This window comes from Synechococcus sp. ATX 2A4 (assembly GCF_024346375.1).
In the GTDB taxonomy this organism is placed as follows: Bacteria; Cyanobacteriota; Cyanobacteriia; order PCC-6307; family Cyanobiaceae; genus MW101C3.
Window position 1 is genome coordinate 53,302 of sequence record NZ_JAGQCV010000010.1, and the last position, 54,595, is coordinate 107,896.

General features: G+C 68.2%; 57 protein-coding genes and 1 tRNA gene (2 of these 58 running past the window's edge). 30 read left to right on the forward strand and 28 right to left on the reverse strand.

Going from position 1 to position 54,595, the window contains the following annotated elements; translation table 11 throughout:
* Positions 1-1,130: the 5' portion of a DegT/DnrJ/EryC1/StrS aminotransferase family protein gene (locus tag KBY97_RS10655; protein ID WP_255146905.1), read on the reverse strand. 115 nt of this gene lie to the left of the window's left edge; the window shows 1,130 of its 1,245 coding nt (coding positions 1-1,130); the start codon lies at positions 1,128-1,130; its stop codon lies off the left edge, out of view.
* Positions 1,131-1,149: 19 nt separating this feature from the next.
* The gene (locus tag KBY97_RS10660; RefSeq protein ID WP_255146906.1) at positions 1,150-1,725 is read right to left on the reverse strand and encodes a thioredoxin family protein; all 576 of its coding nucleotides are present in this window, start codon (positions 1,723-1,725) and stop codon (positions 1,150-1,152) included.
* A 203-nt stretch (positions 1,726-1,928) separates the two neighbouring features.
* Here KBY97_RS10660 and KBY97_RS10665 point away from each other — a divergent pair, with 203 nt between their 5' ends.
* Positions 1,929-2,468, forward strand: a complete 540-nt coding sequence (locus KBY97_RS10665) for a hypothetical protein (protein WP_399217684.1) — start codon at positions 1,929-1,931, stop codon at positions 2,466-2,468.
* Here KBY97_RS10665 and KBY97_RS10670 read toward each other — a convergent pair.
* Positions 2,465-3,277: a 4'-phosphopantetheinyl transferase superfamily protein gene (locus KBY97_RS10670; protein ID WP_255146907.1), complete on the reverse strand. Its 813-nt coding sequence runs from the start codon at positions 3,275-3,277 to the stop codon at positions 2,465-2,467. The two genes, KBY97_RS10665 and KBY97_RS10670, sit on opposite strands and share 4 nt — an antisense overlap.
* Positions 3,259-4,809: an FAD-binding domain-containing protein gene (locus KBY97_RS14840; RefSeq protein WP_399217659.1), complete on the reverse strand. Its 1,551-nt coding sequence runs from the start codon at positions 4,807-4,809 to the stop codon at positions 3,259-3,261. The genes KBY97_RS10670 and KBY97_RS14840 overlap by 19 nt, the downstream gene beginning before the upstream one ends.
* Between KBY97_RS14840 and fabI the strand changes: the two genes are divergently transcribed.
* From fabI to KBY97_RS10695, 3 genes are all read left to right on the forward strand, one after another.
* Entirely contained in the window at positions 4,808-5,590 is a 783-nt protein-coding gene (fabI, locus tag KBY97_RS10685; RefSeq protein WP_255146908.1) for an enoyl-ACP reductase FabI, read from the forward strand. The genes KBY97_RS14840 and fabI overlap by 2 nt on opposite strands.
* A gap of 194 nt (positions 5,591-5,784) precedes the next feature.
* Entirely contained in the window at positions 5,785-6,984 is a 1,200-nt protein-coding gene (locus KBY97_RS10690; RefSeq protein WP_255146909.1) for a DUF1800 family protein, read from the forward strand.
* Entirely contained in the window at positions 6,981-8,069 is a 1,089-nt protein-coding gene (locus KBY97_RS10695) for a DUF1501 domain-containing protein (protein ID WP_255146910.1), read from the forward strand. Before KBY97_RS10690 ends, KBY97_RS10695 begins: the two co-directional genes overlap by 4 nt.
* 11 nt (positions 8,070-8,080) lie before the next feature.
* On the opposite strand, the gene KBY97_RS10700 is transcribed toward KBY97_RS10695, so the two are convergent.
* Positions 8,081-8,299, reverse strand: a complete 219-nt coding sequence (locus KBY97_RS10700; protein ID WP_255146911.1) for a hypothetical protein — start codon at positions 8,297-8,299, stop codon at positions 8,081-8,083.
* 95 nt (positions 8,300-8,394) lie between these two features.
* Here KBY97_RS10700 and hisB point away from each other — a divergent pair, with 95 nt between their 5' ends.
* Genes hisB through KBY97_RS10715 form a run of 3 tightly spaced genes read left to right on the forward strand, consistent with a single transcriptional unit; the run spans position 8,395 to position 11,158 of the window.
* On the forward strand, positions 8,395-9,048 hold the full coding sequence (gene hisB / locus KBY97_RS10705; RefSeq protein WP_255146912.1) for an imidazoleglycerol-phosphate dehydratase HisB: 654 nt from the start codon (positions 8,395-8,397) through the stop codon (positions 9,046-9,048).
* Between the two features lie 47 nt (positions 9,049-9,095).
* On the forward strand, positions 9,096-10,643 hold the full coding sequence (locus KBY97_RS10710; protein ID WP_255146913.1) for a carotenoid oxygenase family protein: 1,548 nt from the start codon (positions 9,096-9,098) through the stop codon (positions 10,641-10,643).
* Positions 10,640-11,158 carry a DUF1499 domain-containing protein gene (locus KBY97_RS10715; protein WP_255146914.1) on the forward strand — a complete coding sequence of 173 codons (519 nt, stop codon included), beginning with the start codon at positions 10,640-10,642 and terminating at the stop codon, positions 11,156-11,158. The genes KBY97_RS10710 and KBY97_RS10715 overlap by 4 nt, the downstream gene beginning before the upstream one ends.
* On the opposite strand, the gene KBY97_RS10720 is transcribed toward KBY97_RS10715, so the two are convergent.
* From KBY97_RS10720 to KBY97_RS10735, 4 genes are all read right to left on the reverse strand, one after another.
* Positions 11,136-11,315 carry a Nif11-like leader peptide family natural product precursor gene (locus tag KBY97_RS10720; RefSeq protein WP_315857163.1) on the reverse strand — a complete coding sequence of 60 codons (180 nt, stop codon included), beginning with the start codon at positions 11,313-11,315 and terminating at the stop codon, positions 11,136-11,138. The two genes, KBY97_RS10715 and KBY97_RS10720, sit on opposite strands and share 23 nt — an antisense overlap.
* A gap of 16 nt (positions 11,316-11,331) precedes the next feature.
* Entirely contained in the window at positions 11,332-12,516 is a 1,185-nt protein-coding gene (locus KBY97_RS10725) for a DUF389 domain-containing protein (RefSeq protein WP_255146916.1), read from the reverse strand.
* Between the two features lie 115 nt (positions 12,517-12,631).
* Positions 12,632-13,615 carry a hypothetical protein gene (locus KBY97_RS10730; protein WP_255146917.1) on the reverse strand — a complete coding sequence of 328 codons (984 nt, stop codon included), beginning with the start codon at positions 13,613-13,615 and terminating at the stop codon, positions 12,632-12,634.
* A complete protein-coding gene (locus KBY97_RS10735; RefSeq protein ID WP_255146918.1) occupies positions 13,612-14,103 on the reverse strand; it encodes a hypothetical protein in 492 nt (163 codons plus the stop codon). Before KBY97_RS10735 ends, KBY97_RS10730 begins: the two co-directional genes overlap by 4 nt.
* A gap of 426 nt (positions 14,104-14,529) precedes the next feature.
* Between KBY97_RS10735 and KBY97_RS10740 the strand changes: the two genes are divergently transcribed.
* From KBY97_RS10740 to KBY97_RS10750, 3 genes are all read left to right on the forward strand, one after another.
* On the forward strand, positions 14,530-14,700 hold the full coding sequence (locus tag KBY97_RS10740; RefSeq protein WP_255146920.1) for a hypothetical protein: 171 nt from the start codon (positions 14,530-14,532) through the stop codon (positions 14,698-14,700).
* A 19-nt stretch (positions 14,701-14,719) separates the two neighbouring features.
* A complete protein-coding gene (locus tag KBY97_RS10745; protein ID WP_255146921.1) occupies positions 14,720-15,265 on the forward strand; it encodes a mechanosensitive ion channel in 546 nt (181 codons plus the stop codon).
* 90 nt (positions 15,266-15,355) lie between these two features.
* On the forward strand, positions 15,356-17,098 hold the full coding sequence (locus KBY97_RS10750) for a mechanosensitive ion channel family protein (RefSeq protein WP_255146922.1): 1,743 nt from the start codon (positions 15,356-15,358) through the stop codon (positions 17,096-17,098).
* Positions 17,099-17,114: 16 nt separating this feature from the next.
* On the opposite strand, the gene KBY97_RS10755 is transcribed toward KBY97_RS10750, so the two are convergent.
* The 4 genes from KBY97_RS10755 to KBY97_RS10770 are packed head-to-tail and all read right to left on the reverse strand — an operon-like array spanning position 17,115 to position 20,561.
* Positions 17,115-17,969 (reverse strand): bile acid:sodium symporter family protein, encoded by an 855-nt coding sequence (locus KBY97_RS10755; RefSeq protein ID WP_255146923.1) that lies wholly within the window; start codon positions 17,967-17,969, stop codon positions 17,115-17,117.
* An 8-nt stretch (positions 17,970-17,977) separates the two neighbouring features.
* Positions 17,978-18,367: a YidH family protein gene (locus tag KBY97_RS10760; protein ID WP_255146925.1), complete on the reverse strand. Its 390-nt coding sequence runs from the start codon at positions 18,365-18,367 to the stop codon at positions 17,978-17,980.
* The gene (gene rdgB / locus KBY97_RS10765; RefSeq protein WP_255146927.1) at positions 18,367-19,035 is read right to left on the reverse strand and encodes an RdgB/HAM1 family non-canonical purine NTP pyrophosphatase; all 669 of its coding nucleotides are present in this window, start codon (positions 19,033-19,035) and stop codon (positions 18,367-18,369) included. The genes KBY97_RS10760 and rdgB overlap by 1 nt, the downstream gene beginning before the upstream one ends.
* Positions 19,032-20,561, reverse strand: coding sequence for a phosphoglucomutase/phosphomannomutase family protein (locus KBY97_RS10770; protein ID WP_255146929.1), 1,530 nt, complete (start codon positions 20,559-20,561; stop codon positions 19,032-19,034). Before KBY97_RS10770 ends, rdgB begins: the two co-directional genes overlap by 4 nt.
* A 102-nt stretch (positions 20,562-20,663) precedes the next feature.
* Here KBY97_RS10770 and KBY97_RS10775 point away from each other — a divergent pair, with 102 nt between their 5' ends.
* A complete protein-coding gene (locus KBY97_RS10775) occupies positions 20,664-22,190 on the forward strand; it encodes a TM0106 family RecB-like putative nuclease (protein WP_255146930.1) in 1,527 nt (508 codons plus the stop codon).
* Here the strand turns inward: KBY97_RS10775 and KBY97_RS10780 are convergent.
* Positions 22,187-23,161 carry a folate-binding protein YgfZ gene (locus KBY97_RS10780; RefSeq protein ID WP_255146931.1) on the reverse strand — a complete coding sequence of 325 codons (975 nt, stop codon included), beginning with the start codon at positions 23,159-23,161 and terminating at the stop codon, positions 22,187-22,189. The two genes, KBY97_RS10775 and KBY97_RS10780, sit on opposite strands and share 4 nt — an antisense overlap.
* Before the next feature lie 58 nt (positions 23,162-23,219).
* Positions 23,220-23,810: an orotate phosphoribosyltransferase gene (pyrE, locus tag KBY97_RS10785; RefSeq protein ID WP_255147001.1), complete on the reverse strand. Its 591-nt coding sequence runs from the start codon at positions 23,808-23,810 to the stop codon at positions 23,220-23,222.
* Between the two features lie 204 nt (positions 23,811-24,014).
* Between pyrE and KBY97_RS10790 the strand changes: the two genes are divergently transcribed.
* The 5 genes from KBY97_RS10790 (at position 24,015) to KBY97_RS10810 (ending at position 27,670) form a co-directional block, all read left to right on the forward strand.
* Positions 24,015-24,608, forward strand: coding sequence for an occludin/ELL family protein (locus KBY97_RS10790; RefSeq protein ID WP_255146933.1), 594 nt, complete (start codon positions 24,015-24,017; stop codon positions 24,606-24,608).
* A 10-nt stretch (positions 24,609-24,618) separates the two neighbouring features.
* Positions 24,619-24,691: transfer RNA gene (locus KBY97_RS10795), tRNA-Ile, on the forward strand.
* Positions 24,692-24,851: 160 nt separating this feature from the next.
* Positions 24,852-25,934 carry a class I fructose-bisphosphate aldolase gene (locus tag KBY97_RS10800; protein WP_255146934.1) on the forward strand — a complete coding sequence of 361 codons (1,083 nt, stop codon included), beginning with the start codon at positions 24,852-24,854 and terminating at the stop codon, positions 25,932-25,934.
* A gap of 314 nt (positions 25,935-26,248) precedes the next feature.
* Positions 26,249-26,914, forward strand: coding sequence for a class I SAM-dependent methyltransferase (locus KBY97_RS10805; protein WP_255146936.1), 666 nt, complete (start codon positions 26,249-26,251; stop codon positions 26,912-26,914).
* 51 nt (positions 26,915-26,965) lie between these two features.
* On the forward strand, positions 26,966-27,670 hold the full coding sequence (locus tag KBY97_RS10810) for a GAP family protein (protein WP_255146938.1): 705 nt from the start codon (positions 26,966-26,968) through the stop codon (positions 27,668-27,670).
* Positions 27,671-27,689: 19 nt separating this feature from the next.
* Here KBY97_RS10810 and KBY97_RS10815 read toward each other — a convergent pair whose 3' ends face one another.
* The gene (locus KBY97_RS10815) at positions 27,690-28,991 is read right to left on the reverse strand and encodes a NupC/NupG family nucleoside CNT transporter (RefSeq protein WP_255146939.1); all 1,302 of its coding nucleotides are present in this window, start codon (positions 28,989-28,991) and stop codon (positions 27,690-27,692) included.
* A 310-nt stretch (positions 28,992-29,301) separates the two neighbouring features.
* On the opposite strand from KBY97_RS10815, the gene KBY97_RS10820 reads away from it, so the two are divergent.
* The 3 genes from KBY97_RS10820 to KBY97_RS10830 all read left to right on the forward strand — a co-directional run bounded on the left by KBY97_RS10820 (position 29,302) and on the right by KBY97_RS10830 (position 31,663).
* Complete coding sequence (locus tag KBY97_RS10820) at positions 29,302-29,919, forward strand: cation transporter (protein WP_255146940.1); 618 nt, start codon at positions 29,302-29,304, stop codon at positions 29,917-29,919.
* Between the two features lie 95 nt (positions 29,920-30,014).
* The gene (locus KBY97_RS10825) at positions 30,015-30,653 is read left to right on the forward strand and encodes a TetR/AcrR family transcriptional regulator (RefSeq protein WP_255146941.1); all 639 of its coding nucleotides are present in this window, start codon (positions 30,015-30,017) and stop codon (positions 30,651-30,653) included.
* Positions 30,654-30,853: 200 nt separating this feature from the next.
* Positions 30,854-31,663 (forward strand): SDR family oxidoreductase, encoded by an 810-nt coding sequence (locus tag KBY97_RS10830; RefSeq protein WP_255146943.1) that lies wholly within the window; start codon positions 30,854-30,856, stop codon positions 31,661-31,663.
* Positions 31,664-31,796: 133 nt separating this feature from the next.
* Here the strand turns inward: KBY97_RS10830 and KBY97_RS10835 are convergent, their stop codons facing one another.
* Both KBY97_RS10835 and KBY97_RS10840 read right to left on the reverse strand, forming a co-directional pair.
* On the reverse strand, positions 31,797-32,189 hold the full coding sequence (locus KBY97_RS10835; protein ID WP_255146944.1) for an MAPEG family protein: 393 nt from the start codon (positions 32,187-32,189) through the stop codon (positions 31,797-31,799).
* Positions 32,190-32,215: 26 nt separating this feature from the next.
* A complete protein-coding gene (locus tag KBY97_RS10840; RefSeq protein ID WP_255146945.1) occupies positions 32,216-32,770 on the reverse strand; it encodes a DoxX family protein in 555 nt (184 codons plus the stop codon).
* Between the two features lie 377 nt (positions 32,771-33,147).
* On the opposite strand from KBY97_RS10840, the gene KBY97_RS10845 reads away from it, so the two are divergent.
* Together KBY97_RS10845 and KBY97_RS10850 are read left to right on the forward strand one after the other, a co-directional pair.
* Positions 33,148-33,399 carry a hypothetical protein gene (locus KBY97_RS10845; protein ID WP_255146946.1) on the forward strand — a complete coding sequence of 84 codons (252 nt, stop codon included), beginning with the start codon at positions 33,148-33,150 and terminating at the stop codon, positions 33,397-33,399.
* A gap of 28 nt (positions 33,400-33,427) precedes the next feature.
* A complete protein-coding gene (locus KBY97_RS10850; RefSeq protein ID WP_255146947.1) occupies positions 33,428-34,084 on the forward strand; it encodes a peroxiredoxin-like family protein in 657 nt (218 codons plus the stop codon).
* 24 nt (positions 34,085-34,108) lie between these two features.
* On the opposite strand, the gene KBY97_RS10855 is transcribed toward KBY97_RS10850, so the two are convergent.
* The 5 genes from KBY97_RS10855 to KBY97_RS10875 form a co-directional block, all read right to left on the reverse strand.
* A complete protein-coding gene (locus KBY97_RS10855; protein ID WP_255146948.1) occupies positions 34,109-34,678 on the reverse strand; it encodes a pyridoxamine 5'-phosphate oxidase family protein in 570 nt (189 codons plus the stop codon).
* Positions 34,675-35,118, reverse strand: a complete 444-nt coding sequence (locus tag KBY97_RS10860; RefSeq protein ID WP_315857164.1) for a hypothetical protein — start codon at positions 35,116-35,118, stop codon at positions 34,675-34,677. The genes KBY97_RS10855 and KBY97_RS10860 overlap by 4 nt, the downstream gene beginning before the upstream one ends.
* A 16-nt stretch (positions 35,119-35,134) precedes the next feature.
* Positions 35,135-36,394 carry an NAD(P)-binding protein gene (locus KBY97_RS10865; protein WP_255146949.1) on the reverse strand — a complete coding sequence of 420 codons (1,260 nt, stop codon included), beginning with the start codon at positions 36,392-36,394 and terminating at the stop codon, positions 35,135-35,137.
* On the reverse strand, positions 36,384-36,566 hold the full coding sequence (locus KBY97_RS10870; protein WP_255146950.1) for a hypothetical protein: 183 nt from the start codon (positions 36,564-36,566) through the stop codon (positions 36,384-36,386). Before KBY97_RS10870 ends, KBY97_RS10865 begins: the two co-directional genes overlap by 11 nt.
* 111 nt (positions 36,567-36,677) lie before the next feature.
* A complete protein-coding gene (locus KBY97_RS10875; RefSeq protein ID WP_255147003.1) occupies positions 36,678-37,154 on the reverse strand; it encodes a redox protein in 477 nt (158 codons plus the stop codon).
* Between the two features lie 204 nt (positions 37,155-37,358).
* Between KBY97_RS10875 and KBY97_RS10880 the strand changes: the two genes are divergently transcribed.
* Positions 37,359-38,246 (forward strand): CsgG/HfaB family protein, encoded by an 888-nt coding sequence (locus tag KBY97_RS10880; RefSeq protein ID WP_255146951.1) that lies wholly within the window; start codon positions 37,359-37,361, stop codon positions 38,244-38,246.
* Positions 38,247-38,291: 45 nt separating this feature from the next.
* On the opposite strand, the gene cobA is transcribed toward KBY97_RS10880, so the two are convergent.
* The 3 genes from cobA to KBY97_RS10895 all read right to left on the reverse strand — a co-directional run bounded on the left by cobA (position 38,292) and on the right by KBY97_RS10895 (position 42,019).
* Positions 38,292-39,128, reverse strand: coding sequence for a uroporphyrinogen-III C-methyltransferase (cobA, locus tag KBY97_RS10885; protein WP_255146952.1), 837 nt, complete (start codon positions 39,126-39,128; stop codon positions 38,292-38,294).
* Positions 39,125-40,420, reverse strand: coding sequence for a CbiX/SirB N-terminal domain-containing protein (locus KBY97_RS10890; RefSeq protein WP_255146954.1), 1,296 nt, complete (start codon positions 40,418-40,420; stop codon positions 39,125-39,127). Before KBY97_RS10890 ends, cobA begins: the two co-directional genes overlap by 4 nt.
* 69 nt (positions 40,421-40,489) lie before the next feature.
* Complete coding sequence (locus KBY97_RS10895; RefSeq protein WP_255146955.1) at positions 40,490-42,019, reverse strand: ferredoxin--nitrite reductase; 1,530 nt, start codon at positions 42,017-42,019, stop codon at positions 40,490-40,492.
* 137 nt (positions 42,020-42,156) lie between these two features.
* Here KBY97_RS10895 and KBY97_RS10900 point away from each other — a divergent pair, with 137 nt between their 5' ends.
* The 6 genes from KBY97_RS10900 (at position 42,157) to KBY97_RS10925 (ending at position 48,999) form a co-directional block, all read left to right on the forward strand.
* The gene (locus KBY97_RS10900) at positions 42,157-43,254 is read left to right on the forward strand and encodes an anthranilate phosphoribosyltransferase (RefSeq protein WP_399217672.1); all 1,098 of its coding nucleotides are present in this window, start codon (positions 42,157-42,159) and stop codon (positions 43,252-43,254) included.
* Positions 43,251-43,739: a nitrate reductase associated protein gene (locus KBY97_RS10905; protein ID WP_255146956.1), complete on the forward strand. Its 489-nt coding sequence runs from the start codon at positions 43,251-43,253 to the stop codon at positions 43,737-43,739. Before KBY97_RS10900 ends, KBY97_RS10905 begins: the two co-directional genes overlap by 4 nt.
* Before the next feature lie 175 nt (positions 43,740-43,914).
* On the forward strand, positions 43,915-45,225 hold the full coding sequence (locus KBY97_RS10910; protein WP_255146957.1) for a CmpA/NrtA family ABC transporter substrate-binding protein: 1,311 nt from the start codon (positions 43,915-43,917) through the stop codon (positions 45,223-45,225).
* Between the two features lie 36 nt (positions 45,226-45,261).
* On the forward strand, positions 45,262-46,107 hold the full coding sequence (ntrB, locus tag KBY97_RS10915) for a nitrate ABC transporter permease (RefSeq protein ID WP_255146959.1): 846 nt from the start codon (positions 45,262-45,264) through the stop codon (positions 46,105-46,107).
* 3 nt (positions 46,108-46,110) lie between these two features.
* The gene (locus KBY97_RS10920; protein WP_255146960.1) at positions 46,111-48,135 is read left to right on the forward strand and encodes a nitrate ABC transporter ATP-binding protein; all 2,025 of its coding nucleotides are present in this window, start codon (positions 46,111-46,113) and stop codon (positions 48,133-48,135) included.
* Between the two features lie 30 nt (positions 48,136-48,165).
* A complete protein-coding gene (locus tag KBY97_RS10925) occupies positions 48,166-48,999 on the forward strand; it encodes a nitrate ABC transporter ATP-binding protein (RefSeq protein WP_255146962.1) in 834 nt (277 codons plus the stop codon).
* 58 nt (positions 49,000-49,057) lie between these two features.
* On the opposite strand, the gene KBY97_RS10930 is transcribed toward KBY97_RS10925, so the two are convergent.
* Positions 49,058-51,199 carry a molybdopterin oxidoreductase family protein gene (locus KBY97_RS10930; protein WP_399217687.1) on the reverse strand — a complete coding sequence of 714 codons (2,142 nt, stop codon included), beginning with the start codon at positions 51,197-51,199 and terminating at the stop codon, positions 49,058-49,060.
* A gap of 262 nt (positions 51,200-51,461) precedes the next feature.
* Positions 51,462-52,766 (reverse strand): hypothetical protein, encoded by a 1,305-nt coding sequence (locus tag KBY97_RS10935; protein ID WP_255146966.1) that lies wholly within the window; start codon positions 52,764-52,766, stop codon positions 51,462-51,464.
* A gap of 534 nt (positions 52,767-53,300) precedes the next feature.
* On the opposite strand from KBY97_RS10935, the gene KBY97_RS10940 reads away from it, so the two are divergent.
* Both KBY97_RS10940 and KBY97_RS10945 read left to right on the forward strand, forming a co-directional pair.
* Positions 53,301-54,488, forward strand: coding sequence for an META domain-containing protein (locus KBY97_RS10940; RefSeq protein WP_255146968.1), 1,188 nt, complete (start codon positions 53,301-53,303; stop codon positions 54,486-54,488).
* 101 nt (positions 54,489-54,589) lie between these two features.
* Positions 54,590-54,595, forward strand: partial view of a hypothetical protein gene (locus KBY97_RS10945; RefSeq protein ID WP_255146970.1) — the 5' end (the start) only. 168 nt of this gene lie beyond the right edge of the window; the window shows 6 of its 174 coding nt (coding positions 1-6); its start codon is at positions 54,590-54,592; its stop codon lies off the right edge, out of view.

The following is a 54,595-nucleotide window of genomic DNA, read 5'->3' on the forward strand; positions in this document are numbered from 1 at the left end:
AGCTCGGGGAAGATCGGCAGGCTGAGCACCTGGGAGGTGAGCCGTTCGGTGGCCGGCAGGCTGCCGGGGCCGTAGCCCAGCTGGGCGTAGGCCGGCTGGCGGTGAATCGGAATCGGGTAGTAGATGATCGTGTTGACGCCGGCCGCGGCCAGCTCCTGCTTCAGCCAGTCGCGGCAGCAGCTTTCGGGCAGGCCATAGGTGGCGCTGTTCGTGGAGGGGATGCAGCTGCCGCCGCAGGTGCTCGCCCCCTTCGGACAGAACGGGATGCGCACCACAAACTGGTTCCAACTGTGGCCCTCGGGGCCCGCCTCGGGCAGGGCGATTCCGGCCAGGCCCGCCAGCTCACGCTGGTAGGTGGCGGCGATGGCGGCACGGCGCTCGATCCAGCGCTCCAGGTGGGGCAGCTTCACGGCCAGCACCGTGGCCTGCAGGGCATCAAGGCGGCTGTTGTATCCCAGGGAGGTGTGCAGGTAGCGCTCCGGCATGCCATGCACGGCCAGCTCGCGGATGCGCTGGGCCAGCTCGGGGTCGCGGCAGAGCACTGCGCCGCCATCGCCGGCGCCACCAAGGTTCTTGGTGGGGAAGAAGCTGAAGCAGCCCGCATCCCCCCAGCTGCCCACCGGCTGCCCCGCCCAGCTGCCGCCGGTGGCCTGGGCGCAGTCTTCGATCACCTTGAGGCCATGCACCGCGGCGATCGCGGTGATCCGCTCCATGTCGACCGGCCGGCCGAACAGGTGCACCGGCATCAGGGCGCGGGTGGCGGGCGTGATCGCCGCCTCGATCCGGTCGAGATCGATCAGATAGGAGCTTTCCTCCACATCCACGAACACCGGCGTGGCCCCCACGCTGCTGATCGCTTCGGCGGTGGCGAAGAAGCTGAACGAACTGGTGATCACCTCATCGCCTGGACCGATCCCCAGGCCTCTGAGGGCCAGCACCAGGGCGTCGGTGCCGCTGTTGCAGCCGATGGCGTGGGGGCTGCCGCAGGCGGCGGCGAACTGTTGTTCGAAGGCGGCAATCCGGGCCCCCCCGATGTACTGGCCGCTACGCAACACCTGCAGAACGGCGTCTTCGAGGCCTTCACCCAGCTGATGAAGTTGCTCGGTGAGATCGAAGGGGGGCACCTGCATGGGGGCAACCTTAATCCCCTCAACCGTCAGTTCCAGGGGGTGCCTGCCCAGGGTGCCACTTGATGTTGCAGCCGATGGCGGGCCGTTGATCGGGGTCCGGGGCCTGGCCGCTGAGCACCGCATCGAGCGCTGTTCGCAGCGCGCGGCCATCCGCTGGCTGGCCCGCTCCGGGGCGGCTGCCATCGAGTTGGCCGCGGTAAGCGAGCCGCTGGTCCGCGCCGAACAGGAAGAGGTCGGGGGTGCAGGCGGCATGGAAGGCCCGGGCCACGCTCTGGTCGCTGTCGAGCAGGTAGGGGAAGCGCCAGCCGTGCCGCCGACGTTGCTCGTTCAACCCCTCAGGGCCGTCTTCGGGGTGGCTGCGCACGCTGTTGCTGGCGATCGCCAGGATCCCGACCCGGCCGCCGTAATCGTGCTCAAGCCGGGTGAGTTCCGGCTCGATGTGCTTCACGAACGGGCAGTGGGCGCAGAGGAACAGCACCAGCAGCGGCTGGGGCGGCAGGGCGCTGCTGTCGTGCAGGCAGCCATCGAGATCGGTGAGCCGGAACGGAGGCAGGGCCGTGCCGAGCGGCAGCATCGTGGAGGGGGTGAGGGCCATGGCGGCCAGGCTCTGCGGCGGGACATCCGCTGTGATTGTGGCGTCTACGCCGGCGCCGCCACTGGGGCAGGATCGGCGCCCCCTGGTTCGCCTGCGTGAGCCCCTTGTTGTTTTCATGGCGCCGTCTTTTGGCGCGGCCGGCCCGGCTGAAAACTGTGCGGCGGCCGCTGGTGAGGCGCTTGCTGCGGCCCTTGCGGCGGCCGTTGGCGCTGCTGACGACCGCTGCCCTGCTGGCGAGCTGTGTTCCTGCCACCGACAGGGCCAGCTGGCGGATCTTCCCCCTCCAGCGCCGCCAGCCCCATGACGGCCTGGCGGTGGTCAACCAGCCCGATGGCTTCGGCGTGCACCTCTGGCTCGAGACTGACACCCGCCAGCGGGGGGTCTGCCGGCCGCGCTGGTTGCCGGATCCGCCGCGGCTGTTCAACGGCAACGGCAGTGCGCCGTTCAGCTCCGGCCTGGCGACCCGCCAGGAGTTCTTTGAGGTGGTGGCCCGCGGCGATGTGCGCCGGGAGCTGAAGCGCCAGCTGGAGGCGCTCTGCCAGGCGCGTGCCCCGCGCAGCCGCTGGGAGTGGACCGAGCCGCCCCGCAGTGCGGACCAGGTGAAGCAGGAGAGCTTCCCGATGCTGCAGGAAGAAGATCTGCTGCCCGATCCCAGCGAAGTACGGGCGCGTGAAGAGGCGCTGGAGCAGGAGGCCGAAGGTGTTGCCCCGGCCCCGTCTGCAGCTCCGGAGGCTGCGCCCTAGCCCGAAGCTTCCGCCGCGCTCAGCTTCCCGCCGCCCTCAGCCCCTTGGCCCGTCAGCTCATGGCGGGCCAAGGCCACCGCCCCGCTGTAGCCCGCCGGCAGCAGCAGATTGCTGCAGGTGGGCCGATCGTGGCCGTCAAGTGGATCGATGGCCGCGGCGGCTGCAGGGCCATTGGCCAGGCCCTGCCCAGCGGCCGCCAGTCCGGTGCCGCCCGCCTTCAGGCGCGCCTCCAGGCGGCACCAGTGGTGAAAGAAGGCGCGGTGGCCCGCTTCAGCGGGCAGGGCTTCGAGTTTTGCCACCAAGGCGGCGGGAAAGCAGCGCCGCGCGATCGCCGGCCAGGCCGGCAGTGGCCGTTGCCGTTCCACATCAATGCCTACCGGCCGGCAGCGGTGGAAGGCAAGCAGCACCAGATCACCGGAGTGGGCCACGTTGAACTGCGGCACCCCCATGCGCTGCGTCGGGTCAGGCGAAAGCAGCGGTTTGCCGTGGCGGTTGGTGACCAGCTGGATCTCGCCGGCAGGCCGATCGAGGCAAGCGGCCAACAATTGCCGCAGGGCGCCCCGGCCAAGCGCGAAGCGTTCTTGATCATCCGAGCGACGCAGCCGCTGCAGTCGCTCCTGTTCCGGTGCGCTCAGCAGCGGCAGCAGGGCGGGCAGGGCCGCGGCCACCCCCGCCGTGCGCCGGTCGATGCACCAGAGGGCCGGTGGCGCCGCCGGGCTGGGGCCGAGCCAGCCGCGCTCCAGCGGGCCCACGGGGGGCCAGGGCCGCAGCGGCAGCGGCGCAGGCGCGCTCAACCGGCGACGGGGCATGGCCCTTCAAAGCCGGCCCACACCGCCCGCTCGGCCCGCTTCCAGTAGCGGCTGAAGCGCTGCAGATCCACGGGGCCTTCCAGCTGGACGAACGGCTCGGGCTCCAGCACCACCAGCGGCAGGGCCGCGCCGATCGTCGCTGCCAGAGCCTTAAAGCGGGGATCCACCGCCCGGCTGGTGACCACCCCGTCGGCGCCGTGGCGGGCGGCGAAGGCGATCACCTCCTCCGCCACAGCACCGGCCCGGAGCGTCACCGGCAGATCCAGCAGGCATTCGTAGAGAAAGCCGAGCCGCTTGAGGCTGATCGCCGGGCCCTGACCGGCGCTGGCCTCGATCAGGGGCCGGTCGAACACGAACAGGGCCGGCCCGCCGGGATGGGCGCGCAGCGCGGGGTTGGCCTGCCCCAGCGCCTCGCCGTGGATCCAGAGCACCGGCCGTTGCAGCCGGCCGGCCGGTGCGGCGGCGGCCCGCCTGGGCTGGCTGTCTGGCGCGCTGTCTGGCGCGCGGCTGGCCGGTGGGGACTGGACCGGGGGCCGGATCTGGCTCTGGTCCTGCAGCGGCGCTTCCGGCGCTCTGAGCGGCGCCTCGCTGCGGAACAGCCGCTCGCCCAGCTGCTCGTAGCTGGCCTCGAACGGGCAGCCCCCCGGCCGGCCAGCGCCACCGCCTTGCGCCTTCGGGCAGGCGCGGCAGAAGCGGCCGCCGCTGAAGCGCTCCAGGTTGGCGCGGTTGAACAGGTAGGGCTTGGCGCTGAAGGTACCGGCCACCCATTGCCAGCTGAGGTTGTTGCTGGCCGGATCGCCGTCGAGCAGGTGCCGCAGAAACCAGCGGGCGCCGGTCTGCCAGCGCACTCGCCGCCAGTGCACCAGGTAGGCCGCCAGCCACATCCGCGCGTGGTTGTGCAGCCAGCCCTCGTGCACCAGCTGGTGGCGAAAGGCATCGATGCAGGCCAGGCCGGTGCGGCCGCGGGCGATGTCGTCGGGCAGGCCTTCGCGATAGGCCGCGGGCGGCAGGCCGCTGGCACCCTGCTCGCGATCGTCCCAGATGCCCTCACCGAGCTGCTGCCAGACGCGCTGCCAGTAGTCGCGCCAGCCCAGCTCATTGATCAGCTTCTCGCCGCCGCTGCGGCCTTGCCCCCGGGCGGCCAGGGCGGCAAACACGGCCTCCCGCACCTCCGGCAGGGTGAGCACCCCGTGGCGGATGTAGGGGGACAGGCGGGTCACGGCGCCATCGAGATGGTTGCGGCTGGCGCCGTAGGCCACCGGGTCAAGGGCCGCCAGCGGGGCCAGCGCCGCCGCCCGGCCGCCGCGGATCGGGCTCAGCGTTGAAGTGTCCACGGCAGCAGGGTTGACCAGCTGGTGGCCGAAGCAGGCGTGCAGCTCGGCGGCCAGGGCCTGCCGGTCGGCGAAGGTGCGGGGCAGATCGCCGGTGGCAGGCGGCCAGGCGAGGGGGACAGCGGGCTCCATGCCACCGATCGTGGCGCGGGCAGGGCGCCAGCGCTGCGGGAGAATCCCCCCAGCTCGCTCCCTGGACATGCTTCTCGATCTGCGCGGCAAGAAGGCCCTGGTCACCGGCATCGCCAACAACCGCTCGATCGCCTGGGGCATCGCCCAGCAATTGGCTGCGGCGGGCTGCGAGCTGGCGGTCACCTACCTGCCCGACGACAAGGGCCGTTTTGAGGGCAAAGTGCGCGAGCTCACGGCACCGCTCGCCCCCAGCCTGGTACTCCCGCTCAACGTGCAGATGCCCGAGCAGATCGAGGCCGCCTTCGCCGCGATCCAGCAGCAGTGGGGCAGCCTCGATGTGTTGATCCACTGCCTCGCCTTTGCCGGCAAGGAGGAGCTGGTGGGCGACTACAGCGCCATCACCCCCGAAGGGTTCGGCCGGGCGCTGGAGGTGAGCGCCTATTCGCTCGCCCCGCTTTGCCGTTACGCCAAGCCCCTGTTCAATCCCGGTGCCAGCGTGATCACCCTCAGCTACCTGGGCGCCGAGCGGGCGATTCCCAACTATAACGTGATGGGGGTGGCGAAGGCGGCACTGGAGGCCTCGGTGCGTTATCTCGCCGCCGAACTGGGTCCCGACAATCAGGTGCGGGTGAACGCGATCAGCGCCGGCCCGATCCGCACCCTGGCCAGTTCCGCCATCGGCGGGATTCACGAGATGATTCACAACGTGGAAGAGAAGGCCCCGCTGCGCCGCACCGTCACCCAGGAGGAGGTGGGCAGCGCGGCCACTTTCCTGGCCAGCCCGCTGGCCAGCGGCATCACCGGCCAGGTGATCTATGTGGATGCGGGTTACTGCATCAATGGCATGTGAGGACATGCCGGTTTCAGTGACGCAGTGATCACTGTTGTGTGACTGAACGAAGACTGAGTTTCCGACCTGTAGGAAAGGCGGACAAGGTCTTTATCTTATGCATCTACCGGCAAAAGGCTGATGTTCGTAGGTTTCCTGCCCCATCCTCTGCGATGGCGCCAGCACGATGTTTCGCGCTCAGGGGCACGGTCTCCATGGTGATTCCCCTTCTGGCTCAAGGGCAGGTTCGGCGCATCGGCGCAGCCCCTCTTGCAGGCTCTCCGGCAGCTCCTGACCCTCTTGACCTGCAGGAGCCAGCGAATACCTGTGCCACGCTTTCGAAGGGGCGCCTGCAGAACCGCTGTCGCGGCAGGCTTCGCAACCGGCGCGCGGCTCTTGTGCAAACCGCCTGGTTGGAGCGCCTGGTTTTCGGCCCCACTCCGGTGGACGACCGTTTGATCCAGCTGTGGCTCGGGATCTTCCCGGTCAACTGGCGGCAACTGACAAATCCCATGCTGTTGCTCGACCAGATCGCTGCCATTCGATCCCAGCTGCCCAACGGTTTCGCCGATCTGCTTGGGGCCATGGTGAACAATGCTGCCCTGCAGATCTCTCTCGACGGACTCAAAAGCCATCGGCGCAAGCCCAATGAAAATCTGGGGCGCGAACTGCTTGAACTCTTCTCTCTTGGCATCGGCAATTACACAGAAAAGGACGTGATCGAAGCGGCCCGTGCCCTCACGGGCTATCGCCTGCAGCCCGATGGCAGCCTTGCTCTGGATCCCCGCCGCCACGACGCCGGTCACAAAACAATTTTCGGACGCACCGAACCGTTTGATGGCCCTTCGCTTGTGGCCTGGCTGTGTCAGCAGCCCGCAACTGCCCGTCACATCACCGGCAGGGTCTGGGAGCGGCTGGTGGGCCCGCTGCCGTCCTTGGCCCGGATCACCGCAATCGCCACAGCCTGGCAGGAGCAGCAACTCTCGCTGCCCTGGCTGATGGCCACGCTGCTGGCTACCCCGGAGGCCGCCGCCAGCATCCGCAACGGCACCATGGTGCGGGAACCGATCGATCTGGTGATCGCGTCGTTGTCGTTGCTGGGAAGCCGACACCGCGAAGCCATGGCTGCAGCCAAGTCGAGCCTGGTCCGCATGGGTCAGGGGGTCTTCGAGCCCCCTTCGGTGAAGGGATGGCCCGTCAATCAGGAGTGGCTGAGCCTGCGCTGGCTGCAGGCACGTCGCAGGGGTCTGCAGGCTCTCCTTGCCAATGAGGAGGTGTGGGCGTCCCGCGCCATGGCCGAGGAACTTCCGGCCAGCCTCACCCCCATTCCGCTGTTGTCGCTGTCGCTGCCGGCCCCCGCCAGTCGCCAGTCCGTTGCCCTGCTGTTCGACGATCCCGTCTGGCAGCTCAAATGAAACGCCGCTCCCTGTTGCAGCTCAGCGCCGGTTTCAGTGCTGCTGCATTGCTCGATCAGCTTGGCGCCGCAGCCTCCCAGTCCAAGGCCCCGAAGGGCAAGGTCTTCGTCCTGCTCGACCTTCGTGGCGGTAACGACGGGCTTAACACCGTTGGTCCCCACAGGCATCCCCTGTATCTGGCGGCCAGGCCCCGCCTGAAGATCACCGATGGCTTCTCCTTGGGGCCTGAGCTGTATGCGCATCCAGCCCTCGCGCCCCTCAAGCCAGCCTGGCGCGCTGGACGCCTGGCGTTTGCCCTCGGGGTCGGATGGCGCGAGCCCAACCGCAGCCACTTTCAGGCGATGGACGATTGGGCGCGGGGCACGCCCTCCCCAACCCCAGACGCGGCCGGCTGGTTGGCCACCGCCATCCGCAAACGCGGATCCCGTGGCCCGTTGGTGACGTTGGGGCCGACCGGAGCACCTGCCTTGGAGGGACCAGATGTCATCAGCCTGCAGCTGAACCAGGCCTCGTTCACTGCTCCACCCTTTGCGCTTGCCAATGGCCGTTCGAGCCACGCCAATCCGGTGGTGGATAAAATTCTGGCCATTGAATCCTCCGGCAACAGGGAACTGGCTCGCCTGAGGAAGGCGCTGGCTCCTCTCCCGAAGGGGGTGAGGATTCCCGCCGGTCTGCTGGGCCAGCAGGTGGCCTTCGCTCTGCGGCTGATCGGCAGCGGTATCTGCCCGCCGGTGCTGCAGATGGCCCTGGGGGGCTTTGACACCCACGGCAATCAGTTGGCCGGCCATGCCCAACAACTTCGGCAGTTGGCAGAAGCCCTCGCCACTTTTGATGCGGCGTTGCAACGCATGCCCAACCGGCCCCCGGTCACCCTGCTCTCCACGAGTGAATTCGGGCGGCGCCTGCAGGAAAACAACTCCGGCGGCACCGATCACGGCAGCGCCTCCGTGGCCCTGCTCCTCGGTGATCAGGTTCCCCACCCCTTCATTGGCCGCTATCCGAGCCTGGCCCGGCTGGATGATCGCGGCGACCTGATCCCTGCGATGGAACCGCTTGAGCTCTACCGGCGGGCCCTGGCCCTCTGAGGGGTAGCGGGTCAGGTGGGGGGCTGTCCCTTCCCCGCCGACAGGCGCCCCACCACGTAGCCCGCCACGGCGCCCACCAGTGCACCCTGCAGTTGCCAGAGCTGCTTGCGAAACCGCCAGCGCGCAGCACCAAGCTGAATGCCCACCACCAGGGCCAGCACCAGAACCACTGCCGCCACCGACCCTCCCCAGCCGGTTCGGGAAGGTCCTGAGGGCGTGGGGGTCGGCATGGTTACAGAGAAAGATGGCAGCGGGATGGCGGTGGGGCCAGCCAGGGGGAGACAGGGATCAGCCATGATTCGCCCAGGCCCAGGCAGTGTCGAGCGTGTCCGTATCCCGTCCCGGTTCCCTCCCCCTTCCCGGTTCCCTTCCCCGCAGCGGCGTGGTGCATCGGGTGACCGGTGAAACCGATGTGCGGGTGAGCCTGAATCTTGATGGCAGTGGCGCCTGCCAGGTGAGCACCGGGGTGCCGTTCCTGGATCACATGCTGCATCAGCTGGCCAGCCACGGCCTGCTCGACCTGGAGATCAGCGCCCACGGCGACACCCACATCGACGACCACCACACCAACGAGGACGTGGGCATCGCCGTGGGCCAGGCCCTGGCGCAGGCCCTGGGGTCACGCCGCGGCATCCATCGCTTCGGCCATTTCGTGGCGCCGCTTGATGAAGCGCTGGTGCAGGTGGCGCTCGATTGCTCCGGCCGCCCCCACCTCAGCTACGGGCTCACAATTCCGGCCCAGCGGATCGGCACCTACGACACCGAGCTGGTGCGGGAATTCTTCGCGGCGGTGGTGAACAACTCCGGCCTCACCCTGCACATCCGCCAGCTCGATGGCCTGAATTCGCACCACATCGTGGAGGCCTGCTTCAAGGCGTTCGCCCGGGCGCTGCGGTTGGCGGTGGAGATCGACCCGCGCCGGGCCGGTGCGGTGCCGAGCAGCAAGGGGGTGCTGGAGCAGGCGGGCGCCGCGCCTTAACACTCCTTTACGTGATGATGGGAGCAACGCCGTCCTCTCGTCCGCTCATGACCCTGGCCGCCAGCCGCCCTGACCATCCGGACGCAGCGGATTCCGCCGCGAGCGCCACCACCTACGCCCGCGCCGATTGGGCCAGTGCCTTCCGCAACGTGGGCAGCGAACTCACGGCGGCACCGCTCAGCGCCAGCAAGGGCTCCATCCCCAGCGAGCTCAGCGGCACCCTCTACCGCAACGGCCCGGGCCGGCTGGAGCGCGGCGGCCACTGGGTGCACCACCCCTTCGATGGCGACGGCATGATCACCGCCGTGCGCTTCGACGGCGGTGGCGCCAGCCTCACCAACCGTTTCGTGCGCACCGAGGGTTGGCTGGCGGAGGAGGAGAAGGGCAGCTTCGTGTACCGCGGTGTGTTCGGCACCCAGAAGCCCGGCGGCCCGCTCGCCAATGCCTTTGACCTGCGGCTCAAGAACATCGCCAACACCCACGTGGTGCGGCTGGGCGACCGGCTGCTGGCGCTCTGGGAAGCCAGCCTGCCCCACAGCCTCGATCCCGACACGTTGGAGACCACCGGCCTTGAGCAGTTGGATGGCGTGCTGGCCGCCGGGGAGGCCTTCAGCGCCCACCCTCGCTTCGATCCCGGCCACCGGGGCGGCCCGCGCATGGTCACCTTCGGGGTGAAGGCGGGGCCCCGCAGCTCGATCCGGCTGATGGAGTTCGACGCCTCCAGCGGGGAGGGCGGAAGTGGCGAGGGGGGAAGTGGCCGCCTGCTGGCCGATCAGACCCGTAGCTTCAAGGGGTTCGCCTTTCTGCATGATTTCGCGATCACGCCCAACTGGGCCGTGTTCCTGCAGAACGCCATGGCCTTCAACCCGCTGGGCTTCGTGTTCGGCCTGAAGGGGGCCGCCCAGTGCCTGGCCTCCAAACCCGGCGAGCAGGGCCAGTTCTGGCTGATTCCCCGCTCCGGTGACGGCGAGCCCCTGCAGGTGCAGGCGCCGGCCGGCTTCGTGTTCCACCACCTCAATGCCTTCGAGGATCCCAGCGCCGGTGCGGCCGGCCAGGTGGTGGTGGATTCGATCTACTACGACGACTTCCCCACGATCGGACCGGACACCGACTTCCGCGCTGTCGACTTCAGCACCCTGCCGGTGGGCCAGCTGCACCGCTGCCGCATCGATCTGGCCACCGGTGCGGTGAGCATCGAGCGTCTGGAGGAGCGCTGCTGCGAATTCGCGATGGTGAACCCCGCCCGCGTGGGGCTGGATGCCCGCTATGCCTGGATGGCGGTCACCCACCGGGAGCGAGGCAACGACCCGCTGCAGGCGATCGAGAAGCTCGACCTGCACTCCGGCGAACGCTGGGTGTGGAGCGCGGCGCCGCGGGGGTTCGTCAGCGAGCCGCTGATGGTGCCCCGTCCGGCCGTCGGCGCCGGGCCCGCCCCGGCGGAAGACGACGGCTGGATCCTCTGCGTCGTCTGGAACGGAGCCCGCGCCGCCAGTGACCTGGTGATCCTGCGGGCCGACGACCTCACCGAGCAGGCGGTGATTCCGCTGCCGCTGGCGATCCCCCACGGGTTGCACGGCAGCTGGAGTGCGGCATGAACGGTCCTGCACAGCCGCGCCGTTTGGGACTGGGCCGGATCCTGGTGACGGCCTGCTTGTGGCTGCTGGCCGCCGCCGCGCCGCTCACTTTCCAGCCGGCGGCCGCTGCTGCCGCGCTGTTTCACCTGGTGGGGCCGGTGCCGGCGGAGCTCGGCCTGCACGACGGACACCTTTCTCCCTGCACGGCCCCCAGCCATTGCGTCCGCCAGGACTGGCCGCTGGCCGATCCGGTGGCCGGCCTGCACCAGCTGATGCCGGTGCTGGCGGCCACGCCGGGGGTGGCGGTGGAACGCTTCGATGAGCAACCGGGGGCCGCCTATCTCCACGCCACCGCCGAGAGCCGTCTGTTCGGCTTCATCGACGACCTCGAGCTGGCGGCTGACGCCCGTAGTGGCGTGCTGCAGCTGCGCTCGGCTTCCCGCCTCGGGGATTCAGACCTTGGCGTGAACCGGGCCCGACTGGAGAGCCTGAAGCAGGCCCTCGAGGCAGGGATCAGCCCCGCTGCTGCCGGCTGAGGGTGGCGGCGGAGAACACATGACCCGTTTCGGCGGCAATCAGCACCACCGCAGCGGAATCGGCGGCCCCGTCCACCCTGGCCTTGAGCGCGGGATCGCCTTCCACCTGCAGCAGGAACGCGGTCAACTGAGCTTTGGACATGATCTTCGACGGCATGAGGCCTGCCTCCGTCCTACTCGGGGGTGTCGAGCGGCTCAGGCCGCGGCAGCGCTGGCAGCGGTGGCAGCGGTGGTGGTGGGTTCAGACGTGAGCGGGGCACCGGTGGTGGTGTCAGGGGCAGTCGGCCAGCCTCCCGTGGGTTCGGTGCGGTTTCCGGGCCTACCACTTCCACGGCGGAGCGTTCCACCAGCAGCCGGAAGCGCAGCGTCTGTCGCGCGTTGATCAACCGTTGCAACTCGGCCACCTGCTTCGGGGTGGGCTGGTCGGGGTCGACGGTGCGCAGCACCAGTCGGATCAGGGGTGGGTTCTCGGCCCAGTCGATCAAAAGGCTGTCCAGCCTGGCGTTCTGACCCACGGTCACGGTTTCACGCACCAGCAAGCGCTCGATCGTTTCGGTGATCTCCCGTTTCAATACCTGTTCGCGTGCGCTGCGCACCAGATCGATGAAGCCACCGCTCAGGGGCACCACCAGCAGGGCGGTCAGCCCGAGGCTGACCACACTCAGCCGGCTGCGGCGGGCGTAGTGGCGAAAGCCGGGGCCCCATTTGGCCAGCATCGCCAGGCAGCCGCTGAGGATGCCGAACAGGTTGGTGAGATACAGCAGGCCGGCGCCGCGGGCGTGGTCCCACTCGCCGGCGGAGAGCAGCAGGCCCAGCACGCACACAGGGGGCACCAGGGCCACGGCAATCGCCGTTCCCGCCATGGACGACACCGCTTCGCTGCGCAGGCGGGCATAGACGGCGATGACACCGGCCACCAGGGCGATGCCTAGGTCGAGCAGGCTCGGCGCCGTACGGGCCATCACCTCGCTGCCGAAGTCGGGCAGGCCGGCCAGCCGCCCGAGCAGCAACGACAGCCCCACGCTGAGCAGTGCGCCCACCAGCAGGGTGAACAGGCCACGACCCACCAGCTTCAGCCGCCCCCGCAGGATGCCGAAGGCGGTGGCCCGCAACGGCGTGATCCACGGGGCGATGATCATGGCGCCGATCACCACCGCGGCACTGTTGCTGAGCAGCCCGAGCGTGGCGATCGCCGTCGCCCCGAGTGTCAGCACCACGAACACCTCATCGAGGCCGGCGTCGCGCTCGAAATCCACGATCAACTGGCGCACCTGGCGGCGCCGCGCGCACTGAACCTGGGTCAGTCCTTCAGATGGGGAGCAGGGGCTGAGGCGTTGCACGGCGGTGGCCGGGAACACCGGTCAGAAGGGGAGACCCCGCTGCACCGGCGGGTTGGTGGCGTTCAGCGGCCCATTGCCGCCTGCCTTTGCTCGTCTGTCTCCGCCGTCTGTTTGTACCAGCACGCCTGGGGCGTCAGGCGTTGCCGAAGGCCACCTGGCAGGCGGCGTTGAGCAGTTCAGCTTCCGACGCGCTCTGGGGCTGGCGGCCATCCAGCAGGCCGGCGTTGCAATCGGCGGTGAGCTCGTAGGTGCCGCCGTCGGTGGTGACGGCGAAGCTCACCACCGAGCTGCTGGTTGGTACCACCGAAGCGAAGATCAGCTGGTAGTTGCTGTTGGGCACCAGGATGTAGGTCTGGTTGGCGCTGATGGCCGAATTGACGGCGTTGTTGATGATCGAAGCGGTGGCAAGGGTGGCGATGCCCCAGGTGGCCGCACGGGCGCCCCACCAGCCCCACGTTGGTGTGCTCCAACCGCCATACCAGCCGTAGTTCCACGGCCGCGCCACGCCCCAGCCGGGCCGCGCCCAGCCGGCATTGACGTTCACGTTGTTGATGTTGACGCGCCGGTTCCAGTTGGCGTTGACGTTGGCGTTGCGGTTGACGTTCACGTTCCGGTTGATGTCGCGGTTGACGTTGACATTTCTGTTGACGTCCCGATTCACGTCGCGATTGATGTTCCGGTTGTTATCGAGGTTGCGATTCACATTCCGGTTGGCGTCGCGGTTGAGGTTGCGGTTGCCGGCGACAGCGGTGCCGCTGGGCCGGTTGAGCGAGGGGGTCACGCCCGGTTGACGCACCTGGTTGCTCCAGCCCCCGCTGGGCCTGGAGGACCCCCGGCTGAGACCACTGCCAGAGTTGCTGAAACCCGTGTTGGCCCGGCCACCACCGCCAGCACCGCCACCGCCGCTGCGAAAGCTGCCGCCACCGCCACGGGAACCACCGCCACGGGAACCACCGCCACCGCGGGAACCACCGCCCCTTGAGCCGCCACCGCCACCACCGCGGGCGATCAGTTGTGTGGAGCTGGTGCCCGCCGGGGTCTCAAAGGCGAAGCTGACGCCGGCGGGCAGCGTGATCACGCCGGCCAGCACCAAAGCCAATCCTGCAAGGTTCTTCATTTCAGGACCAGATCACAACCGTCGTCGTAGCAACTGGCGTTGGTGCGGCCGTTGCTGTCGAAGTGCACCCGCACCAGATCCCGCCCTGCCATCAGTTCGGGCCGGCTTTCCTTCACGCTGTTGAGGTAGTTGGGATTGACGACGCAGAGATCACGGCCGTTGAAGCAGACCGTGTTCGCGGAAAACCGAGCCGACGCATTCTGCAGTTGTTTCCACTGTTTGGAGTCGGCGTCGTAGAGCTCCATCTTCAGCGGCGTGTCCGTGACGCGGATCGTTTTCGTGATCGCGCCGATGCGGTGCCGGTACAGGGTGACGCGGCCGAAATCCTCCGCTTCCACGGTGCAGGCCTGGGGGTCGGCTCCCATCAGGCTGCAGGTGGTGGTGAGCGTGTAGAGCACTTCGGCGCGGGCGGGCGCCGGCGCAACCAGCAGGGCGAGCGCGCAGCTCGCCAGAGCTCCGCTGATCAGGATGGGCGATTTCAGGAACATCGGGGCAGCGACCTGCGCGGTGATCTCTGCGGCGACCTCCGCGGCGCCGTCCGCAGGGGACGAGCGCAGGGAGTGTCGGCGGGGTGAGGGGATGTCTCACTGTGACGGCGCCGGCAACACCCTCGCCACGCAGTGAAAGCGACCGCAACATTCCGACTTCCTCCCCCTTCACCTCCCGCCCCTGTCCCCACGCGCTGCCGCGTCGGCACCCCGACACGCCTGCGGGCCCGGAGGCGCATCGGGCGCCTTTGGATCCGTTGCAGCTGTTGGTGTGATCCGCTCGAGTGCCGGCGACAACGCAGGAAACACCAGCACGAACACGTTCCACTTCACAGCCACCCTTCACCCCAGCCCCACTCCTGACGCCGTGGCATCTGCTCCCCTCCTCGCGGCCAGCTGGCAGCCGATCCGCTGTTGACCCGGCTGGTGGTTGTCGGCTCTGTGGCAGGCATCCTGTTCATCTCGATCGTGTTTCGGGACCGGCTTGGCGGGCTCACCGTGGCCATCGCTGTGGCCAGCGCGGGCACCGCCTTCGCGATCTCTTTCGGGGGCTTCTACAGGCCCGGTGATCGGGTGCAGCTGGGGCATCAAGGGTGATGGGATTGATGTCGGCGTCTTGCGCACCACGATGATGGAGCTGGGTGAAAGGGTGAGCTCCGATCTCTACAGCGGCCGCGTTGTTCGCGTTGCCAATGGCTTTGTGTTCAAGGCACAGGTGTTCAACGACTCCGGCGAGTTTCCTTCCCTCTGGGATGAGATCGTCGTCCCTGTGAGGTATGGCCAGGACCACCACCACCGCCTTGCCCGCAGGTTGCTGGAAGGGGTCGTGCGTGACACCTTCAGCGAGCAGCACAAGCTGGAGTCGCTGCGGGCCTGGGCGCAGCTGGTGCACCGCTTCCTGGTGGAGAAGGCCAGCCTGGAGCCGAACGTGAGCCTGATCGTCACCGACAACTGGCTGCAATTCACCATGCGCTGTGCGGCGGATTTCAAGCAGCGCTGTGCCACCAAGGACGAGCTGTTCACCCGCATCCTTGATGCCTTCGCGGCCAACGATGGGCGGGTCTCGATTGCATCCACCACCATCCTGCTGCTGGACGCCCCAGCGTTGCAGGTGCAGCTGTCCGGAGAGTGGGAGGCGCCACCGCCGGTGCCGCATCCCTGACCGGTGTGTCCCGTTGGCGCTGTCTGCTTGCTGCCGCTGCCCACACTGGCTTTCCACGGCGCAGGATGGGCACCACCTTCTGCTGAAGCGATGCTGGCCCAAAGGCGTTCCGGCTTGCACCCCGTGCTGCGGCATGTGCTCACGGCGGGTCTGGTTCTGGCCCTGACCGTGGGAGGGGGCCTGGCCAGCCGTGCCGCTCCAGGCACCCCCGCCGTCCCCGCCGCTGCGCAGGCGGCACCCTCCACGGCCGAGCCGAGCACTCTGGTGGATCCCCTCGGCAGCCCGGAGGCAACGCCGAAGGACACGGCCAACTGCGCCGCTGCGCCGTCATGGGTGACCCTCGACGGCCTCCGGGTGCTGGAACTGCGCGCCGTTCCCGGGGCCCAGCCCATCGAGGACTATGCCCAGCGTGCCTCCCGGCGCCTGAAGGAGCTGGCCAGCGGTGGCATCGAGCCCAGCCAGCTGGTTCTCAAGGATCAGAGCCCTTACACCTTCATCGGCATTCAGAACGTCGGTGCGTTCCTGCCCGCCATGGCGGTGGAGGACCGGGCGGCGGCCTGCTTCGGCATCACCCGTCAGGAGCTGGCCGCCCGCTACCGCGATGCCCTGCGCTCAGCAATCCCGCGCTACCGCGAACGCAACACCCTGCAGAGCTGGCTGCAGGGCACGGCCCTCGCCCTGCTGGTGCTGGGCATCTTCGTGCTGTGGGTCCGGGGGCAGCAGCTGCTCAACCGGCGGCTCCGCACCAGGATCGCCAGCAAGCAACGGTTCCCCATCTTCCAGAAGGTGCCGTACCTGAACGACCTGCTCAACATCAGCCAGGTGCGCAGCGGCCTGCAAGTGATGCGACGGATCCTCCACTGGACTCTGTTGCTGTTGATCAGTTACCTGCTGATTCCACTGCTGCTGGGCTTCTTCCCGCCCACCCAGTCGATCGCCGAGGGGCTGAGGGGCCAGATCCTTGCCGTGCTGAGCATCGCCCTGAGTGGCGTGCTGGCCCAGATTCCCAATGTGGGCTCGATCGCGGTGATCCTGGGCTTCACCGTGCTGGCGATCCGCCTCAGCAACGCCGGCTTTCGTGCTCTCAATGCCGGTCAGCTGCGGATTCCCGGCTTCTATCCGGAATGGGCCCTGCCCACCGCCCGTCTGGCCGCGATCTTCATCACGCTGATCGGTCTGGTGCTGTCCTATCCGTACGTACCGGGATCGAACAGCAAGGCCTTCCAGGGGGCGGGCCTGCTGCTGGGTGTGCTGGCGGCCCTTGGCTCCAGCGCCATCGCCACGAACATCATCAGTGGCCTGATGCTCATCTATACCCGGGCCTTCCGCCTTGGCGACCGCGTGGATATCAACGGCACGGTGGGCGTCGTGCAGGAGCGGGCTCTGCTGGTGACGCGGGTGCGCACGCCCCGCAATGAACTGGTGAGCATCCCCAATGCCACGGTGATCGGCGCCTCGATCGTGAATTTCAGCTTTTCGCGGCGGGAGATCCAGCAGCCGGTGGCGATTGCCACCACGATCACCATCGGTTACGACGTGCCCTGGCGCAAGGTGCAGGCGCTGATGTTGGCCGCCGCCGGAAGCATGGAGGACATCAGTGATGAAGTGGCGCCGTATGTGATTCAGACCTCCCTGAATGACTTCCACATCAGCTATGAACTCACCGTCTTCGTGAAGGATGCGGGCCGCTACCGGGAGACCCTTTCTGAGATGCTGGCGGCGCTGCAGGATCAGTTCGCCGCCGCCGATGTGGAGATCCTCTCGCCGGGCTATCACGCCATCCGCAATGGCAACGCCAGCACGGTGCCGAAACCTTCTCCCCCGGATGGCTGATCCCGAGCGCCAGCGCTCAGGCTCCAGGCCCCTGCCGCTGGCGCCAGCCCACGAACGGCAGTGAAAGCACCCCGGTGATTAGCACGTAGGCCAGGATCGCCACCTTCAGTTCCTTCAGCTGGGCGCCATGGCTGCTGGCGAACACCAGCGCCAGACCGGGGTTCCGCATCGACGTCACCAGCGGAGCGGTGGTGCGGGCGATCGGGTCGTGGCCGGCCAGCAGATACCCGATCGCCAGCGAGCCCAGCGCCATGATGGCCATCAGCCCGAGCGCCAGCCCATCGCGGGAGAAGAAGCTCACCACCCCGGGCAGCGTGGCCACCAGCAGCACCACGGTGAGCAGCAGCACCAGCCCATCGGCGAGCCGGTCGAAGCGGTCGTCCCACCGCTGCGCCCAGGCCGGCTTCCACAGCCTCAGTCCGATGCCGCTGGCCAGCGGCAGCAGCTGGGCGGTGACCACCTGCAGAAAGACGGCGCCGGGGGTGATTGCCCAGCGCTCCACACTGAACACACTGCTGAACAGCCATGCCAGCAACGGCACCGTCACCACCGCCAGCAGCGCGGCGGCGACCTGCAGGCTGGCCGCCAGCTCCCGCTTGCCGCGGGCCAAGTGAGCCTTGCGCAACGTCAGCGGCGCGCTGGGGCAGATTGCCATCAACGCAATCGCGTAGCCCGCCGGCGGCGAGAGGCCGGCGGCCAGCGGCAGCTTCAGCAGCACCAGGGCCAGCAGCGGCACCAGCAGGCAGGTGCCCAGCAGCGCCCTCAGCACCAGGAACGGCCGGTGGCGCACCAGCGCCAGCTCGCTGGCGGAGAGTCCCAACCCCAGCGCGAACATCAGGGCGAACAGGGTGACGGGCAGCACCAGCGCCATGGCCGGATTCACATCGGCCTCGCACCGACGACCAGCAGGACCAGGGCGACGCTGCCGATCAGGGTGAGGGCCACGGCGGTGGCGATGCCGATCGAGGTCTGATCCACGTAGACGAAGTCGTCGCGCTGGAGCCGCTTGAGCGTGCGCAGATGTTCCCGCGCGGCGGCGGCCATGGCCAGGATGCCGGTGAGCACGAAGCCGATCGCCACCAGCCGCACGCCGAGGCCGGCATGGACAGGGCGCTCGAGGCGGCTGGTGTTGATGGCGCCGATGATCTTGTCGAGGCCGAAGCCGAAGCTGATCAGCGCCAGGCAGGTGCGGATCCAGGCCATCAAGGTGCGCTCCGCCGCCGCCCGGTTGCGTTCCTTGGCCAACTCATTGGTGAGATTGGCCGCCATCAGGGCTGTAGCAGCGGCCCGAGCTGGGGCAGCAGCGCCGCCAGGGCCCGGCCGCGGTGGCCGAGGCGGCGTTTCTGATCGAGGTCCATCTCCGCGAAGGTGAGGCCGGCCTCCGGCACCAGGAACACCGGGTCGTAGCCGAAGCCGCCGCTGCCGCGCGGCGCCGTGAGGATCTCCCCTGGGCAGATCCCTTCCACTGTGACCACGGTGTGGCCGCTGGGATCAGCCAGCGCCAGGGCGGCGGTGAAGCAGGCGCGGCGGTTGGCGCTGGACTCCTGGGCTGCGGCTTGTGCGCCCAGTTCCCGCAGCAGCCGGGCAATGCGCTCGCTGTCGCTGGCGGCGTAGCGGGCCGAATGGATGCCGGGGGCGCCGCCGAGCGCCTCCACGCTCAGGCCCGAGTCGTCGGCGAGTGCCCAGCAGCCGGTGGCCAAGGCCACAGCTTCAGCCTTGAGGCGGGCGTTGGCGGCAAAGCTGTCGCCCGTTTCCTCCACCTCAAAGCCGCTGGGCTGGGGGCGCACATCAAGCGGGGGCAGGCCGGCGGAACGGGCCGCCTCTCCATTGAGGGCGGCATTGAATTCCCGCAGCTTGCCGGCATTGCCGCTGGCCAGCACCAGCACGATGGAGGGGGTGGCGGCGGGCGGGTCGGTTGGCAGGGCGGCGGGCGTCATGCCGCCTCCGCGTACTGCTGCGCCCAGGCGAGCACGGCGGCCACCCGCTCGGGGCTGGGGCCTTCGCAGTAGAGGCGCAGCAGCGGTTCGGTGCCGGAGAAGCGCAGCATCAGCCAGTGGCTGGCGCCGAGCCGCAGCTTGACGCCATCGGTGCGAATCACCTCCAGCACCGGCGCGCCCGCCACGTCGGTGGGAGCGGCATCGGCCAGCTGGCGTTCCAGCCGCTGGCGGGTGGCCATGTCCCGCAGCCGCAGGTCGAGGCGGTCGTAGGTGCCGGCGCCGCCATGGGCCTCGCGCAGCTGATCGAGCCGCTCGCCCAGAGGCAGCCCCCCTTCCACCACCGCTTCCACCACCAGCAGGGCCACGAACAGGGCATCCCGCTCCGGCAGGTGCATGCCCAGCCCCACCCCACCGGATTCCTCGCCGCCGATCAGCACATCGCCGCTCAGCATCTCGGCGGCGATGTACTTGAAGCCCACCGGCTTCTCGATCACGCGGCGGCCGAGGCCTTCGGCCACCTGCTGCATCAGGTCAGAGCCGCTGACGGTTTTCACCACGGCGCCGGGCAGGCCGCGGGCGCGGGCCAGGTGATCGATCAGCAGTGGCATCAGCAGCTGGGTGCTGCAGTAGCGGCCCTGTTCGTCGATGGCGGCGATCCGATCACCATCGCCATCGAAGACGATGCCCAGGGCCGGCCGGCCGGCTGCGGTGCTGGCGCGCACCGCTGCGATCAGCTCGCCCAGATAGGGCTCCAGCGGTTCGGGGGGATGGCCGCCGAACAGCGGATCGCGGTTGGAGCGGATCTCCAGGATGTCACTGGCTTCAGGGCGGTCAGGCGCTTCAGCGGCAATGGCTGGAGTGGCCACGGCAGCTTCAGGTGCCGCGGCAGCTGGGTGGCCCAGCAGCGCCGGCAGGCCACCGGCCGCCGAGCCGTGCATCGGATCCACGATCACGGCCATGCCCAGCCGCGCCAGCCCTTGGCGCAGGGCGCCGGTGTCGACCAGCTTGCGCAGCCCCGCCAGGTAGCCGGCCCAGCCATCGAAGCGGGGGGTGTCGCCGCCGATCGGCACGGTGATGCCGCCGGCCTCCAGGCGCTTCTCCACCCGGGCGGTGAAGTCGCCTTCCACCGAGCCGCCGAAGTGGCCCTTGATCTTGAGCCCGAGCCATTCGGGCGGGTTGTGGCTGGCGGTGATCACCAGGGCGCCCAGGGCGCCGCGTTCCACCACGGCCCAGCTGCAGGCGGGGGTGGGCACGGGCGTGTCGGTGAGCAGCGGCTCCAGGTCGGCGCCCCGCACGGCGGCGGCGATTGCTTCGGCCAGCTCGGGTGCGAGGAAGCGGCGGTCGTAGCCGATCACCACCTCTCGGCTGCGTAGGCCCGGTGGGGCGGAATGCTCCAGTTCGCGGGCGGCGGCGGCGGCCACCGGCAAGAGCCGCTCCACCGTGATGTCGACGCCGAGGATGCCGCGCCAGCCATCGGTGCCGAACCGGATCGGGCTGGGCTCCAGGGGCAGGGGGGCGGACGCCATGGGGGGAGGGGAAGTGCCAGGGTCGTAGCAGCGTGACGCATCCAGCGGGGCGGGGAGCGTGCCGGCCTCTGGGCAGGCCACCGTCCCCTTTAGCCTGGCCGCATGCCTTCCGCCCACCCCGATCGGGTGCTCACCGACCGGTTGCTGCGCAGCTGGGTCCGCTGCCGCCGCCGCGCCTGGCTCGACCGCCATGGCCCGCAGGAACGGCGCCTCTGGACGGCCCACCGCACGCTGCAGCTCGACGACCAGCAGCGCTGCTTTGTGCAGTTGCTGGGCCGTAAGCCCTTACGGGGTGAGGCGGGTTGCGCCGCCGCCGCGCCCGCCGTGGTGGGGCTGCGGCTGGCCGGCGACGGCCCGGGCGGGTTGGCGCTGCAGGCCCACCCGCCCCTGCTGCTGCGCACCACCGGCAGCAGCCGCTGGGGCGCCCATGCCTACCTGCCGGTGATGGCCCGCCACGGCCGGCGGCTCACCCGTGAGCACCGCCTGCTGATGACACTCTGGGGCCGGCTGCTGGGGGACCACCAGCACGCGGCCGTGGGCCAGGGCCTGGTGCTGGCCCACGGCGGTGGAGCGCTGGAGCAGGAACACCTGGCGCTGGGCCCGGGGCTGCAGCGCCAGCTCGACGACAGCCTGCCGAAGCTGGCGGACGATCTGCAACGCCACCAGCCGCCGCCGCTGGTCAACGACCGCAAGAAATGCGTGCTCTGCTCCTGGCGGGGCCTGTGCGACCAGGAGGCGGCGCAGCAGGGTCACCTCAGCGAGGTGAGCGGCATCGGCGGCAAGCGCCGCGAGCTGCTGCTGGAGCTCCATGTGGGTGGTGTGGCGGATCTGGCGGCGGCCGATCCCGTTGCCCTGGCCGATGCACTGGAGGTGCACGGCGAGCAGCACCGCGAGGTGGCCGAGCGGCTGGTGGCCCAGGCGCGGGTGCAGCGGGACGGCGCCCCGCAACGGATCGCCCCCCTGCCCGGCCAGCCGTTGCTGGCGCTGCCGGAGCTGGCTTCAGCTCCCGGCGTACTCGTCTACGACATCGAATCCGACCCTGACGCCCGCGACGACTTTCTGCACGGGTTCCTGCGGATCGAGCGGCAGGCTGATGGCCACTGGCCTACGGCGGCTGCCACCGGCAGCCGTTACCAGCCGCTGCTGGCGCTGCATGAGCACGGTGAATCGCTTCTGTGGCAGCGCCTGCGGCGGGCGCTGGCGCGCAGCCCGGGTTGGCCGCTGCTCCACTACGGCGAAACCGAGGCGGTGGCGCTGGTGCGGCTTGCCCAGCGTCAGGGCGCCAGCGAACGGGAGGTGGCGGCGCTGCGGGCGCGGCTGGTGGATCTGCATGTGCGCCTGCGGCGCCACTGGCTCCTGCCGGTGAGCAGCTATGGGCTCAAGGGGGTGGCGGGCTGGCTCGGTTTCCGCTGGAGCCAGAAGGGGGTGGATGGGGCCCGCTGCTTGCTGTGGTGGCGCCAGTGGCGCGGCGATGGCACCGCCTCAGGTCGCGGCAGCCACCACAACCTGCGCTGGATCCTCCGCTACAACCACGACGACGTCCGGGCCACCTGGGCGATGGCCCGCTGGCTGCTGGAGCAGGACCAACCGCCCCCGGGCCAGGATCCGCCGGCCCCACTGCTTCCTTAGAAGTTGCCCGCCCCGCCGCCGGCGCCCACCGGCGGGGGCACGAACGCCTCCGGGATCGAGAGCGCCAGCTCCAGCTCCCCCTCGGCGCGCAGGCACGCCTCCGCCAGCGCCTGCCACCGCACCAGGGCCAGCCCCAGCCAGCAGGCCGGCTGCTGTGCAGTGGCGGGCAGCTCCAGGCAGGAGGTGATGCGCCCGGCCCGGTCGCCCGCCGCGGTGTGCAGGCTGCCGCCCGGCCGTGGCACCGGGCCGCCGGCGGGAGGTGTGCACAGCCAGCGGCGCAGCTGTTGCTTGACGCCGTCGTAGGTGGCCAGCTTGGCCAGGGTCTCCTGGCCCACATAGCAGCCCTTCGAGAGGCTCACCCGCGCCGCCAGGCCCAGCTCGAACGGGTTCACCTCCTCGTTGATCTCGCCGGGCGCGGCGGGGTGACCGCCTTGCAGCCGCCAGCGCTCGGCCTCGGCGGCAGAGAGGGCCGGCAGCGCCTGGAGTGCCTCGGGTTCCGGCGCCTCGTCCGGCAGCACCAGCCGGCCGCCTGACAGCAGGAAGCCCCCAGCGCCGTCGGTTGCCCCGAGGAGCTGCCAGTGCCCGGTTGGCGCCAGCAACGACCCAGGGGGATCAAGCAGCGTGAACAAGCTCACAGGCTGGGGCGCCCCCAGCACCACCTGATCGGCGGGAAACAGCACCCGGTCCAGCGCCTGGTGCACGGCGCCGCCGTCGCCGGCGCTCACCAGCAGCCAGGCACCTGTGCCATCCACCAGCACCTCAGCCAGCGCGCGCAGACGGCCGGTGGGGCTGATGCAGCAGGTGGCCAGGCACTCGCCGATCCGGGCCCGCTCCAGGTCCTGGCTGGTCTGGCCGTGCAGGAAGCGCAGGGTGTCGGCCCCTTCCAGGCGGATCAGCACCGCCGGTTGCTGCAGGCGGCTGGGGCGGGGCGGCTGCCAGGCCCATGGGTCGGGCTGGGGAAGGGGCGTCACGGTGGGGGAGCATCCGGCGCCCTCACCCTTGCAAATCACCGCGGCGATCGGGGCGGGTTCAGCTGTTGGTGCCGGACAGCCCAGCTGCGCCGGCAGGAGTGCTGGCGGCTGCTTCGGTGTTGCTGGCGGCCGCGGCGATCTCCTCCAGTAGGAACAGGCTGCGCAGTTCCAGCCCGGCTGCGGTCATCGCCTCAAGGCCGCCTTCCTGCCGGTCGACGATCGTGACCACCCGCTGCACCACGTAGCCGGCTTCCCGCAGCTGCCGCACCGCCTTGAGTGAGGATCCGCCGGTGGTGACCACGTCTTCCAGCACGGTGATGGTGCTGCCAGCAGGAGGCAAGGGGCCTTCCAGCCAGGCGCCGGTGCCGTGGCCTTTCGCCTCCTTGCGCACGATCAAGGCATCCAGCGGCCGTCCCACCAGCGCCGCCGCCAACGCGACACCGCTCACCAGCGGATCGGCGCCAAGGGTGAGCCCGGCGACGGCCACCGCACCGGCTTCCACCTGCTCCAGCATCAGCTCCGCCAGCAGGGCCAGCCCGTAGCCGCTGAGGCTCACCGGTTTGCAGTTCACGTAGTGGTCGCTGCTGCGCCCGGAGGCCAGGGTGAAGCGGCCATGGCGATAGGCGCGGTCGGCCAGCAGCGGCAGCAGGGCGCGGCGCCGTTCCGCCGGGTCTGCAGGGGGGAGTGACGCGGCCGGAACAGGGGCCGGAACAGTGACAGGAGAGTCGGGAACGGAGGACACTGGCAACTTTCCGGCTTGCTGACTTAGTTTGCGCTGAGATAGTCAGCTCCTGCCTCCACCGGGCACGGGCGTCGTTGGTGTCTTGAGATGATCCGCCCCACTTCTCATCCTGTGGCACCCACCCGTTCCACGGCCTCGATGTTCGCTCTCACCGTTTTGGCTTCCCCGGCGTTGCGGGGCCTGGGCTCACTGCTGGTGGCGGCTGGCGGCCTGGCCGCCATGGCGGCCACCCCTGCGCTGGCTGATCCGGTGATCTGCACCACCACGGTGGAGGCGGCTCCCGCCCGGGCCGGAACCGTCCGCGCGGCGCCGGTGGAGGTCACCCGCTGCGGCGTTGTGGAAACCACCGACACGTTGATCATGCGGCGTGGCTTCGGCTGGCGCGCACCGTTTGCCGCAGGGGTGAACATCCTCCACCAGGTCACCGACATCCTCGGCATCGCCATGGGCGGGCCGGAAGGCAACCGCGTGATGGGCCTGGGCTTCCCCGAGCAGGCGATCATCTGGGATGGCAGCGCCATCGGCAACAGCACCAGTGCGGCGATGGAAGAACTGAGTCCACCAATCCCCTTCCGCACTGCGGATCTGCCCAGCCAGTTCACCGGCAGCCTGCAGGGTTCCGGTGAATCGACAACCCCCAGGCAACTGGACGATGGCGGTGAGCCCCCGTCGATGTGGTCCCGCCCGATCCGAGGTCTGTGGTGATCCGCGGCCCGGGGGTCTAGCAATCTGGTGAATGCAGCGGACTCATAATCCGCCTAAGCCGGGTTCGATCCCCGGGACCCCCATTCAGCGAAAATCCCTGGCTCACTGCGGTGTGATCGACGCCCTGGCACGGATGATGCCCCCCGCTGTATCCATGCCGGATACGGCCGTTGACACCGCCCCCTGCCCCGCCTAGGCAGAGGTGGGAGCCGATCGGCTCCCCTGTTTCCCGCACCGGAACCGATGAGCCTCGAGAGCCACCGCGACGAACTGGCCAGCACCGCCTGCGCCCTGGCGGCCCGGGGCAAGGGGCTGCTGGCTGCCGATGAATCCACCGGCACGATCGGCAAGCGCTTCGAGGACATCGGTGTGGCGAACACCGAGGCGAACCGCCGCGCCTACCGCAGCCTGCTGGCCACTGCGCCCAAGCTGAGCGACCACATCAGCGGTGTGATCCTGTTCGAGGAAACCCTGTTTCAAGACAGTGTGGATGCGCTGGGTGAGCCAGGCGCGCCACTCGTGGAGCTGTTCAGCAGCCGCGGCATTGTGCCCGGCATCAAGGTGGACCAGGGGCTGGAACCGCTGGCGGGCGGGTTGCCGGGCGAGAGCTGGTGCACCGGCCTCAAGGGCCTGCAGGAGCGGGCGACCAGCGCCTATGCGCGCGGCGCCCGTTTTGCCAAGTGGCGGGCGGTGCTGAAGATCTCTCCGGAGGGATCCCCGTCGGATCTGAGCGTGCGCGAAAACGCCTGGGGCCTGGCCCGCTACGCGCGCACGGTGCAGGAGGCGGGGTTGGTACCGATCGTGGAGCCCGAAATCCTGATGGATGGTGACCACGACATTGAAACCACTGCCGCCGTGCAGGAATGGGTGTTGCGAACGGTGTACCGGGCCCTGAGCCACTGCGGTGTGTTCCTGGAGGGCAGCCTGCTGAAGCCGTCGATCACCATGCCGGGCATGGCCTGCGCCACCCCGCCCAGCCCCGAACTGGTGGCTGAGTTCACGCTGCGCACGCTGGAGCGCACCGTGCCGGTGAGTGTGCCGGCGGTGCTGTTCCTCTCCGGTGGCCTGAGCGAAGAGGAAGCGAGCGTATATCTCAACGGCATCAACCAAGCCACCACACCAGCGCCGTGGCACCTGGGCTTTTCCTATGGCCGCGCGCTGCAGCAGTCGTGCCTGAAGCACTGGGCCGGCCATGACGTGGCCACCGGCCAGCAGGCGCTGTTGGCCAGGGCCCGTGCCAACGGCCAAGCCTCCATGGGCCTCTATGTACCCGGCTCAGAACCCTCCGATGGTGCGCCTTTGTTTGAGGCGAATTACAGTTATTAGGGGGAGAGGTGTGTTGTTGCTGGACTCTGGGGATTGCTTGGTGGATGGGTGAGTGGCAGGGGGTGGAGCCTCAGCCTGCGAGAGGAAGCCGCCTGCTGATTGTGTGAGACATTGATTCCCCTCAATTCCGCTTCACCCACCTGCGCTGTGCCTTTACAGCGCTGGTGGTGATGGCCGTGAGGACTGGATGTTGATGGTGATGGCGTCAGCTGTTGTTTGAGCCAGGTGGTAATCGGTGCGTATCCACCTTTCTTGGCTGTGATGGCAAGCGTCATTCCAAAGCCTAGAATTTCAAGGCATCCGTTGATCCAGCTGTGACTTCACGCCATGAGCGCGGATTCCTGCATCGCTACTTCTTGGGAAACTCTTCCAAGCGCATGCATAAGTGGATTCACTACTTTGATATTTACGAACGACACTTTTCGAGATTCTGCAACAGCGCTCCTGTGATTCTAGAGATCGGGGTTTTTGGCGGCGGCTCTTTGGCCATGTGGAAGGAGTATTTCGGCGCCGGCGCAAAGGTCCTCGGGCTTGACATCAATCCCGAATGCAAGCAGCACGAGGGAGATGGCGTTGAGATCTTCATTGGCAGCCAGGACGACCCTGCTGTCATTGAAGACATCCTCAGTAGGCACCCAAGAATCGATATTGTCTTGGATGATGGCAGCCATATGATGCGCCACATGATCGCCTCGTTTGAATTGCTCTATGAGCGCATTCATGCCAGAGGCGTCTACATGGTGGAAGATACGCACACCTGCTACTGGGATGAGTATGGAGGTGGGTTGGGCAGGCAGGGAAGTTTTATTGAGTATGCAAAAGGAAAAATTGATGAGATCAATGCCGTGCATGCGCGAGGTGTCCTGCCAATTTCCTCGTTCACTCGCATCACTGATTGCATCTCAATCTATGACAGCATTATTGTCTTTGAGAAGCGTTCTCAGGGATCCAGGCAGGCGCCGGTTACTGGGCCATTGTGAATTCTCGCCTCCCGCCCATACAATCCAGCTTCCGGCTTTAACGGTGCAAGCGTGAGTCTGCTGCTGATCTTGGTGGCGATCGGCCTGGTCGACAGTTTGTCGATGATTCCGTTGGCCCTGTTGCCCATGACGGTGGCGCTCGGCGGCCGCCGTCCTGCGGCCCTCGCGGGTTCGTTTGTGGTGGGGGTTTATGTGGTGTATTTCTGCTGCGGCCTTTTGTTGTTGTTGGGTGCTGAAGCCTTCACGGCGCGCTTTGGCGCAGGCCTCGCGCGCCTCTGGAACCAACCTGAGGCACTGGAGCTGGTGATTCAGATCCTGGTGGGGCTGTTGCTGCTGGTCTCGCCCTGGCTCATGCGGCGATCAAGCCCCGCCACACCGCAGGAAGCGCCTACGGCCGGCAGTTCTCCTGCGGCCATGGCGTTGCTCGGGGGCACCCTGGTGTTGTTGGGCATCCCGGGGGCCGTGCCCTACCTGGCCGCTGTGGAGCGGATCGTGCACCAAAACCCGCAGGGGTTTGCTGCCATCGCCTATCTGCTCTTTTACAACCTCATCTTTGTGCTGCCCTTGCTGAGCCTGATCGGCCTGCGCTTCCTCTTTCCGCAACGGGCCGGCAAGATCTTTCAGTCGTTGGCAACGCTCAGTTTGTCGGTGTTGCCGAAACTCACCGCGGTGGCGGTGGTGGCGCTCGGCCTGGTGCTGGTGGCCGATGGCATCGGTTGGTTCCTGGGCCATCCGCTGCTGCCGGTGTCCACCTAAACGTCACCCCGGATGGCGCTCATTGCGCCAACGAAAATCCCGTGAATCCACCCAGCAACCCTGCCACCGCACCGGTGAGCAGGCAGGCCAATGTGGAGGCCAGCAGCACGCGCCAGGCCAGCGTGCCCACCACTCCCTTCTGTTCGGGCGCCAGCGCACACAATCCCCCCACAAAGATCCCCAGCGAGGGGAGATGGGCAAAGCCGCAGAGCGCATAGGCGAGGATCACCACCGAGCGCGGATCGCTCCATTGGCCCGCCTGCAGGCTCCCGGCCAGGCTGACAAATGCAGGCACCTCCGTGGCCACCAGCCGCAACGCCAACAGTTCTGAGGCTGGCAGCGCGTCGTTGATGGGCACCCCGATCATCCAGACAAACGGAACAAACACCCAGGCCAGCAGCGATTGCAGCGTGGCCTGCGGCTGGCCGACCCAGCCGCCCAGCCAGCCGATGCCCACATTGGCCAGAGCGAGCAGTCCCACGAAGGCAATCAACACGGCGGTGATGCCCAGCGCCAGCTTCAGCCCATCGTTGGCGCCCTGGGTGATGGCCTCCACGCTGCTGCCATAGCGCGCCTCCTCCAGCTGCTCCGGCAGCAGCGCCCGTGATTTGTTGCCGGTCAGCGGCTCCCGCGCCAGCGGTGCCGGCACCAGCAGGCGCGCCATCATCACCGCTGCCGGGGCACTCAGCAGGTTGGCGGTGATCAGATGGCCGGCGATGCCCGGGAAGTGGGGCTGGAGCACGCCCACATACAGCCCCAGCATGGTGCTGGCGATGGTGGACATGCCGGCAGTGAGCACCACCGCCAGTTCATGCGGCTGGGCTGTGGCCAGATAGGGGCGAATCGTGAGCATCGATTCAATCCCCACGAACACATTGCTGGCGGCCACGGTGGCCTCCACGCCTGTGATTCCCAGACTCCGGCGAAAGAAGCGAGCCAGGGTGTGAATCACCCTCTGCATCACCCCCAGGTGATAGAGCAGGGCCGTGAGAGCCGCGAAAAAAATAGCAATCGGAAAGGCCTGGAAGGCGAGGATCAGGCCCAGGCTGCCCTGTTCGCCTGCAGGCACCGCCAGCGGACCAAATACGAATTCAGCCCCCGTGCGGGCAGGCGCCAGCAGCGCCACCACCGCCCCATTCAGCCAGGAAAACACCACACGGCCGAACGCCAGCTGAAACAGCAGCACACCAAGCCCCAGCTGAGTGGCCAGGGCCACTCCGATCAGCCGCCAGGGCGTGGCCCGCCGATCCTGAGAGAACGCCCATGCCACCAGCAGCAGCAGTGCGATTCCCAGACTTCCGCGCACGGTCTGCCAGAGCATGGGCCTCTCGCCACGGCTGCTTGTTGCGGCGTCAACTTACGGCGGCGCGCCCATCCTGCGGCCATGGACCCCGGTGAGCGGACCTTGGGGATGCATGCCTGATGCCATTCGGTGAGCTGCGCTCAATGCTGATCTTGATCCGGCGCTGATCTTCCCGCGATACCCATCTTCATCAGTACTCTTCACCTGTTGCTGATCCTCACCCGATTCGGAACGACGGCCCTGGTGGTGTTGGGTTCTCCCCTGTTCGTTGGTGATGGCGCCGTTCGCCAGGACAGCCAGAATGCCGAAACGTTGACCAGAAGGCTGTATGCCGGGCTGCGACTGTCACATCGAAGCGAAAAATACAGCAGAGCGCAGGACGTTGCTGAAACTGCTGTTGATCAATGGCGTGATGTTCGTGGTCGGCGTCGCAGGCGGAATCGTGGCGGATTCAACAGCACTGGTGGCTGATTCCCTGGATATGCTGGCCGATGCGTCGGTCTATGCGCTGTCGCTGTTTGCCGTTGGCAAGGCGGCTCAGCACAAGCAACGAGCGGCCATGCTCAGCGGCCTTTTTCAGATCGCCTTGGCCGGGATGGTGGTTGTCGATGTGATTCGCCGCTTCGTCGGCGGAAGTGTGCCGGAATCGGGCTGGATGATGGCCATTGCCCTGTTGGCCCTGCTGGTCAATAGCTATGGACTGTATCTGCTCTCGAAGCACCGCAAGGATGGGGTGCACATGCATGCGAGCTGGATCTTCACGCAGAATGATGTGATTGCCAATCTCAGCGTGATCGTGGCAGGGGGGCTTGTTGTGCTCCTCAATTCCCGGCTTCCAGATCTGATTGCTGGCTTCGCCATCGCCAGCCTAGTGATTTGGGGCGGGGTGAGCATCCTTCAAGAGGCCCGACGCGAAAAAGCAGCGCGAGGACACGGGTCGGCGTAGTCAGGTCCCCTCTGAGGTGGCCCTCCAAGCAGCCCGACGTGTCGCTTGGCCGTGCGGCCCCTGGTGGCCAGGGGATTCATGGCATGATGCTCGTCATGCGATACCCCGTGGGCCACAAGCAAGCCGTGCGTGAGCGCATCCTTCAGGCGGCGGCGGCTGAACTGCGCCGCCAGGGGCTTTCGGGCATCGGCATCCCGGCGCTGATGCAACGCGCTGGCCTCACCCATGGCGCCTTCTACGCCCATTTCCCCAACCGCGACACCCTGGTGGCCGAGGCCATCCGCACGGCGGCCGCTGCCAGTGCGGCAGGGCCGCTCGCTGATGCCCACTCTCTGGAGCAGTGTCTGGCGGCCTATCTTTCGCCCGAGCACCTGAGCCACCCGGAGCGCGGTTGCGTGATTGCGGCACTCGGGGGCGAGGGGACCCGCCAACCGGCGCCCGTGCGCGCTGCCTTTGCGGAGGCGGTCCGTGGGTTGCTGGCAGCCATCGAGCGCAAGTTGCACCCGCGCCCGGCCCCGCCCGCGCCCGCCCCCTCCCCGGCGCCCAGCGATGAAACGCCCAGCGGTGACACCCCCAGCGATGAGGCGTTGCGGCTGGTGTCGGCGATGGTGGGCGCGGTGCTGCTGGCCCGCCTGGTAGACGATCCCGCCCTGGCGCGGCGGTTGCTCGCCGCCACCGCTTGCCCCACGGGCGGCGGAACCACGCAGCTGGAGGTGGCAGACCCCCACTCCTGAGGGCCCGAGCCCCCGCCCGGCTTCCCTTGCTGCAGCAAGACCTCGTGTGACCAGATTGCATGATGCTCAACATCGCTAAAGCCACCGCCCTGGCCCGCACCTCGGGTGCATCACCTCGACGGCATCACCCCGCCTCCATCGCACCGCCTCCATCGCCACGTCTCCATCACCCCGCGCTCCTCTTCATCCGTTTTGCACCCATGACACCCGCCCGCACCGCCCATCAACAGCGTTTCCTGCACCGCTATGGCCCCTGGGCCGTGGTAACGGGGGCCTCCTCCGGCATCGGCCGTGCCCTCGCCGGCCGCCTGGCGGAGGCGGGGCTGAACCTGGTGCTCGTGGCCCGCAGCCGCCCGCTGCTCGAGGCCCTCGCGGCTCAGCTCAGCTCCCGGCACAGCGTGCAGGTGAGCGTCCTTGATCTGGATCTGGCGCGCGACGACCAGCTCGCCGAGCTTCGTGCCGCCACGGACCACCGGGAGGTGGGCCTGCTGGTGGCCGCCGCCGGCTTCGGCAGCTCCGGCCCCTTCCTCGACGCCGACCTCGTCAGCGAAACCGAGATGCTGATGGTGAATGGCCGGGCCGTGATGCAGGCCTGTTTTCATTTCGGAAGGCGCTTCCGCGCGCAGGGCCGTGGCGGTCTGGTGGTGCTCAGCTCGATCGTGGGCTTTCAGGGCATGCCCTACGCCGCCCATTACGCCGCCACCAAGGCCTATGTGCAGGCCTTGGCCGAAGCGCTGCAGGTGGAACTCAGCGACTGCGGCGTGGATGTGCTGGCGGCTGCGCCAGGACCCACCCGCAGCGGCTTTGCGGCCCGGGCTGGCCTGCGCCTCGGCAAGGCCCTCGACCCCGAGGCCATCGCCCAGCCGATCCTTGAGGCCCTGGGCCGTCAGGCCACCATCTTGCCCGGCGCGCTCTCGAAGCTGTTGACCTACGCCCTGGTGCCCCTGCCGCGCTGGGCTCGGGTGCGGATCATGGGTCAAATCATGCGTGGCATGAGCAGGAAAGACTGAGCAGCTGCCCGGGTACGGCTGGCCTGGTACAGCCGACCCGGTGCAGCTGCCCCAGACCAGCCACAACGGAACAGCAGAACCCGCCTCGCTTCCGATCGGCCGTGCGACGCGGCACTTGCCATGGCGCAGCCTTTCAGCCCAGCCGGGCGAGCACTCCCACCAGCGCCATCACCAGCAGCACGATGCCGCTGATGAAGCTGATCGCGAAGCCGGCAGCCCGTTTTTCAGCCGCCTGCAGGTAGCCCACGGCGAAGGCCACGCGGCCGCCCACCCAGATGAAGCCCAGGGCCGTGGCCACCGCTTCGTCGCTGAAGGCCACCGCCAGCCAGAAGCAGGGCAGGAAGAACATCAGTTGCTCCAGGGTGTTCTGCTGCACCCGCAGCGCCCGCTCGAACGGCTCAGGCCCCACCACCGCGGGGGGCTTGACACCGTGTTTGACGCGGGCGGCGCCCACCAGCATCACCGTGACAAGAAAACCGGCCATGGCCACGAGGGTGACCAGGGCCGGCAGGGGAGACATCGACATGTCCGCTCAGCGGGAGGACCCGATTCTCAGAGGGAGGAGGGTGTGGGGGCTGCCACAACGTTGCGGTTGAGCGGCACGCTGCCGGACACGGCCTGGCTGCCGGCGGCATCGGCCGCGAAGGCGCCAGTGGCTGACTGGGGCAGGCGGGCGCCGAGCAGGCCGCTGAGGATGCCGGCGTCAAAGGAGAAACGGCCTGGGCCGTTCAGCAGGATCGCCAGGCTCCCGCCCAGATACAGCACCACCAGTTCCAGCACGTAGATGTTGAAACCGCTGGTGAGGATGTGGTGGTAGGCCGCCACGCCCATGGTTCCGGCCAGGGCCAGGGCGCCGATCGGCGTGAAGAAGCCCAGGATCACGCACCACGACCCGAGGATTTCTGAGAAGCCCGCCACCTGGGCGAAGAACACCGGGAAGGGCAGATGCAACGGCACCACGTAGTTGGTGGCGAAGGTCTGCGGATCGGCCAGCTTCTCCTGGCCGTGGTGGATCATCATCGCGCCGATGGCCAGGCGCAGGACCAGCAGGCCGGCGTTGGAAAGGAAGCCTTCCCGCAGGAAATAACGGGACAGAAAGGAGGTCATGGGAGCACCGGGAGCGGTGGTGGGGAACAGAGGGGGGGCGGCGCTGCGTTCAGAAGTGAACGCTCAGAAGTCAGCGGATCGGGGCAGAGGGGGGCGGACGGCGCGGATTCTGAGACTTGCCGGGCTGCCGGCGCCTGCTCAGAGCTGTCTCTGGGAAGGGCCGGAAAGCCCTGCGGCCCATAGGGCCACCGCGGCGGTGAGGAAACCGAGGAACACTTCCAGCAGGGTGAGGGTGGTCATGGACTTTTCATTTCTTTACACACGATGGCGCGGCAGGTGAAGAAGTGTGAGGAGACCGGCTTGTGGCCGCAGCTGGGCGCCGGCCCGCGCCAACCCACGTCCCACGGCAGGATGTTTACATTCCGCAACATCGGTTGATGACCGTCGGCGAACTCTTCATCGAATCCCTTGCCACCGGGGTGATCACCCCGTCGGAGCTCGATTGGGTGGTGTCCCGTCAGCAGGGCTTTTCGCGGGTCGAGGAGGCCACGGCGCTGCGCCTCGGCCGCCTGCTCGACGACGGCGAAATCCAGCTGGGCTGCCGTCTCTTCCCCGCCAAGCTGCACAACGACCTGATCCGCCAGGAGTGGATCGAACCGCTCGGCCGCCGTCGCCACCACCAGCGTTGAGTCCGCTCCCTCCCCCCTCGCCCCCGCCATGACCGCTGTCCCTGCCCCTCTGCTCGAGCGCCTGGCTGGCATCCCCGCCATGGGCCCGGGCCGCCGTCGCCTGGTGCTGTTGTGGCCCCAGCTCGGTGATTTCGACAGCCTCGAATACGCCCAGGCACTGGTGCCCGCCTTGCCACGGCTGCAGGCCGCCGGCATCGAAGTGCTCGCCATCGGCATCAGCCATGGCCCCGGCCGTGAGCGCTTCTGCGCGTTCACCGGCTTCCCCCCAGAGCGCCTGTTGGTGGATTCCGACCCTCGGCTGCACCGCGCCCTAGGCCTGGCGGAGGGTTTGGGGGCCAGTGCCGGCCCCTGGCCTGGCCTGCTGTTGATGTGCGCCGGGATCAGCTCACCGGGCACGCTGGCGGAGGTGCTGCGCGGCTACACCGGCGACGGCCGCACACCGCTGCGGCCCTTTGAGCTGGCCACCACCCGGCTGCGCAACATGATTGAGGTGCTGGGCCACTGGCGCACCTACGTCCCCCGCGACGACTTCCTCACCCAGCGCGGTGGCACCTTCTTGATCGACGCCGACGACTGTCTGCTCGCCGTGCACCGCGATCCGGGCCTGCTGGGCTTCTCGGCCACCATGCACCGGCCGCTGGAGTTTCTCGAGCCCTTCCTCGGCGGGGAATCGCTCAGGGGTTGAGCGCGTTCTGGCTGAGCAAGCCGTTCAGGTATTGAGCGCTTCGCACCGCCAGCCGGTGGCTTCCCGCCAGCGCTGGCGGCGGTGCGGTGTGCCGGTGAGCTCCAGCAGCTCCACCTGCTCCACATGAACGCGCAACAACAGAAAGTGGGGCGGCAGCGGCGTGCCATCGGCCAGTTCGCTGGGGAATGCCGCTGCCGGATCGAGCGCCTGCCCCGGCGCCGGCCAGCCCCACAGCGCCCGCCCCGCCGGGCTCAGCTGGAGCCAGTGCCGTTCGCGCGCCGCCAGCAGGTCTGCGCCGTCCAGCCGCTCCAGGTGCCCGCGCAGCCGGAACTGGCTGCCGGCTTTCGGCAGCAGCCAGCAAAGTTCCACCGCCGGCTGCGCCGCCAGTTCTTCGGCTTTGGAGCTGCGCCCATCGCTGAGCAGATCCAGCCGCACCGCATCCGCCCAGCCACGGAACACCAGCGTGCGCACCCGCGGCGTGCCATCGGTGCCCACGCTGGCCAGCTGCAGCCAGCGCGCCCCCGGCGAACGGCCCTCCCGCTGCCGTGCGCCGCGCAGCAACACGCGCCAATCGGGAAGGGCGTTGGCGCTCAAGCGGCGCGCTCGCAGGCGTAGCTGGTCACGCCTCCCTGGCGCAGTTGGAAGCGGGGCGCCGCCGGGTCCTCCAGGCTCCACCACCACTTGCCGTCGGTGTAGCTGGGGGCGCCGGCATTGTTGGTGCGCGGCAGTTGCAGCGTCACGCCGCGCCATTGCAGCACCACGAAGGCGCCCGGCACCGTGCCTGCCGCCGTGTTGGGAATGCCGATGGCATCGACAGCGCCGTTATCGGCCAGGGCCAGCAGCGGCTCCCCATCGCAGCGGTAAGCCACAGGGATTGCCGCCAGCGCAGGGGCGGGTGGCACCAGCAGCAGCAGCAGGGCCAGCGCGGTGGCCAGCGCGGCGTGCCCGGCAGGGGCGAACCAGCGCTGGGCCCCTGGCTTGGCTGGGAGCCGCAGCTGTTGCACCAGGGCCCGCGGCCGGAGGATCGAGGACATGGGCGGCAGGCGGGGTTCAGCCATGTTCTTGTGTTCCCTGAGCCGCCGAGTGCACCCCTGCCGCGCCAGGGGCGCGCAACAGCTCCACCAGGCGCTCGGCCAGAAGTTCAGCGCTGCGCCAGGCCCCTTCAGCGCGGCCGAATCCGGGCCCGGCCAGGTAGTCGCCGCAGAATGCCAGGCGGCTGCGGGCACAGACGCTCAAGGCCACAGGCAACCCCTCGCCGCGGGGGAAGGCGGCGCCCCAGCGCATCAGTTGCCGCTCCCCAGGCGGCGGCTGGCCGTGGGCATCGGGCAGCCAGGTGGCCAGCGCGGCCTGCACCGCGGCCGTGAGGTGCGCGATCAGGGCTTGCTCGCGCTCCGGATCGGGTCTCACCCCCGGCAGCCGCGCAGCGGCGGAGCCCGACCCCACCGTCTGCAGATGGTCGGCGGCGAGCGCCGCGCTGGAGTGGGCCACCACAGCGCAGCGGCCCTGGGCGCCGGGCTGGATCGACACACGCCACAGGCCCCAGCGGCGCTGGGCGCCGGCATCAAACTCCAGCAGGCGGAACGGCAGGGCCAGCCAGGGGGCCGCCGCTGTCCCCTCCAGCAGCCAGATCAGGTTGCTGTGGGGCTCGGCGCCCAGCGCGGCGATCGTCTGCAATGCCGCCGCCAGTTCCGGATCGCTGGCCGCCACCGCCGCCAGCGGGGCGGGTGCAGCGCCCAGCAGAGCCTGGCCGCGCGGATGCACCAGCAGGGTGCCGCTCAGCACCAGCCAATCGGCGTCGGCCATGTGTTCACCGGCGCGGCCGAGCAAGCGCCAGCCGCCGCCGGCAAGCGGCTCCAGGCGCTGGACCAATTGCGAGCTGTGCAACGTGCAGCCGGCACCAGCCAAGGCCAGGAACCCTCGGCACACCTGCTCCATGCCGCCACGGCCGCGGTAGCGGCTGCCCTGCAGCAACGGCTCCGCCCCGATCGGCTGCAGGGCGCCGCTGGCATCGAGTCGGGCGCAGGGTTCCAGCCAGGGTTCGATCCAGCCGCCCGCCAGCAAGGGCGCCAGCAGCGCAGGCGGCGGTTCGGTGCAGACATTGATCAGCGGGGCGCCGTGGTCCGCCCGCTGCTGCGGATCACGGCGGGAGTGGCGGGTGCTGGCACGGCCGCCGGGTCCGCGCCCGGCTTCCCAGAGGCTGATCGGTGCCGGCCAGCCCCGCCGCAGCAACTGGGCAGCGAAGGCGCAACCGGCAAGCCCCGCGCCGATCACAGCCAGCCGGGGGTGCGGTGCGGACGCCTCAGGGGGCATGGACGCGCAGCAGTTCAGCGCCGTAGTCCTCGCTGAACATGGCCTGAAGTTGCCAGGCCTCCAGCAGGGTTTTGGCGATGGAGCGGAGAGCCTCGATGTCGTCGCAGCTGTCGATGGTGTGCGAATGCAGCGCCACCGTGAACTCGCGATCGATGGAGAGGGGAGAGGTCACGGTGTTTTTGTAAAACGTTACAAAGCCCGCTGCTTTGCTGTGGTGCGGCTGTCCACCCCTCGTCCTACGAGGCGCCCTCCACGTCTACGGCCCTCCTCCTCGCCACCAGCGTCACCAGGTGACGCCGTGCAGCTTCGGTAACGGTGCCGTCTGGCTGGTGACGGCGTAGAGCTGCGGGATGTCGTGGCTGTTGTAGACGCGGAATTCACGCACCAGTGAGGCCCCTTGCTCGCGCACCGCCTGGTTCAGCACCAGCGAGCCATCCGGGTCGGACACCGAGCGGTGGAAGGTGCCGGGCGGGATGCGCAGGATGTCGCCGCCGGTGTCGAGCCGCACGATGTGAAACGGGTAGTTCCAGCCCAGGTTCACCAGGAAGAAGGTGCGCCCGCCGTGCATGGCCAGCAGGTTGTCTTCCTGATGGGGATGCAGATAGAACTGCCACGAACCGCTGGCGGGGTCGTCGGGGGGGCTCACGGCCGGCCCGGTGTGCACCACCAGATCGCGCGCATTTGAGGTGGGCACCGTGATATCGAAGAACCGGACCGCCGGGGTATCGCGAAACTTCTCATAAGGGATCAGCTCGAACATCGGCGCCGGCCTGGGCGAGCGATGCGGGCCCTTGGGCAGAGCGGTTGCGGTCATTGGGGCCACACCGGGCGGGACCGGTGTCGGACGGTGGTCTACCTAAACGATCATCACACTCAGTCGAATGTCCCAACCGCTACGAAACTCTGTTTTGCAGCTGAAAACCGTTCCGGTTGTTTGAATGTCCCCCTGAGCTTTCCCCGTTGCATGACCCGTCGCTCCCGCCTGTCTGCACCCCTCGCCTCCGCCGCTCTTTCCCTGGCCCTCGGCGCGGCTGGCCTGCTGACGCCGCTGCTGGCTGCCCCGGGCCTGGCCCAGAGCCAGCGCCCGGCCCCCCGTCCCGCCAGCCGCCCCACGGTGTCGGTGCCGGCCTTCAAGAACACGGTCACCCAGCAGACCTGGTGGTGGCAGGGGCCGGTGGCAGAGGATCTGGCGGCGGCGCTCGCCAATGAGCTGCAGGCCACCGGCACCCTGCAGGTGGTGGAGCGCTCCAACCTCAAGGAGGTGCTCTCCGAGCAGGAGCTCACCGCGCTGGGCATCGTGCGCAAGGGCCCCAACGCCGCCCAGCAGGGCCAGATGACCGGCGCCCGCTACATCGTGCTGGGCACCGTCACCTCCTACGACTCCAACGTGGAGAGCAAGACCTCCGGCAGCAATTTCGGTCTGCTGGGGTTCGGCAAGCAGCAGCAGCAGGCTGAAACCCGCGACTACGTCGCCATCGATGTGCGCGTGGTGGACAGCAGCACCGGCGAGGTGGTGGGGCGCCGCACCGTGGAGGGCCGCGCCACCAACACCGCCGAGGCTGGCTCCCAGGGCGTGAGCCTGTTGCCGGCCGCTGGCCTGGCCCTGCTGCTGGCTCCCAACATGGGCCGTACCGGCCAGGTGCTCACCGGCGCCGCCGGCACGCTCAACTTCGGCTCCAACCAGGCGGCCACCCAGCGCACGCCTGCCGCCAAGGCCCTGCGCGCCGCCCTGATCGATGCCTCCAGCTACGTGAGCTGCCTGCTCACCCCCACCGATGGCTGCATGGAAGCCTTCGAGGCCCAGGACCGCCAGCGGCGCGAGCGCACCCGTGGCGTGCTCCAGCTCGACTGAGCGCCGTAGGCCAGCCGGGCGTACCTCCGCGCCGGGCTCCGCCGCTCAGAAGGGGATCGGCATGTCCACGGCGGCCGGCACTGGGGCGCAGCCGGCTACCCGCTCCTCCACCACCTGGCCCACCACCACAATCGACGGTGACTGGAACCCCTCCGCCGCCACCCGCGCCGCCAGGCTGCCGAGGTCGGCGATCAGCTGGCGCTGGCCGCTCACGGTGCCCTGCTGGATCACGGCGGCGGGGGTGGTGGCCGCCAGGCCGCCTGCCATCAGTTCCTCGCAGATGCGCGGCAGGTTGTGCAGGCCCATGTAGATGACCAGGCCGTCACTGCAGCGGGCCAGGCCGCGCCAGTCCACCCCGGGGCGCCCCTTGTCGATTTCCTCGTGCCCCGTCACGAAGGTGACGCTGGAGCCCGCCCGCCGATGGGTGACCGGAATGCCTGCATAGGCCGGCGCCGCGATGCCGGCGGTGACCCCCGGCACCACTTCCACCGCCACGCCATGGCGGGCCAGGTGGGCCGCTTCCTCCCCGCCCCGGCCGAACAGGAACGGATCGCCTCCTTTCAGCCGCACCACCAGCCGGTGCCGCCGGGCCAGCTCCACCAGCACGGCGTTGGTGCTCGGCTGCGGCACGGAATGGTGCCCGCGCCGCTTGCCCACGAAGTGGTGCTCACAACCGGCCGGTGGCAGGTCGAGCAGGGCCTTGGGCACCAGGGAGTCGTAGACGAGGGCATCGCATTGGCTCAGCAGCCGGTGGGCCTTGAGCGTGAGCAACTCGGGATCGCCCGGCCCAGCCCCCACCAGATACACCTTTCCGTTGACAGGAGCACCAGCGTCAGACCCGTTGTCAGCAGAGGTGTCATCCGGCACGGCTGCGTTGGTCATGGCAGCGCCGCCAGCTGCTCCAGCAGCACCCGCTGCAGGCGCGGCCGTTGCAGCAAGGGGGGGCCGAGCTCCAGCGGCAGGCTGTCCGTGAGGCGGTTGGCGGCCAGGGCCAGGGCAAGGACAGGGCTGCGGATCGCCAGTTGGAGCTCCTGCGGATCTGGCGCACTGTATGAAGCGGGACGGCAACCGGCACCGGTGATCCTGCTCAGGTGTTGCAGGTAGCGCTGGCCCAGCGCCCCATCGAGGGGGTGATGCAGCAGCAGCGGTGGCGCCGCCGCTCCCCGCGCCAGCTCCTGCACTTCCTGCGTCAGGGCCTGCTGCCAGCTGCGCCAGGCCCCCAGAAACGGCAGCCGGCGCAGCGGGCCCGCCTGACGCCAGTGGTCGGCGATCGCCGGCAGGTCGTGCCGCACATGACCGCCGGGCACCAGGAACAGGGGCACCAGCGTGGCGCCCTCCGGCCCCTCCGGCCGCGGTGGCAGCGGCGCGTGGGGCGACCCCTTCGCTGCGGTGAGAGCCAGCAGCCGCACGCTGGCGCCGCGCCGTTGCTCGAGTGTGTCGCGCAGCGCCAGCAGGTCGTCTGGGATCAGGCCGCCGCTGCGGCCGTGCACCAGCAACAGCAGGGGGCTGGGCGGCAGGGCGTGCAGGCGTCGTTGCCGCCGCGCCGCCACGGCCGGATCGAGCCGCTCGGCCGCCAGGCCCAGCAGCAGCGCGCGCGCCTGGGGCAGGCGGGCCAGCAGGTCGACGGCATCGGCGGCCAACTGGGGATCGAGGTCGGCCGCCAGCTGCGTGAGCGTGCGGCGCAACGCCGGCAGTGGCCAACTGGACAGGCCCACCGCCAGCCCTTCGAGCGCCGCACGCCGGAGTGCCGCCGCCCCTGGCGCCAGCGCCAGCCGGCTGAGCAGGGCGGCATCGGCGGGATCCCGCTGGTGGCCGAGCAGCGGCAACAGCAGCGGTGCCTGCTGGGGAGCGCGCATCAGGGCCTGGCGCAGCAGCTCGGCGCAGCTGGCTTCGCGCCACCGACCGATCCGCTCGCCCAGGGTGGGATCGGGCGGATCCTGCTGCAACCACCAGGCGAGCAGTCGGGGCGCGCTGCTGGAATCCACCCGCTCGGCCAGCACGGTGAGCAGGTCGGTCTCGGCGGGCACGCTGCCCTCTTCCAGTGCCGTGAGCCAGGGGGCCAGCTCCAGCTGCGGCCGGCGCCGGAGGTGCTGCAGCCACGGCCAGCGGCCGGGATCACCCGGCGGCGGCAGCTGGGCCGGGTCTCCGGTCGGATCGCCGTCGCGACGCAGCATCGGGTTCGCGCTGGCTGGCAGGCTGGCTGTTCTAGCAATCAGGAGCCTGCGCCACCGGCCCGCTGGGGATCAGGCCGGGAGCGCGCGCGGCCGGGCGCCGAAACGCTCCACCAGAATCTGCTCCAGCGCCTCGGGAAGCTCGCTGAGCGGAATGCCCTTGTCGTGCAGCTCGGCCAGCCGGGGATCGGCCGCCATCGAGCCGCCCAGGAACACCTTCACCGCTTCCACCATCGCGCCGTCCTTGCGGGCCTTGGCCCCCATCAGGCCGATCGCGCCCATGTAGGGCTGGCCGCAGGCATTGGGGCAGCCGGTCCAGTGGGTGCGCACGCCGTGGGGCACCTCCAGGCGCCGCTCCAGTTCCTCCACCACCGCCTGGGCCGTGCTCTTGGTGGGGATCAGCGCAAAGCTGCAGTAGCGGTTGCCGGTGCAGCTCACCGCTTCCGCCGCCAGCGGACCGGGATCCACGCGGAAATGCCGCAGCAGCGGTTCAGCCAGCAGCGCCTCCAGCCGGTCGCTGGGCACGTCGGCGATCAAGGCGTTCTGGCTTTCGCTCAGGCGCAGTCCGCCGCTGCCGTAGGTGCGGGCCAGCCGGGCCAGGTCGGTCATCGAATCGGCGTGCAGCCGCCCCATCGGCACATGCAGCCCCACCCAGTGCAGCCCCGGCTGTTTCTGGGCATGCACGCCGCAGATGTCGCGCGGCGCGCGGCACACCAGGTGGGTGCCGTCATGGGGCACCAGGGCGAGAGCAGCGGCGGCGCCGGCCACGGCGCCGTAGCTCTCCACCACCTCCGCCCGGTAGGTGTCGAGGCCGACGGCATCGATCAGATACATCAAACGGGTCTTGTTGCGGTTGCTGCGGTCGCCCTGCCGTTCGTAGTGGCGCAGCACCGCGAGCGTGAAGGCCGGCAGCTGATCGGCCGGCAGCCACAACCCCAGCGGGATCGCCAGCTCATTGCGCTGGGCCGAGAAGAAACCGCCCACCATCACGGTGAAGCCCAGCGTGCCGTCGTTGAACGCGGGCAGGAAGGCGAGGTCGTTGTGCAGCAGGAAGGAGTCGGGGGCGCCGCCCACCGCCACATTGAACTTGCGCGGCAGGTTGCGCGGACCCTCGGGGCCAAGCACCGCCGCCTGGATGCGGTCCACCAGCGGCCGGGTGTCGATGAACTCTTCGGGGTCGATGCCGGCCAGGGGGTTGCCAGTCACATTGCGGGGGTTGTCGTGGCCCGACTGGCGGCTGGTGAGGCCCACCCGCTCGAGTGCCGCCATCAGCGGCGGCATGTCCTCCAGCAGCAGGCCGCGCAGCTGGATGTTCTGGCGGGTGGTGATGTCGGCGCTGCCGTGGCTGCCGCAGCGATCGATGGCCTCGGCCAGCACATCGAGCTGATCGGCGTTGAGCACGCCGTTGGGCAGCCGCAGCCGCAGCATGAAGCGCCCGGGCGTGACCGGGCGGAAGAAGATGCCCAGCCACTTGAGGTGGATGGTGAGGGTGGCCTCATCGAGGGACTCCCAGCCGGCGGCGCTCAGTTCACCCAGCCGTGGGGCCAGATCCAGACCACAGAAGCTGGCCTTGGCCTGCTCCACCTTGTTGAGCGTCGCCATGGCGGGGAGGGGAAAGAGGGTGGAAGGGCCGATCAGGCCGGCGGCCGGATCGCGCGGGAACCACCGCACAGATCGCAGTGGGCCTGCGCATGCCTAATGATCGGAATCATCACCCTTTCAGCCGGAGTGCCGGAGTCTTGTCGCAGGTGGCACCAATTTCTGCCGTGGAGGGCGCCTGTGTCCCAGGCGCCGCCCGCCGCCCCGCGCTGGCGCCGGAGGTGCTGCGCTTCCGGGAGCTGCTGGCCAAGGTCGGCAGCGGCGAGCACACCAGCACCGGCCTCACCCGCGCCGAAGCCCGCGAAGCCACCGATCTGATGCTGCTGGGGCCGGTGAGCGACGCCCAGCTGGGGGCGTTTCTGATCGCCCATCGCATCCGCCGGCCGTCGCCGCTGGAGCTGGCCGGCATGCTCGACAGCTACCGCCAGCACGGCCCGGTGCTGCGCACCCCCGGCCAGCGGCCGCTCTGCTTCGGCGTGCCCTACGACGGCCGCAGCCGCACCGCGCCGCTGTTGCCGCTGCTGGCCCTGCTGCTGGCGGCCGCCGGCCAGCCGGTGGTGCTGCACGGCGGTGATCCGATGCCGGTGAAATACGGCATCAGCCTTGCCGAGCTGTTTGCTGCCCTCGGCATCGACTGGCGGCGGCTCAGCCTGGCTGAGCTGCAGCAGCGGCTGGAGGGCCAGGGCCTGGCGCTCACCCACCAGCCCTGCCACTTCCCTGCCGCCGAACGCCTGCTGCCGATCCGCGAGGCGATCGGCAAGCGGCCGCCGGTGGCCAGCCTGGAACTGCTCTGGACCCCCCACCAAGGGGAGCATCTGCTGGTGAGCGGCTTCGTCCATCCCCCCACCGAAGCCCGCGCCTGGGAGGCATTGGCCCACGCCGGCGAAACCGATCTGCTCACCGTCAAGGGGCTGGAGGGCTCCACTGACCTGCCCACCAGCCGTGCCGGCATCACCGCCCGGGGCCGCGGCGGCGTGATCACCCGCCTGCTGGTGCACCCCCGCGACCATGGCCTCTGCGGCCCCGAGGTGCCCTGGCAGAACCTGGAGCTCTGGCGCGAGCAGGCGCTGGCGGCGCTGCAGGGCGAGGGACCGCTGGCTGAGCCCTTGCTGTGGAACCTGGGGGTGTACCTCTGGCTGGCCGAGCGCTGCGACAGCCTGCCGGCGGGGCTTGACCAGGCCCGCGCCCTGCTGGTGGCCCGCTGCGGCGAAAAGCTGCGCCAGGATCTTGCCCCATGAGCCTGCCTGCGCCCGACAGCCACGACCGCTGCTTCGGCTTTGAGGCCGATTTCGTCGCTGATCTGCGCTGCCTGCCGATGGCGGTGCGGCGCAAACTCGACCTGGCCGGGGTGAAGCTCAAGCTCAGCCACTGGCAGGCCCTGGGCGCAGCGGAGCGCGAGGGGCTGCTGGCCTGGCCCGACCAGCCGCTCGCGATCGAGGCCCTGCGGGCATGGCTACTGGAACGCACGGCCGCCATGGCCGCTGGCCCGGCCCGGCCCCTGCCGCCGGCCCAGCTGGAGGCCCTGCCCAGCGCGGCCGACGATCAGGCGGTGCCAGTGGTGTTGGCGGCGGCCTGCCGGCAGCTGGGCACCCCGCTCCGCCTGGAGCAATGGCAGGGCCTCGATGGGCTGCAGCGCTTCGCGCTGGTGAAGCTCAGCCATCCGGGCCATGAGCACCGCAACCTGCCGAGGGCGCTGCTGGAATTCGGGTTGTCCTGTGCGTGAACCCTGTGGAGCCTGGCCATCGGTAACAACCGGCACCATCAATCCGTCCCCTTTCGTGATGTCGTGGACGGGTTGGTCAGCTTGTGCGCCAACCTTGCCGGCTCGGTGCGCTTCGTTCATGAGGCCCGTCCGGATTGCGTGATCCGCATCCAGACCTTCGTGCCACCCCAGCCCCATGCCGAACCTTTCGCGCCGCAAGTTCCTCGTGACCGCCGCCGGCACAACCGCTGGCGCCCTCTGGTTGAGTGCCTGCGGCGGCAATCAGCCTGACAAGACCGCAGCTCCGGCCGCCACCGATAGCGGCGACGTGGAAGTGAAGGGCGCCACGCTCGGTTTCATCGCTCTCACCGATGCGGCGCCGTTGATCATTGCCAAGGAGAAGGGATTTTTCGACAAGCATGGCGTGCCTGAGATGAAGGTGGTCAAACAGACCTCCTGGGCCGCCACCCGCGACAACCTGGAGCTGGGGGCCGAGCGCGGCGGCATCGACGGCGGCCACATCCTCACGCCGATGCCCTATCTGCTCACGGCAGGGAAGATCACCAAGAGCTCCCAGCCCTTGCCGATGTACATCCTGGCCCGGCTGAATGTGAATGGCCAGGCCCTCTCCCTCTCCAACGAATTCCTCAAGGAGAAGGTCACCATCAGCGATCCGAAGATCAAGGAAATTGCCGATCGCAAGAAGGCCAGCGGCACGCTGCTCAAGGCGGCCGTGACCTTCCCCGGCGGCACCCACGACCTCTGGATGCGCTACTGGCTGTCGGCCAATGGCGTCAATCCCAACAGCGAGGCCGATCTGGTGGTGGTGCCTCCCGCCCAGATGGTGGCCAACCTCCAGACGGGCACCATGGACACCTACTGCGTGGGTGAACCCTGGAACCAGCGGGCCGTGAACATGAAAATCGGCTACACCGGCGCCATCACCGGTGAGCTCTGGAATGATCACCCTGAGAAAGCGTTGACGATTCGCGCGGACTGGGCGGACAAGCACCCCAAAGCCACCCTGGCGATGCTCAAGGCGGTGCAGGAAGCCCAGATCTGGTGCCAGGACCCGGCCAACCTTGACGAGCTCTGCGAGATCACCTCAAAAGACAAGTATTTCAAGACCAGCGTTGAAGACATCAAGCCGCGTCTGGCAGGCACATTCGACTACGGCGATGGCCGTACCGTGACGGACTCGCCACTCAAGATGTTCTTCTGGAGCGACACTGACTCCCACTCCTTCCCCTACAAGAGCCACGACCTCTGGTTCCTCACCGAAGATATCCGCTGGGGCTATCTGCCTCAGAACACCGACACCAAGGCCCTGATCGACAAGGTCAACCGCTCCGATCTCTGGAGAGAGGCGGCCAAGGCGATCGGCCAGGAAAAAGCCATTCCCGCCTCCGATTCCCGCGGCAAGGAAACATTCTTCGATGGCGTTGTTTTCGACCCTGAAGATCCCAAGGGCTACCTCGATTCCCTCAAGATCAAAGCCCTGGCCTGAGCGACCGCCCCTCGCCATTGATCACCCCCACCCTTCATGACCCTCACTGCTGTGAACGGCAGGCGAATCCCTCGCCAACGCCAAGGCCAACACCGTTCCACCCTTCTCACCACGATTCTCCCTTACCTGCTCTGCATCGGCGGGTTTTTGATTGCCTGGCAGGTGCTCTCGGGCCTGCTGGGTGCCGATCGCTTGCCCGGGCCCATCAAGGTGGTGACCGACACCTGGGATCCTTACATCAGCCAGCCTTTTTATGACGATGGCGGCACCAGCAAGGGGCTGGGCTGGCAGATCCTGATCTCGCTGCAGCGGGTGGCCGTGGGCTATGGCCTGGCGGCCATTGTGGGCATCGCCATCGGCGGGCTGCTGGGCCTGAATCGCTTCGTGGGCAAGGGCTTCGATCCAGTGATCCAGGTGTTGCGCACCGTGCCTCCTTTGGCCTGGTTCCCGATTTCGCTGATGGTGTTCCAAAATGCCGATAAATCTGCCATCTTCGTAATCTTCATCACCTCTATCTGGCCGATTATCATCAACACTGCCGTGGGCATCCGCGAAATTCCGCAGGATTACACCAATGTGTCTCGCGTGCTGAGGCTACGCAAGCGGGCCTATATCCGCGAGATCGTTGTTCCTGCTACCGTTCCGTATGTGTTCACCGGTCTGCGCATCGCTGTGGGTCTGGCCTGGTTGGCGATTGTGGCGGCGGAAATGCTCAAGGCCGATGGCGGCATCGGCTATTTCATCTGGGACGCGTACAACGCCGGCGGCGGCACCAGCGCCAGCCAGATTGTGCTGGCGATTGTGTATGTGGGAATTGTCGGTCTTTTGCTTGACCGGCTGGTGGCGTTTGCCGGTCGGCGAGTGAGCAGCGGAGCCTCATAAGTCATGCCGGCACTTCTCACCGTCGACAACGTCACCCAGGCGTTCCCGCTCAAGAACGGCGGCACCTACGTGGCCCTCAAAGACATCTTCCTGCAGATCGCGGAAGGTGAATTCGTGACCCTGATCGGCCATTCCGGTTGCGGCAAATCGACCCTGCTGGATCTGCTGGCCGGTCTCACCTTGGCCAGTGAGGGCGGTATCCTCATGAACGGCCAGGAAGTCACCGAACCCGGCCCTGACCGGATGGTGGTGTTTCAGAACTACTCGCTGCTCCCCTGGAAAACAGTTCGCCAGAACATCGCCCTCGCCGTTGACAACGTGATGCCCCAGCTCTCCAGGGCGGAGCGGAGCGAGATCGTGGAGCGCAACATCAAGCTGGTGAAGCTCACACCGGCGGCTGATAAATATCCTGCTGAGATCTCTGGGGGCATGAAGCAGCGGGTGGCGATCGCCCGGGCCCTGGCGATCCGGCCCAAGTTGCTGCTGCTCGATGAGCCCTTCGGTGCCCTCGATGCGCTGACGCGTGGCAATCTGCAAACCCAGCTGATGGAGATCTGCCAGGAGGCGAAAGTCACTGCGGTGATGGTCACCCACGACGTGGACGAAGCCCTGCTGCTCTCCGATCGCGTGGTGATGCTCACCAACGGCCCGGAGGCCTATATCGGCCAGATCCTCGATGTGCCGCTGGCCCGGCCCCGCTCCCAGCTCACCGCTGTGGAAGACCCCACCTACTACGGCCTGCGCGCCGAAGTGGTCACCTTTCTCAACCAGCAGCGCGATGCCCGCCAGCAGCGCCTCAAACCCAAGGGATCGGTGGCCTGCGGCGCGCTCGAGAAGGTGAATCTGGAGATCGGCTTCGTGCCGCTCACCGATTGCGCCCCATTGGTGATGGCCCTTGAAGGCGGCTTCTTCGCCAGGCACGGGCTTGATCAGGTCAGATTGCGGCGGGAAACCAACTGGAAAACCCTGGAGGCCAACCTGCGCCAGGGGGTGGTGGATGCGGCCCAGATGGTGGCGGGCCTGCCCTTCGCCATGACCCTCGGCAGCCAGGGTCGCAGCCCCGTGCTGATCACCTCGGCGCTCACGCTCACCCGCAATGGCAATGCGATCACCCTGCACCGCCGTTTCCACGAGGCCGGCGTCCGCACCGTGGCGGATCTCAAGGCCTGGATCAGCGCCAATGCCGGCCACAGGCCTGTGCTGGCCATGGTGCACCCCGCCTCCATGCACAACCTGATGCTGCGTGCCTGGTTGGCGTCCGCCGGCATTGATCCCACCAGCGATGTGGAGCTGATCGTGATCCCGCCGGCCCAGATGGTGGCCACGCTCAAGGCCGGCACGATCGATGGCTTCTGCGTGGGCGAGCCCTGGAACTCCCGCGCCGTGCAGGAGGGCCACGGCACCGTGATCGCCACCGACACCGACCTCTGGGACGGCCACGCCGAGAAGGTGCTCGGTGTGCGGGAAGACTGGGCCGCCGCCCACCCCCATACTCACCAAGCGCTGCTGTGCGCCCTGCTGGAGGCCTGCCGCTATTGCGAAGATCCGGCCAATCGCCAGGAACTGGCCGAGCTGCTGGCGCGTCCCGAATACGTGGGCACTAAAGCCGATGTGCTGCTGCCCGGCCTGGTCCAGGCCTACGACCGGGGCACTGGCGTGCCGGCGCTGATTCCCGGCTTCAACCGGTTCTTCGGGCCGGGCGTGAATGCCCCCGATCGCGCGGAGGCCACCTGGATCCTTACCCAGCTGGCGCGCTGGAACGTCTGCTCCTTCCCGGGCAACTGGGAAGAGGTGCTTGATCGGGTGCAGCGCCCGGATCTGTTCCGTGAGGCGGCCGCCTCCCTCGGCCTGTCCCCCGAGCCGCCCAGCACACCGGCTTCCCACAAGAGCTTCTTCGGCGCCGAGCAGCTCGACCCCTCCGACCCCGCCGCCTACGTGCAAGGGCTGCAGCAGGAGCTTCCGCTGCGCATCGAGGCCGTGGTGTTGCCACCACCGCCCCCTTCCCGCCGGCCAGTGGCCGCTACCTGATACCCCCCATTCGCCACCGCCCGCTTCTCCATGCAGACCCTCAGCTCAACGGCGGCCAGCGCCACCAGCGCCACCGGCGCCTACCTGGAGATTGACGGGGTCACCAAGGTGTATCCCAGCGCCCGGGGGCCCCACACCGTTCTCGACGGTGTTGATCTATCGGTGGCGGAGGGGGAGTTCGTCTGCCTGATCGGCCATTCCGGCTGCGGCAAATCCACCCTGCTCGACATGGTGTCGGGCTTTCGCCAGCCCACCACTGGCGAGGTGCGGCTGAACGGGGAGCGCATCATCGATCCCGGCCCCGACCGGATGGTGGTGTTCCAGAACTACTCGCTGCTCCCCTGGTTGAGCGCCTACGACAACATCGCCCTGGCGGTGAACAGCGTGTTCCCCGAGCTGCAGCGCAACGGCCAGGCCAAGGCGATCGTGGAGGAACATCTGGCGATGGTGGGCCTCAGCGAAGCGGCCCACAAGAAGCCAGGAAGTCTGTCGGGGGGGATGAAGCAGCGGGTGTCGATTGCCCGCGCCCTCGCGCTCAAACCGAAGGTGCTGCTGCTCGATGAACCGTTCGGAGCGCTCGATCCGATCACGCGCGAGGAACTGCAGGAGGAGCTGCTGAAGATCTGGGCCGATCACCGCGTCACGGTGCTGATGATCACCCACGACATCGATGAAGCCCTGTTTCTGGCCGATCGGGTGGTGATGATGACCAACGGCCCTGCCGCCACGATCGGCGAGGTGCTTGAGCTGCCGTTTGCCCGCCCGCGGGTGCGGGCCCGCCTGCTGGAGCAGCCCGAATACTTTGATCTGCGCAACCGCGCCCTCGATTTCCTTTACCGCCGCTACGCCCACGACGACGACTGAGCGGTTGGCTGATGCACCCGGCCCGTTAGAACCTGGCTGGTGATCCAGCGGAAACTCTTCAGGGCTGGGCGGACTCAAGCTTCACCGCTGCCGCCTTGAGCTCCGGCTGGTGGGAGATCGGGCAGGCCAGGGCATGCATCAGCCGGTTGGCTTCGCAGGCGTTGGCCTGGGCGGCGCCCCAGTGCATCGGCAGAAACACGGTGCCGGGCCGGATACGATCGGTGACCAGCACCTTCGCCGTGAGGCTGCCCCGCCGGGAGCTGATCCGGGCCCAGGCGCCGTCCTCCAGGCCGTGGCGGTCGGCATCGCCGGGATGCACTTCCAGCAGCGGTTCAGGATGCTGCTTGCGCACGCGTTCCACATGGGCAGTACGGGTCATGGTGTGCCAATGGCCGAGGTAGCGGCCCACGGTGAGCACCAGCGGATAGGCGGCATCGGGCGGTTCGCCCAGCCCCAGCGGCTGTTCGGCGATCAGGCGGGCCCGGCCGCTGCCGGTGGGGAAGCGGCCCTCGGTGTGCAGACGTGGCTGGCCGCCACCGGGTGCGGTGCCAGCGGGAAAGGGCCATTGCTGGGGGCCGTGCTCGGCCAGCAGCCGGTGGCTGAGGCCGCTGTGGTCGCAGATACGGCCGGCGGTGATCGCGGCGAATTCGGCGTACACCTCAGCGCTGGAGCCATAGCGGAAGGCCTGGGGGTGGCCGAGGCGCCGGCCGATCTCGGCGAACACGGCCCAGTCGGGGCGGGCCTGGCCCGGCGCCGGCCGGAAGGCCGCACAGAGGGTGACGCGCCGCTCGGAGTTGGTCATCACCCCCGCCTTCTCGCTCCACTGGGCGGCCGGCAGCACCAGGTGGGCCACCGCCTCGGTTTCGCTGCCGGCGTAGGCCTCCGACAGCACCACCAGCGGACAGCGCGCCACGGCGGCCCGCACCCGATCGAGCGAAGGCAGACTCACCAGCGGATTGGTGGCCGCCACCCACCACAGGCCCAGCTCGCCACGCTCCATCGCTTCGATCTGCCGCCACACATCGAAGCCCGGTTCCGCAGCGATGGCGCCAGCGGCCAAGCCCCAGTGGTGCTCGAGTTCGGCGCGGTGGGCGGCATCGGCCACGAAGCGGTAGCCCGGCAGCAGTGGGGCCAGCCCGCCCGCCTCCCGCCCGCCCATGGCGTTGGGCTGGCCGGTGAGTGAGAAGGGGCCGGCGCCGGGGCGGCCGATCTGGCCGGTGAGCAGGTGCAGGTTGATGATCCCCGACACCGTGGCGGTGCCCTCCACGCTCTGGTTCACCCCCATCGACCAGAGGCTGAGCAGGGCGCGGCTGCGGCCCCAGAGCGTGGCGAGCGCCTGCAGTTGCTGCTCCTCGATGCCGCAGAGGGCGCACACCCGCTCGGGTGTCCAGCCCTCGAGCAGGGCGGCCAGCTCCTCGTAGCCCTCGGTGGAGGCGGCGATTAAGGCGGCATCGAACTGGCCCCGTTGGAGCAGCAGGTGGCCGATGCCGTGCAGCAGCACCAGGTCGGTGCCCGGCTGGATCGCCAGGTGCAGATCAGCCACGTCGGCGGTGGCGGTGTGGCGGGGATCGATGACGATCAGCTGCAGGGCCTCTTTCTGCCTGCGTTTGCGTTTGAGCAGGCGCTGAAACAGCACCGGATGGCAATCGGCGGTGTTGGTGCCGATCAGCACCACCGTGTCGCAACTGTCGAAGTCGTCGTAGCAGCAGGGGGGACCATCGCTGCCGAGGCTACGGGCGTAGCCCGACACCGCCGAACTCATGCAGAGGCGGGAATTGGCATCGAAGTTGTTGCTGCCCAGGGCGCCTTTGAACAACTTCTGGGCGAGGTAATAATCTTCGATCAGGAACTGGCCGGAGCCATACATCGCCAGGCCTGCCGGCCCGCGATCCGCCAGGACCTGCTGCATCTGCGCCACGACGCGGCTGAGGGCTTCGTCCCAGCTGATCGGCCGCAGGGGTTGATCGATCCGCTCACGAAACAGCGGTGTGGTGAGGCGGTTGTGGTGCAGGGTTTCACCCACCGTGGCCCCTTTGACGCAGACCTGTCCGAGGGAGGATGGATGCTGCCGGTCTCCGCGCACCGTCCAGGGATCGCTGCCGCCAGGTGCGGCGGCATCAGCAATCACCGCCGCCGGTTTGAGCTCCAGGCCACATCCCACGCCGCAGTAGGGGCATTGGGCGCGGGCAGGATGGAGCACAGACAACGATTCGACACATCCATGACGGCCGCAGAGCCCGTGGGTGGAGCAGGCCAATCCTTGCCTGCGATCCTACCCACGCATCGAGACCGCCAGGTGCCGTTGTTGCTGCTGAGAGTGGGTGGCTGTGCCACGCGAAAGAATCTTTTGCCTTGTGGCCAATGCTGTGAATTCCGGCACCGGATCCAGCTGGCACTCGATCCACCTGGCAGCAGATCCCCCTGATGCCGAACGCCCTGACACCGGGAGCGCCAGCCGGGGCTCATGGCCGGCAATTCAGCGAAGGGATCCAGCCCTTCTTGTGTTGTCTGCTGCGGCCATTGTTTGCAGCGATGCTACGCATCGTTGTGGTGGCGAGTCCTGCCGACAGGGCCAGAAAGGGCAAGGCTCCCCAATACCTCAAGGTTGTAGCCGGCCCTTCCCACATGCCGCAGGTGAGTTGAAACACCAGCTGATACCAGTTCAGAAAACCGATCCAAAGGAGAAAGGCTGACGCCAGTTTAGGAGTGAAGATTGTGGAGCAGCTCAGTAGATACCGGATCGCAAAAGGGGATACAAGGAAGAAGAAGAGAAAGAACTGCTGATGACCAACCTTGTAGAAGCTCAATACAGCGGCAAAGGTGACGATTGAGCCGATCACCGCATTCACGTTCCTGCTGTGCAGAAACCAGGACACAGCAGCAAAGGCAACCACCATCAACGGCAGGCTGAAGGAATCCAGCTGCGCACCTAACACCTTGCTGGTGAAGTGAAAGATGGAAAGGTCTTTGGAGCTTCGTGAGCTTGCGAAGAGCAGAGGCAAGAGTGCGGAATGTCCCCAGTGCCAGTATGCAAGCGATCCTCCCAGTAACAGCGTGGCAAGGAAGCCGGATAGCAGGGCCCAATCCAGCTTCCGTTGCCGGAAGGCCAGTGATGGCAGGATGATCAGTGGGTAGAACTTGCTGAGCACGCCAATCGCAAGCAGGCTTCCGGATGCAAGGCTGCTGATTCGGTTGTTGAAGGCCACCACACCCATCAGCGCCAGCACCATGGCAGCAGCGGGCAGGATGTCGTTGTTGGCATACACGCCAACGGTAATGAGGCTATATGGTGACAGCACAAAGAAGGCGAACAGGCAGCTTTTCTGCAGCCGGGATGTGGTGTCGTTGATTCCCAGCGAGCCGAAGGAGGAGATGGCGCCTGTGGCCACATGCAGGAGGGCAAACAAGCCTTTGGGAAGTAGGTGATTCAGCCCGTAGACCCAGGCCATCGCGTTATGAAGAGGCCCGTAGGCGTTATCGGTGCCAATCCATGGATTCCCCCCACCCAGCACAATCTCCCACTGGTTGGTGTAGGCAGTGTAGTCATGCCTGGTGCCGCTGGAATACGCCACAGCGATGGTGAGGGAACCCAACAGGGCAAGCATGGAAATGGTGGCAAGGTTCGCGGAGGCGGTTGCAGAACTGTTGGTTGAAGTGTTGGCTGGTTGGTGTTGGTAAGGCGATGATCGCTGCAGCTGAAGAAGGCACCAAAGGCCTTGCATCAGCCAGGCAACAGCCAGCCCGGCTGCGATGGCCGTGATGATCATTGCTGGAACGGCTGCAGAACAGCTGGTGACGGCAACCAGAAGGAGAGCCCATGAAGGCGCGAGGTAAATCAGGATGCGCCTCAACATGAAAGCTGTGAAAAGCCGCAATGGCTTGGAAACGTTGGTGGAAGATTAGCTGACGAGGCTGTCTAAATCGCTATGAAGTTTCCCGATCGATTGGCAGCAGCTGTCGCTGATAGATGCCTTCCTAGTCGTGTGACCGTGACGCCAACCAGCAGGCTGGATGCCCATCGACACGCGTGATGGCAAATCGGCATGACTGAATGCAAGCCTTGCGGTTAGGCCTCACTGTGCGCACTGCTGCCAATGTGACCGCACTGCTGCCAATGTCCGCGCGTTGAGGCCATTGAGCGCGTCGTGATGGGGCGGCTCGGCTGCATCAATCTCTTTCTTGTGGTGGGCCAAAAATCCCGGCCTGGACGCGCAGCTGCCGGTGGTCCATCTTCAGGGTTTGTAGCAGGTGCTTGTACGTTCGAGTTCTCCATGTTGAACGCGCCGATGGTGCCGACTCCGATGCCGCACCGCGCTACTGACCTTGGGCGTGACCGCCTGCGAGGAGTGGCCCGGGGGATGGTGATCGCCATGGCCGCCGGGATCTCTGCTCCAGCGCTGGCAGTGTCTCCAGGCGCCACCGCCCCGGCCAACTCCCCTGCCAGCCTTTTTGCCGACACCCTCATCACCCTGCGGCCCCCCAGCGACAGCGATCAGCGGCGGGCCTTGCCTCCGGTCTCTCTGGGGGCGTTGCCTGCCAGCTGGCAAGGGGACCTTCCCGGTGCAGGCGGCCCGATCCGCTGGCATCTCGACCTGGCCTCTGACGGCACTTTTCAGTTGCGGCAGACCTTCCTGAGCCGGCCGAAACCCAACGCGTTCGATGCCATCGGCCGCTGGCAGCTGGAGTCCGGCAGCGGGCGGCTGGTGCTCAACCGCGGCAGCGAGGCTCCCCTGTTCCTGCAGCCGCTTGCGGCTGGTGCGGCACTGGGCAAGCTCGATCTCCAGGGGGCCCCGGTTGCCTCCGCCGCCAACGACCGGCTGACACGTCTGCCCCAAGCCGCACCCATCGACCCGCGCCTGCCGCTGACGGGCCTGTTCTCCTACATGGCCGATGCAGCCAGCATCCGCCTGTGTGCCACGGGCCAGCGGCTGCCCGTGGCGATGGAGGCCGGCTACCTGGCCCTGGAGCGCGCCTATCTGGCGGCCCGCCCGGCCGACCGTCCCGGCCAGCCGTTGCTGGTGAGCCTGGAGGGTCTGATCACCCAGCGCCCGTCGATGGAGCAGGGCCAGCCGCCACGCCGCACCCTGGTGGTGGAGAGCTTCACGGCGCTCACCCCCGGCCAGGGGTGTCCCAGGGAGCCGCTTCCCTTGCGGGGCACCACCTGGCGGTTGGAGGGCCTGGGCGGCCAGCAGGTGGCGACGCCACCGGGTGGTCGGCCGATGGAGCTGCAGCTCTCGCCCGAGCGCCTGCAGCTGGCCGGCAGCGGCGGATGCAACCGCCTGATGGGTGGCTTCAGCCTGCAGGGAGCATCGATCCGTTTCTCCCAGCTGGCGAGCACCCGCATGGGCTGCAGCCCGCCGGTCATGGAGCTTGAGCAGCGCTACAGCAACGCCCTGGAGCAGGTGCGCCGCTGGCGCATCGATCAGCGCCACCTGCTGCTGCAGGACGCCAGCGGCAAGACGTTGCTGCGCTTCCGGGCCAGTCAGTAGAAGCGGTGAACAGGGGCGGTTGCCAGCTGAGTTCGTCTGAACAAAGGGCTCCGAGCCCATGGCTCCAAACAATGGGCTCGGAGCCATGGGCTCGGAGCAACGTGCTC

Coding starts and splice junctions, on each gene's coding strand:
- rdgB (WP_255146927.1), bottom strand. CDS start 19,035: ATGACGCCCGCCGCCCTGCCAACCGACCCGCCCGCCGCCACCCCCTCC.
- ntrB (WP_255146959.1), top strand. CDS start 45,262: ATGACCCTCACTGCTGTGAACGGCAGGCGAATCCCTCGCCAACGCCAA.
- KBY97_RS10700 (WP_255146911.1), bottom strand. CDS start 8,299: ATGCCGACCCCCACGCCCTCAGGACCTTCCCGAACCGGCTGGGGAGGG.
- KBY97_RS10760 (WP_255146925.1), bottom strand. CDS start 18,367: ATGGCGGCCAATCTCACCAATGAGTTGGCCAAGGAACGCAACCGGGCG.
- KBY97_RS10710 (WP_255146913.1), top strand. CDS start 9,096: ATGACCCTGGCCGCCAGCCGCCCTGACCATCCGGACGCAGCGGATTCC.
- KBY97_RS10925 (WP_255146962.1), top strand. CDS start 48,166: ATGCAGACCCTCAGCTCAACGGCGGCCAGCGCCACCAGCGCCACCGGC.
- KBY97_RS10730 (WP_255146917.1), bottom strand. CDS start 13,615: ATGAAGAACCTTGCAGGATTGGCTTTGGTGCTGGCCGGCGTGATCACG.
- KBY97_RS10735 (WP_255146918.1), bottom strand. CDS start 14,103: ATGTTCCTGAAATCGCCCATCCTGATCAGCGGAGCTCTGGCGAGCTGC.
- fabI (WP_255146908.1), top strand. CDS start 4,808: ATGCTTCTCGATCTGCGCGGCAAGAAGGCCCTGGTCACCGGCATCGCC.
- KBY97_RS10670 (WP_255146907.1), bottom strand. CDS start 3,277: ATGCCCCGTCGCCGGTTGAGCGCGCCTGCGCCGCTGCCGCTGCGGCCC.
- KBY97_RS10820 (WP_255146940.1), top strand. CDS start 29,302: ATGCCGGGCTGCGACTGTCACATCGAAGCGAAAAATACAGCAGAGCGC.
- KBY97_RS10825 (WP_255146941.1), top strand. CDS start 30,015: ATGCGATACCCCGTGGGCCACAAGCAAGCCGTGCGTGAGCGCATCCTT.
- KBY97_RS10835 (WP_255146944.1), bottom strand. CDS start 32,189: ATGTCGATGTCTCCCCTGCCGGCCCTGGTCACCCTCGTGGCCATGGCC.
- KBY97_RS10715 (WP_255146914.1), top strand. CDS start 10,640: ATGAACGGTCCTGCACAGCCGCGCCGTTTGGGACTGGGCCGGATCCTG.
- KBY97_RS10850 (WP_255146947.1), top strand. CDS start 33,428: ATGACCGCTGTCCCTGCCCCTCTGCTCGAGCGCCTGGCTGGCATCCCC.
- KBY97_RS10910 (WP_255146957.1), top strand. CDS start 43,915: ATGCCGAACCTTTCGCGCCGCAAGTTCCTCGTGACCGCCGCCGGCACA.
- KBY97_RS10755 (WP_255146923.1), bottom strand. CDS start 17,969: ATGGCGCTGGTGCTGCCCGTCACCCTGTTCGCCCTGATGTTCGCGCTG.
- KBY97_RS10890 (WP_255146954.1), bottom strand. CDS start 40,420: ATGCTGCGTCGCGACGGCGATCCGACCGGAGACCCGGCCCAGCTGCCG.
- KBY97_RS10775 (WP_255146930.1), top strand. CDS start 20,664: ATGCCTTCCGCCCACCCCGATCGGGTGCTCACCGACCGGTTGCTGCGC.
- KBY97_RS10690 (WP_255146909.1), top strand. CDS start 5,785: ATGGTGATTCCCCTTCTGGCTCAAGGGCAGGTTCGGCGCATCGGCGCA.
- KBY97_RS14840 (WP_399217659.1), bottom strand. CDS start 4,809: ATGTCCAGGGAGCGAGCTGGGGGGATTCTCCCGCAGCGCTGGCGCCCT.
- KBY97_RS10895 (WP_255146955.1), bottom strand. CDS start 42,019: ATGGCGACGCTCAACAAGGTGGAGCAGGCCAAGGCCAGCTTCTGTGGT.
- KBY97_RS10940 (WP_255146968.1), top strand. CDS start 53,301: ATGCCGCACCGCGCTACTGACCTTGGGCGTGACCGCCTGCGAGGAGTG.
- KBY97_RS10865 (WP_255146949.1), bottom strand. CDS start 36,394: ATGCCCCCTGAGGCGTCCGCACCGCACCCCCGGCTGGCTGTGATCGGC.
- KBY97_RS10880 (WP_255146951.1), top strand. CDS start 37,359: ATGACCCGTCGCTCCCGCCTGTCTGCACCCCTCGCCTCCGCCGCTCTT.
- KBY97_RS10905 (WP_255146956.1), top strand. CDS start 43,251: ATGAGCCTGCCTGCGCCCGACAGCCACGACCGCTGCTTCGGCTTTGAG.
- KBY97_RS10875 (WP_255147003.1), bottom strand. CDS start 37,154: ATGTTCGAGCTGATCCCTTATGAGAAGTTTCGCGATACCCCGGCGGTC.
- KBY97_RS10860 (WP_315857164.1), bottom strand. CDS start 35,118: ATGTCCTCGATCCTCCGGCCGCGGGCCCTGGTGCAACAGCTGCGGCTC.
- KBY97_RS10800 (WP_255146934.1), top strand. CDS start 24,852: ATGAGCCTCGAGAGCCACCGCGACGAACTGGCCAGCACCGCCTGCGCC.
- KBY97_RS10830 (WP_255146943.1), top strand. CDS start 30,854: ATGACACCCGCCCGCACCGCCCATCAACAGCGTTTCCTGCACCGCTAT.
- cobA (WP_255146952.1), bottom strand. CDS start 39,128: ATGACCAACGCAGCCGTGCCGGATGACACCTCTGCTGACAACGGGTCT.
- KBY97_RS10815 (WP_255146939.1), bottom strand. CDS start 28,991: ATGCTCTGGCAGACCGTGCGCGGAAGTCTGGGAATCGCACTGCTGCTG.
- KBY97_RS10720 (WP_315857163.1), bottom strand. CDS start 11,315: ATGCCGTCGAAGATCATGTCCAAAGCTCAGTTGACCGCGTTCCTGCTG.
- KBY97_RS10935 (WP_255146966.1), bottom strand. CDS start 52,766: ATGATCATCACGGCCATCGCAGCCGGGCTGGCTGTTGCCTGGCTGATG.
- KBY97_RS10840 (WP_255146945.1), bottom strand. CDS start 32,770: ATGACCTCCTTTCTGTCCCGTTATTTCCTGCGGGAAGGCTTCCTTTCC.
- KBY97_RS10845 (WP_255146946.1), top strand. CDS start 33,148: ATGACCGTCGGCGAACTCTTCATCGAATCCCTTGCCACCGGGGTGATC.
- KBY97_RS10920 (WP_255146960.1), top strand. CDS start 46,111: ATGCCGGCACTTCTCACCGTCGACAACGTCACCCAGGCGTTCCCGCTC.
- KBY97_RS10660 (WP_255146906.1), bottom strand. CDS start 1,725: ATGGCCCTCACCCCCTCCACGATGCTGCCGCTCGGCACGGCCCTGCCT.
- KBY97_RS10750 (WP_255146922.1), top strand. CDS start 15,356: ATGCTGGCCCAAAGGCGTTCCGGCTTGCACCCCGTGCTGCGGCATGTG.
- KBY97_RS10770 (WP_255146929.1), bottom strand. CDS start 20,561: ATGGCGTCCGCCCCCCTGCCCCTGGAGCCCAGCCCGATCCGGTTCGGC.
- KBY97_RS10695 (WP_255146910.1), top strand. CDS start 6,981: ATGAAACGCCGCTCCCTGTTGCAGCTCAGCGCCGGTTTCAGTGCTGCT.